Source organism: bacterium, from assembly GCA_020854115.1.
In the GTDB taxonomy this organism is placed as follows: Bacteria; Patescibacteriota; Saccharimonadia; order CAILAD01.
Window position 1 is genome coordinate 56936 of record JADZGC010000004.1, and the last position, 57671, is coordinate 114606.

47 protein-coding genes, 2 tRNA genes, 3 rRNA genes and 1 pseudogene (2 of these 53 running past the window's edge) are annotated in these 57671 nt (G+C 49.1%); 38 read left to right on the top strand and 15 right to left on the bottom strand.

From position 1 onward, the window contains the following. Positions 1-300: the 5' portion of a hypothetical protein gene (locus IT415_00620; protein ID MCC7543199.1), read on the bottom strand. It extends 78 nt beyond the left edge of the window; only the first 300 of its 378 coding nucleotides appear in the window; its start codon is at positions 298-300; its stop codon lies beyond the left edge, outside the window. On the opposite strand from IT415_00620, the gene IT415_00625 reads away from it, so the two are divergent. Then, positions 187-540 (top strand): transposase, encoded by a 354-nt coding sequence (locus IT415_00625; protein MCC7543200.1) that lies wholly within the window; start codon positions 187-189, stop codon positions 538-540. The two genes, IT415_00620 and IT415_00625, sit on opposite strands and share 114 nt — an antisense overlap. Positions 541-868: 328 nt before the next feature. On the opposite strand, the gene IT415_00630 is transcribed toward IT415_00625, so the two are convergent. Both IT415_00630 and smpB read right to left on the bottom strand, forming a co-directional pair. Beyond that, a complete protein-coding gene (locus IT415_00630; protein ID MCC7543201.1) occupies positions 869-1918 on the bottom strand; it encodes a fructose-bisphosphate aldolase class I in 1050 nt (349 codons plus the stop codon). A 97-nt stretch (positions 1919-2015) separates the two neighbouring features. Next, complete coding sequence (smpB, locus tag IT415_00635) at positions 2016-2471, bottom strand: SsrA-binding protein SmpB (protein MCC7543202.1); 456 nt, start codon at positions 2469-2471, stop codon at positions 2016-2018. A 63-nt stretch (positions 2472-2534) separates the two neighbouring features. Between smpB and IT415_00640 the strand changes: the two genes are divergently transcribed. From IT415_00640 to IT415_00730, 19 genes are all read left to right on the top strand, one after another. Beyond that, positions 2535-4163 (top strand): arginine--tRNA ligase, encoded by a 1629-nt coding sequence (locus tag IT415_00640; protein MCC7543203.1) that lies wholly within the window; start codon positions 2535-2537, stop codon positions 4161-4163. After that, complete coding sequence (locus IT415_00645) at positions 4164-7049, top strand: ATP-dependent helicase (protein ID MCC7543204.1); 2886 nt, start codon at positions 4164-4166, stop codon at positions 7047-7049. It abuts the gene before it with no gap. Continuing rightward, positions 7046-7510 (top strand): hypothetical protein, encoded by a 465-nt coding sequence (locus tag IT415_00650; GenBank protein ID MCC7543205.1) that lies wholly within the window; start codon positions 7046-7048, stop codon positions 7508-7510. The genes IT415_00645 and IT415_00650 overlap by 4 nt, the downstream gene beginning before the upstream one ends. A gap of 18 nt (positions 7511-7528) precedes the next feature. Then, positions 7529-8611 carry a DNA recombination protein RmuC gene (locus IT415_00655; protein MCC7543206.1) on the top strand — a complete coding sequence of 361 codons (1083 nt, stop codon included), beginning with the start codon at positions 7529-7531 and terminating at the stop codon, positions 8609-8611. Between the two features lie 9 nt (positions 8612-8620). Beyond that, positions 8621-9610: a tryptophan--tRNA ligase gene (gene trpS, locus IT415_00660; protein MCC7543207.1), complete on the top strand. Its 990-nt coding sequence runs from the start codon at positions 8621-8623 to the stop codon at positions 9608-9610. Positions 9611-10734: 1124 nt separating this feature from the next. Then, the gene (pheS, locus tag IT415_00665) at positions 10735-11736 is read left to right on the top strand and encodes a phenylalanine--tRNA ligase subunit alpha (GenBank protein MCC7543208.1); all 1002 of its coding nucleotides are present in this window, start codon (positions 10735-10737) and stop codon (positions 11734-11736) included. Continuing rightward, positions 11733-14582: a C40 family peptidase gene (locus IT415_00670; GenBank protein ID MCC7543209.1), complete on the top strand. Its 2850-nt coding sequence runs from the start codon at positions 11733-11735 to the stop codon at positions 14580-14582. The genes pheS and IT415_00670 overlap by 4 nt, the downstream gene beginning before the upstream one ends. An 82-nt stretch (positions 14583-14664) precedes the next feature. Continuing rightward, positions 14665-16164 carry a peptidoglycan binding domain-containing protein gene (locus IT415_00675; GenBank protein ID MCC7543210.1) on the top strand — a complete coding sequence of 500 codons (1500 nt, stop codon included), beginning with the start codon at positions 14665-14667 and terminating at the stop codon, positions 16162-16164. Between the two features lie 27 nt (positions 16165-16191). Next, entirely contained in the window at positions 16192-16578 is a 387-nt protein-coding gene (locus IT415_00680) for a hypothetical protein (protein MCC7543211.1), read from the top strand. A gap of 4 nt (positions 16579-16582) precedes the next feature. Continuing rightward, entirely contained in the window at positions 16583-19105 is a 2523-nt protein-coding gene (locus IT415_00685) for an ATP-binding protein (GenBank protein ID MCC7543212.1), read from the top strand. Positions 19106-19138: 33 nt separating this feature from the next. Further along, on the top strand, positions 19139-21037 hold the full coding sequence (locus tag IT415_00690; protein MCC7543213.1) for a PKD domain-containing protein: 1899 nt from the start codon (positions 19139-19141) through the stop codon (positions 21035-21037). Next, positions 21034-21705, top strand: a complete 672-nt coding sequence (locus tag IT415_00695) for a hypothetical protein (GenBank protein MCC7543214.1) — start codon at positions 21034-21036, stop codon at positions 21703-21705. The genes IT415_00690 and IT415_00695 overlap by 4 nt, the downstream gene beginning before the upstream one ends. Before the next feature lie 190 nt (positions 21706-21895). Next, the gene (locus IT415_00700; GenBank protein MCC7543215.1) at positions 21896-22153 is read left to right on the top strand and encodes a helix-turn-helix domain-containing protein; all 258 of its coding nucleotides are present in this window, start codon (positions 21896-21898) and stop codon (positions 22151-22153) included. A gap of 5 nt (positions 22154-22158) precedes the next feature. Then, positions 22159-23004: an IS3 family transposase gene (locus IT415_00705; GenBank protein MCC7543216.1), complete on the top strand. Its 846-nt coding sequence runs from the start codon at positions 22159-22161 to the stop codon at positions 23002-23004. A 152-nt stretch (positions 23005-23156) separates the two neighbouring features. Continuing rightward, positions 23157-25262: a DNA topoisomerase (ATP-hydrolyzing) subunit B gene (gene gyrB, locus IT415_00710; GenBank protein MCC7543217.1), complete on the top strand. Its 2106-nt coding sequence runs from the start codon at positions 23157-23159 to the stop codon at positions 25260-25262. 29 nt (positions 25263-25291) lie between these two features. Beyond that, positions 25292-27784 carry a DNA gyrase subunit A gene (gene gyrA / locus IT415_00715; protein MCC7543218.1) on the top strand — a complete coding sequence of 831 codons (2493 nt, stop codon included), beginning with the start codon at positions 25292-25294 and terminating at the stop codon, positions 27782-27784. A gap of 39 nt (positions 27785-27823) precedes the next feature. Continuing rightward, positions 27824-28414: a hypothetical protein gene (locus tag IT415_00720; GenBank protein ID MCC7543219.1), complete on the top strand. Its 591-nt coding sequence runs from the start codon at positions 27824-27826 to the stop codon at positions 28412-28414. 25 nt (positions 28415-28439) lie between these two features. Further along, a complete protein-coding gene (locus tag IT415_00725) occupies positions 28440-29297 on the top strand; it encodes a divergent PAP2 family protein (protein MCC7543220.1) in 858 nt (285 codons plus the stop codon). A 358-nt stretch (positions 29298-29655) separates the two neighbouring features. Continuing rightward, a 16S ribosomal RNA gene (locus IT415_00730) occupies positions 29656-31183 on the top strand. 264 nt (positions 31184-31447) lie between these two features. Here the strand turns inward: IT415_00730 and IT415_00735 are convergent. Next, positions 31448-31705, bottom strand: coding sequence for a hypothetical protein (locus IT415_00735; GenBank protein MCC7543221.1), 258 nt, complete (start codon positions 31703-31705; stop codon positions 31448-31450). A 486-nt stretch (positions 31706-32191) separates the two neighbouring features. Beyond that, the gene (locus tag IT415_00740) at positions 32192-33160 is read right to left on the bottom strand and encodes a DDE-type integrase/transposase/recombinase (GenBank protein MCC7543222.1); all 969 of its coding nucleotides are present in this window, start codon (positions 33158-33160) and stop codon (positions 32192-32194) included. Between the two features lie 184 nt (positions 33161-33344). Between IT415_00740 and IT415_00745 the strand changes: the two genes are divergently transcribed. Beyond that, positions 33345-33965, top strand: coding sequence for a hypothetical protein (locus tag IT415_00745; GenBank protein ID MCC7543223.1), 621 nt, complete (start codon positions 33345-33347; stop codon positions 33963-33965). Between the two features lie 215 nt (positions 33966-34180). On the opposite strand, the gene IT415_00750 is transcribed toward IT415_00745, so the two are convergent. Together IT415_00750 and IT415_00755 are read right to left on the bottom strand one after the other, a co-directional pair. Then, positions 34181-34257, bottom strand: a tRNA-Ile gene (locus IT415_00750). Positions 34258-34290: 33 nt separating this feature from the next. Further along, positions 34291-34367, bottom strand: a tRNA-Ala gene (locus tag IT415_00755). Between the two features lie 140 nt (positions 34368-34507). Here IT415_00755 and IT415_00760 point away from each other — a divergent pair. From IT415_00760 to IT415_00775, 4 genes are read left to right on the top strand one after another with little or no spacing between them, the layout of a single operon-like run. Beyond that, positions 34508-35179 carry a PrsW family intramembrane metalloprotease gene (locus tag IT415_00760; GenBank protein MCC7543224.1) on the top strand — a complete coding sequence of 224 codons (672 nt, stop codon included), beginning with the start codon at positions 34508-34510 and terminating at the stop codon, positions 35177-35179. 45 nt (positions 35180-35224) lie between these two features. Then, positions 35225-36103 carry a hypothetical protein gene (locus IT415_00765; protein ID MCC7543225.1) on the top strand — a complete coding sequence of 293 codons (879 nt, stop codon included), beginning with the start codon at positions 35225-35227 and terminating at the stop codon, positions 36101-36103. Between the two features lie 4 nt (positions 36104-36107). After that, positions 36108-37424 carry a ferric reductase-like transmembrane domain-containing protein gene (locus IT415_00770; protein MCC7543226.1) on the top strand — a complete coding sequence of 439 codons (1317 nt, stop codon included), beginning with the start codon at positions 36108-36110 and terminating at the stop codon, positions 37422-37424. A gap of 38 nt (positions 37425-37462) precedes the next feature. Beyond that, entirely contained in the window at positions 37463-38161 is a 699-nt protein-coding gene (locus IT415_00775) for a dienelactone hydrolase family protein (protein MCC7543227.1), read from the top strand. Between the two features lie 13 nt (positions 38162-38174). Here IT415_00775 and uppS read toward each other — a convergent pair whose 3' ends face one another. Continuing rightward, the gene (gene uppS / locus IT415_00780; GenBank protein MCC7543228.1) at positions 38175-38870 is read right to left on the bottom strand and encodes a di-trans,poly-cis-decaprenylcistransferase; all 696 of its coding nucleotides are present in this window, start codon (positions 38868-38870) and stop codon (positions 38175-38177) included. 449 nt (positions 38871-39319) lie between these two features. Between uppS and IT415_00785 the strand changes: the two genes are divergently transcribed. Continuing rightward, positions 39320-42514: ribosomal RNA gene (locus IT415_00785) — 23S ribosomal RNA — on the top strand. Between the two features lie 166 nt (positions 42515-42680). Then, a 5S ribosomal RNA gene (gene rrf, locus IT415_00790) occupies positions 42681-42788 on the top strand. A 112-nt stretch (positions 42789-42900) separates the two neighbouring features. Here the strand turns inward: rrf and IT415_00795 are convergent. Continuing rightward, positions 42901-43582: pseudogene (locus IT415_00795) on the bottom strand (IS1595 family transposase). A 297-nt stretch (positions 43583-43879) separates the two neighbouring features. Here IT415_00795 and IT415_00800 point away from each other — a divergent pair. After that, on the top strand, positions 43880-44086 hold the full coding sequence (locus tag IT415_00800) for a hypothetical protein (protein ID MCC7543229.1): 207 nt from the start codon (positions 43880-43882) through the stop codon (positions 44084-44086). A 63-nt stretch (positions 44087-44149) separates the two neighbouring features. Here IT415_00800 and IT415_00805 read toward each other — a convergent pair whose 3' ends face one another. Together IT415_00805 and IT415_00810 are read right to left on the bottom strand one after the other, a co-directional pair. Continuing rightward, on the bottom strand, positions 44150-44614 hold the full coding sequence (locus IT415_00805; protein ID MCC7543230.1) for a hypothetical protein: 465 nt from the start codon (positions 44612-44614) through the stop codon (positions 44150-44152). Positions 44615-44637: 23 nt separating this feature from the next. Then, positions 44638-45459 (bottom strand): ROK family protein, encoded by an 822-nt coding sequence (locus tag IT415_00810; protein MCC7543231.1) that lies wholly within the window; start codon positions 45457-45459, stop codon positions 44638-44640. 110 nt (positions 45460-45569) lie between these two features. On the opposite strand from IT415_00810, the gene IT415_00815 reads away from it, so the two are divergent. The 6 genes from IT415_00815 to IT415_00840 all read left to right on the top strand — a co-directional run bounded on the left by IT415_00815 (position 45570) and on the right by IT415_00840 (position 49955). Further along, positions 45570-45932, top strand: coding sequence for a hypothetical protein (locus tag IT415_00815; protein ID MCC7543232.1), 363 nt, complete (start codon positions 45570-45572; stop codon positions 45930-45932). A 176-nt stretch (positions 45933-46108) separates the two neighbouring features. Further along, positions 46109-47203 carry a S1 RNA-binding domain-containing protein gene (locus tag IT415_00820; protein ID MCC7543233.1) on the top strand — a complete coding sequence of 365 codons (1095 nt, stop codon included), beginning with the start codon at positions 46109-46111 and terminating at the stop codon, positions 47201-47203. Between the two features lie 3 nt (positions 47204-47206). Continuing rightward, positions 47207-47446: a DUF448 domain-containing protein gene (locus IT415_00825; GenBank protein MCC7543234.1), complete on the top strand. Its 240-nt coding sequence runs from the start codon at positions 47207-47209 to the stop codon at positions 47444-47446. Continuing rightward, positions 47447-49237, top strand: a complete 1791-nt coding sequence (locus tag IT415_00830) for a translation initiation factor IF-2 (protein ID MCC7543235.1) — start codon at positions 47447-47449, stop codon at positions 49235-49237. Between the two features lie 3 nt (positions 49238-49240). Continuing rightward, positions 49241-49552 (top strand): ribosome-binding factor A, encoded by a 312-nt coding sequence (locus IT415_00835; protein ID MCC7543236.1) that lies wholly within the window; start codon positions 49241-49243, stop codon positions 49550-49552. Positions 49553-49592: 40 nt separating this feature from the next. Then, positions 49593-49955: a response regulator gene (locus tag IT415_00840; protein ID MCC7543237.1), complete on the top strand. Its 363-nt coding sequence runs from the start codon at positions 49593-49595 to the stop codon at positions 49953-49955. Here IT415_00840 and fmt read toward each other — a convergent pair. The 3 genes from fmt to priA are packed head-to-tail and all read right to left on the bottom strand — an operon-like array spanning position 49941 to position 53394. Then, positions 49941-50879 (bottom strand): methionyl-tRNA formyltransferase, encoded by a 939-nt coding sequence (gene fmt / locus IT415_00845; GenBank protein MCC7543238.1) that lies wholly within the window; start codon positions 50877-50879, stop codon positions 49941-49943. The two genes, IT415_00840 and fmt, sit on opposite strands and share 15 nt — an antisense overlap. Then, entirely contained in the window at positions 50860-51432 is a 573-nt protein-coding gene (gene def / locus IT415_00850) for a peptide deformylase (GenBank protein MCC7543239.1), read from the bottom strand. The genes fmt and def overlap by 20 nt, the downstream gene beginning before the upstream one ends. A 12-nt stretch (positions 51433-51444) precedes the next feature. Beyond that, on the bottom strand, positions 51445-53394 hold the full coding sequence (gene priA, locus IT415_00855) for a primosomal protein N' (protein MCC7543240.1): 1950 nt from the start codon (positions 53392-53394) through the stop codon (positions 51445-51447). An 85-nt stretch (positions 53395-53479) separates the two neighbouring features. Between priA and secD the strand changes: the two genes are divergently transcribed. Both secD and secF read left to right on the top strand, forming a co-directional pair. Beyond that, the gene (gene secD / locus IT415_00860; protein ID MCC7543241.1) at positions 53480-54811 is read left to right on the top strand and encodes a protein translocase subunit SecD; all 1332 of its coding nucleotides are present in this window, start codon (positions 53480-53482) and stop codon (positions 54809-54811) included. Continuing rightward, on the top strand, positions 54808-55719 hold the full coding sequence (gene secF, locus IT415_00865; protein ID MCC7543242.1) for a protein translocase subunit SecF: 912 nt from the start codon (positions 54808-54810) through the stop codon (positions 55717-55719). The genes secD and secF overlap by 4 nt, the downstream gene beginning before the upstream one ends. On the opposite strand, the gene IT415_00870 is transcribed toward secF, so the two are convergent. After that, a complete protein-coding gene (locus IT415_00870; GenBank protein ID MCC7543243.1) occupies positions 55716-56720 on the bottom strand; it encodes a hypothetical protein in 1005 nt (334 codons plus the stop codon). The genes secF and IT415_00870 overlap by 4 nt on opposite strands. 133 nt (positions 56721-56853) lie before the next feature. Here IT415_00870 and IT415_00875 point away from each other — a divergent pair, with 133 nt between their 5' ends. Beyond that, positions 56854-57135, top strand: coding sequence for an ArsR family transcriptional regulator (locus tag IT415_00875; GenBank protein MCC7543244.1), 282 nt, complete (start codon positions 56854-56856; stop codon positions 57133-57135). Between the two features lie 177 nt (positions 57136-57312). Next, positions 57313-57671 carry the start of a single-stranded-DNA-specific exonuclease RecJ gene (recJ, locus tag IT415_00880; GenBank protein MCC7543245.1) on the top strand. The gene runs 1327 nt beyond the window's last position, so the window shows 359 of its 1686 coding nt (coding positions 1-359); its start codon is at positions 57313-57315; its stop codon lies beyond the right edge, outside the window.

A 57671-nucleotide genomic window follows, 5' to 3' on the forward strand; every position in this document is an offset into this window, starting at 1 on the left:
GAATTTACCATCGGTTCGGAAGTCTGAGCCTACAATAAAGTAGTCTGCTAGATCGAAGAATGTGCTGATGTTCTCTGAAGTCATACCAGAACCAATCAATACTGGTAGATTAGTCATACATTTCACCTTCTTTAGGTCGTCGGTATTAGGCTCAATACCTGTGAATTTACTGGTTACAATGACGCCATCAACCGAAAGGCTTGGCTCAAAAAAGGACAGCGTACAGTAGTTAAGGTTAACCGCAAGAAGCAAAGCCAAAGCTACATTGGTTTCCTGAACCAAAAGACGTTTGCCCGCCATCTCTACGAGATGCCTTGGCAAAACAGTGACGAGGTGCTCGTTGCAACACAGCAATTCCTAAAAGCATACCCACACAAGAAGATCTGTATTGTCTGGGACAATGCCCCATTCCACAAAAGCTTAAAGATACGAGAACAACTGAAGAATGGTGGATTACTTGAGCGAGTCCATCTCATTGCTATGCCACCTTATGCGCCAGATGAGAACCCTATTGAACATGTTTGGAATACTGCTAAGTAGTCCATTGCAAATATCTAGCACGAAACATTCGAATAAACAGAACAAGCGTTCAGCGACTTCGTCGCCTCACGCCAGTTTCAATACTTGTTTTGAGACATTTGGTTTTGGGATTGCTATATGTTGGGAAGACGCCCAAAATAAAAACCAGGTTAGAGGGTTGTGGGGACCGTTCTAACCTGGAATTTTTAGTTCTGTGTTTGTTTTTGAGTAATATATGTGTGCAGCAGCACAATTAGATAATACTGTTCTTCAATACCTTCTGTCAACAAAAAAGCTGTGGATAACCACAACTTTTTTAAAAAATATTTTCGATGATTTTCAAGTATGCTTAAGCATCTTGCGTTTGGCTGACAAAATCGCCGGCCACTGTGCCATTACCGCCGTACTCGCCATGTCGAGCCTGGGCATTATCGCGCGTTAGGCCAAGGTAAATTTCTTGGGCGTTTTTGACGTTCTCGGCCTTGCCGGCCCATGCCTGCATAGCTGGGTCCTGTACGGCCCGAGAGAATGAGAAGGTGATCGGCCATGGCTGTTCGCCACGAGCGCCCACTGCTTGAAGGTTGTTTCGAACCTGTTCAGGGGTCTGACCGCCCGAAAGGAAAACAATCCCAGCGAGTTCCTTTGGTACTGCTGCATGTAGTACTTCTAAGGTTGCTTGGGCAACTTCCTCGGGCTTTGATGGAGTATCAGTCTGCTTGCCAGCTAATACCATGCTTGTCTTCAGGATGGTGCCGGTGAGATCTACCCGATATGCTTGTAGCATAGCCATCAGGAGCCCGATCGCTGCCCGGGTAGCTTCCTTGGCTTCAGTAATAGTGTGAGAGCCCTCATAGAGTACCTCTGGCTCGACAATAGGCACGATACCCACAGTCTGACACATTGCTGCATAGCGGGCCATGGTATGCAGGTTGGCATGCAATGCGCCCTTTGAAGGAAGGTGAGCGGCTGCATCGACCTTAAAGGCAGCTCGCCACTTCGCGAAGCGAGCGCCGAGCGAGTAGTATTCTTTTAGTCGGTCGGCAAGACCGTCAAGGCCCTCGGTGATTGTCTCGTCTTTAAAATTATCGAGCGGGACGAGGCCCTTGTCGACTTTGATGCCCGGGATGATATTGTGCGACTCTAGGTATTTTGGAAATAACACCCCATCATCGGTCTGCTGACGAATGGTTTCGTCGTAGAAAATAACACCGGACAAATATTGCTCAATGCCGGGCGTTGTAATAAGTAGCTGTCTATACTGACGACGAGTCTCTTCATCGCAGGGGATGCCGAGTGCTTCAAAGCGCTTGGCTGCACTCTTTGTGCTTTCATCGGCTGCAAGTAGACCCTTATGAAGGGCTACGAGTGCACGAGCGATATCATTGAGTGATTCCTTCATACGTTCTCCTTAAGGTATGTCTACATGTATGATACCGGCTATGCTTTAGTAGCGTCAAATGCTTTATTGCACAATACATATGCTATAGCATGATTATTCAGCGCTTGAGCCGTGCCTTTGCCTCGAGAGAAGCATCGTTTTGCATGGCTTTAGCTCGTGCAGCTTGACGTTTGTCATAGCGCTTGCGACCGCGACCTATTGCGATCTCGAGCTTGACGAGTCCGCGGGTGACACCGATCGCAGTTGGGACGATGGCCATACCTTCGGCGCGCTTTGCTATTTGTAGGATATCTAATTCTTTGCGATTTAAGAGGAGTTTACGTGATTGAGTGGGCTCATAGTTTGCGAGCTGGGTGGCTAGGGTATAGCGACGTATATGGCAGTTCTCGAGGTAAGCTTCATTATTCCGGAGATGAATAAAGCTGCCTTTCAGGCTTACGTGGCCTTGCTTGATGCTCTTCACCTCGTGGCCGGCCAGCACTAAGCCGGCTTCAAATCTTTCGATGATTTCGTAGTCGTGTTTCGCGCGTCGGTTGAGAGCGATTACTTTCATGCTGACATTATACCTGATACGGGTTTGCTTTCATCTATACACACTCCTTATAATAAGAAAACAATGCAGGTGGATATACTGATGCAGGTGGGGGGAGTATTGTATGCAGCCTATCAGGCGGCAGGCTTTGGTGATCTTGAAGTAGACGAGGCTGTCGACTCATTGGAGTTCTGTGATATCTCGTATGGTGATTTTGCTAGCAATCTGGCTATGCGGCAAGCGAAATCACTCAAGATGGCACCTCGCGAGATAGCAGAGCGACTTACTTCCTATCTACAGGACCATCCAAACATCGATTCAGTTGAGGTGGCTGGCCCCGGGTTCTTAAATATTAGCCTCAGTAGCGAAGTATGGGCTCAGTTTATCGAGCAGCTCGACGGGGACTTCTTCCGGACTGAGCACGGCAAGGGTACGCGCGTGAATATTGAGTTTGTATCTGCTAATCCAACTGGACCATTGGTACTTGTGAATGCTTGGAACGGCTTCTACGGCGATGTGTTGGCGCGCCTCTACGAGAGTCAGGGGTATGAAGTGGTGCGCGAGTATTATTTGAATGATGGCGGTAATCAGATAGCTCAACTGGGCCGAGCTGTGCAACAGGCAACGGGCATGGAGTTTGCTGCTGAAGTCAGCGAGGAGTTGTATCGTGGTCCATATATCGATGAGCTGGCCGAGCGGATGGTTGGCATCTATGGTTCTGCAGATGCTGTACAAGCACTAAGTCCAGCAGAGCTTGGCGACCAGGCGCAAAAACTCATTTTTGCAGAATATATCCAGCCAACTCTCAAGCGGCTTGGTATTCCTTTTGACGAAGTGTATCCAGAATCGATTCTCAATAATACAGACACTATTCAGCGGCTTGAAGTGGCGGGGGCAGTCGTTCATAAGGATGGAGCTGTATGGTTTAGCGGTGAGAAAGCTGGGCTTGATAAAGATGAGGTGCTCGTACGATCTACCGATAATCAAGAAACCTATTTCCTCAAAGACATTTCGTATCAATATGGGAAGCTGGTTGAGCGGGGCTTTGATCGTGCGATTACGATCGTCGGGCCTGACCACCACGGCCAGGAGAAGCGGCTGGCTGCAGCACTTCAACTGCTTGGCGTACAGGGCTTTGTGCCACTTTGGACGCAAGCAGTGCGCCTGATCAAGGATGGGGAAGAATTTAAGATGAGCAAGCGTCGAGGGAACTTTATTCTACTCGACGAATTTCTCGATGTTGTACCAGTAGATACTGCACGCTTCTTCTTTGCCTTGCGTGATCCGAATACGCACTTTGATCTCGATCTCGATCTGGTATCTGCTCAGAACAAGCACAACCCCTTGTACTATGTGATGTACGCCTATGTGCGTATGGGGAGTGTATTGAAGAAGGCAAAGGATGACGGGGTGCTGATAGATGAAGCAGTTAGCTGCATTCCTAAGTCTGATTTGGATCGAGCACTCGTGCGTCAGTTGGTGGAGCTGCAGCGGCTGATTGGACGAGCAGTTCACACCCAACAGGTGCATTCCGTCTTGCACGCGCTGGTTGATTTCGCGGGGCTTTTTCATGACTGGTATGAGCGTAACCCCATATTGAAGGCTTCAGGCGATGAACGAGCTGTGAGACTCGTATTGATAGGTCATGTATATATTGCAATTCAGGGTATCCTTAAGCTAATTGGCGTGACACCTCAAGAACGGATGGAATAAATGCAGCAGCAGGAGGAGGAGAAGGTGTTTTCACCGCGTCTTAAGAAAGAGTTACAGCACCTTATTGATGGGCTTAACCCAGCGCAGCAGGAGGCGGTACTACACAGTACAGGCCCAGTACTTGTTATAGCTGGTGCGGGGACAGGAAAGACCAAGGTAATAACGAATCGCATTGCTTATCTCATTCAATCCGGCCAAGCACTCCCAGAAGAAATACTCGCTTTGACGTTTACTGACAAGGCAGCTCAAGAGATGCAGGATCGTGTCGACGAGTTGCTCCCATACGGTGTCGTTGAGACGAATATAATGACTTTTCACGCGCTCGGTGGAATGCTCTTGCGTGATTACGCTCTGGATTTGCAGATTAATCTCAAAGCTAGACTGGCGAGTCCCGTGCAGCAGCATATCTTGCTTCATGACACGCTCGAAAACATGGAGGAGCTACAGTACTTTCGTCCTGCCCACAATCCGACCATGTACACCGAAGCAATACTGAGGTACATTTCACGACTCAAGGATGAGGGCATTGGCCCCGAAGACTTGCGCGGCCAGATTGCTGACCTACCTGATGCTGCCAAGGATCTATTTGACCAAGTGAAATACCAAGAGCTTGCAGACGTATATGGGCACTACGAGCGGCGCAAGCTTGCTGAGGGTTTTCTCGACTTTGGTGATCAGCTCATGCTGCCGTATGTTTTGTTGTCAAAAAAACAACACATACTCGAGCAAATACAGAAACAGTACAAATTTATCCTGGTAGATGAGTTCCAGGATACCAATACGATACAAGCAAAACTTCTATATTTGTTGTCTAAAAAACATCAAAATCTTATGGTTGTTGGTGATGACGATCAGTCAATCTATCGTTTCCGCGGCGCTGAGCTCGACAACATACTGTCCTTTCATGATTTTTTCCCGAGTGCCAAGCAGATAGTGTTGATAGAGAATTATCGATCAACACAGCAAATCATCGATGCTAGTTATGAGCTTATCCAGCATAATAATCCGGCTCGGCTAGAGACCAAGCTACAAATTGATAAGCGCCTGCATGCTCAAAGTCAGGGCAGGGCAGTCGCCATTGAGGAGTTAGGCGACATTAGGTCTGAGGTTGATCGCGTAGTTCAGCTTGTCTTGGAGGGTGCGTCTCGCTACGGAGCCTCAAGCGTGGCTGTGTTGACTCGCAATAACCAGCAGGCAGAGACGATAATTCGGGCATTGCAGCAGAAGGCTGTGCCAGTCGCAACACAGATTGCTCGCAACTTACTTTTGCAACCCATAGTTCGACAGTGTATAGATTTTTTGTGTGTACTGCACGACGAAACTGATTCAGCTGCACTATATCGTTTCTTGTTGAGCCCACGGGTTGCTGCGGACGCGGAGGTCATCATATCCTTGTCTGCTGAAGCTAAGCGTGAACACAAAAGCTTAGCCCAAAGAATACGTGAGTGTGGATCCGAGGTGGCATATGTGTACGCACAGCTAGAACGTATTCAGGCCTATCGTCAGCGGGTACGAGAGATCTCAGTTGGTGAGCTACTTTATGAGTTTGTAACGAGCGATGGATACCTTGAGCGACTTATTGCGCGCGCCGAGGATGATGCACATAGTGCTCGTGACATTCAGAGTCTGGCACGATTCTTTAATTTGATATCAGAGCTAGAGGCTGTTGAGGGTATGCAGAGCTCTCACGATCTGTGGCTGCATATTCGGGAAATGTATGATCTAGAAGTTCTCACTGATCCAGATGAATCCGAGCAGATCGAAGGGGTGCATGTCCTTACCGCACACCGTTCTAAGGGGTTAGAGTTTGATCGGGTTGTGCTCTTTGATCTAGTTGAAGGCACCTTTCCTGCTACTCGCAAAGGAGAATCGTTGTATTTACCACAACAAATGTCTCTTGATAAGGGGGTGTCTATTGGGCAAGTACATCTGAGTGAAGAGCGACGATTGTTTTATGTTGCGGTGACACGTGCTAAACAGGAATTGTTTGTAACTTACTCGTGCAATCATGGAGGAAGGCGGCTTAAGAAGCCATCTCGTTTTCTGCTTGAGGCTTTTGGTTACGATATACAGCCAAAAGCGTCTCGCAAAGTAGAATTGAGTACAGCGATGATTCATCAGTTTGATGGTAGTGTAACGGAACCCGGTAAGCTCACATTTCCAGAGAAGGATGGCTGGCTGACTCTCACTCCAAATCAGATTAATGACTACCTGACTAACCCTCAATATTTTTACGTTCGCCACGTACTGCGATTCCCCGAAAAACAATCACATCGTATGGTGTACGGCACGTCAATTCACGCAGCTCTCGAGGTGTATCTTCGACAGCGTATGCAAGGTAAAAAAGTTAGCTTTGAAGAGTTACTTTTAGTATTGCGTGATAGCTGGAGCCACAATGGGTTTGTGTCGTTGCGACACGAGCAAGAGCGGATGCAGGCGGCTGAGGACACGCTTCGGAAAACATGGCAGTCGTTTGAAGCAACGGATCTGCAAATTGTCGATGTTGAGCGCGCGTTTCAGGTGGACTTTGAAGAATATAAAGTCAGGGTTCGGGGTCGCTATGACCTGATACTGCAGAATCAAAACGGCATAGAGATTCGCGACTTCAAGACGTCGTCAGTAAACGATCAGAAGGCGGCACAGAATCGTGTACGAGATTCTGTGCCAATGCAGATATACGCGTTGGCCTGGAGTATGGAGCAGCCAGAGAAGCCGCTCTCGTTGATTAGTTTACATTTTGTCGATTCGGGCATTGTTGCTACTCGAGATAAGCTCAATCATGTGAAGACTCGAGCTCGAATTCAAGAAGTGGCAGAAGGTATACGTGCTGCACACTATCCCAAAAAAGGGAACCTCACGAATCTTGAGATGGAGGGCATTGCATGAGGATAGTCGAGACCTACCGTGATCAAGAATGGCTTGAAAATCTTCTGGCCGATATCTGGTATGAGCACTTTTCGGACGTGCCCCAAGAGAATGAAGTGAGAATAATCTGGGGCAAGCGAGCTAAGCGTAGATTGGGCTCGATTTCGCTTGATCCGCATGATCGATTGACGAGTATTATTCGGGTTAACCGATTATTTCAGGACCTAGAAGTCCCCGAAATGGTTATACGGGCAACTATCTTTCATGAGATGACGCACTATGCGCATGGGTTTAATTCTCCATTGCAGCAAAAGCAGCGACATCCTCACAGCGGTGGAGTAATTCGCAAAGAATTTGCGGAGCGTGGACAAGAGAAGTTGTATCATCTACAACAAAAATGGCTTAAAACATCATGGCTCGACGTATTACGTAAGCACGGTATGATTCGTGATACGCTGTTTGTTCGCTACATGATTGATTAAATGGTAGACTAGATACATATGACTGAAGTGTTGGTAATAATTGGGGTTGCACTGCTGTGTGCGCTCGTGGGAATAAACCTTTGGGCGCTGCTACGGCCTCGATCAGGTGGGGATGGGCTGGATGAGCCTATGACATCCCTTTTAAAGCAAGATTTGCAGGGACTCCATCAGCTACTTTCGCAATCCCACGCCCAGCTGAATGAACGCATTGATCGCAATAACCAGACATTACAAGCGAATGTACACGCTCAAATGAGGCAGTCGTCAGAGATTATCAAAGACGTAACTGAGCGCCTCACTAAACTTGATGAAACTAATCGCCGCGTTGTAGACATTACATCAGAACTAAAAACTTTGCAGACTGTACTACAAAACCCGAAGCAGCGAGGTGTGCTCGGGGAGTATTATCTTGCGCAAGTCCTGGAAAATGTGCTGGCGCCGCAGCAATATAAACTTCAATATGCATTTAAGGACGGAGCGATTGTAGATGCCGTCATTCTGCTTGATAAAGGGAGAATTCTTCCTGTCGACTCAAAATTTAGTCTCGAGAATTACAATCGCCTCGTGGATAAAACCGTAGGTGTTGAGCGAGATCAGTTGGTTAAACAATTCAAGCAGGATCTGAAGGGGAGGATTGATGAGACTGCAAAATACATTCGTCCAAGCGAGGGGACGATGGACTTTGCATTTATGTTTATCCCGTCTGAAGCCATTTACTATGATCTACTCGTGAATCAAGTGGGCGCCACTCAGACAACTTCACGCGATCTGATCGAATACGCGTTTCGAGATAAGCACGTGATCATTGTTTCGCCGACGTCATTTATGGCCTACCTACAGACCGTGATGCAAGGACTGAGATCTCTGCAGATCGAGGAGCAGGCCCGGGAAATCCAAGAGAGAGTAGGTAAGCTTGGGCGCCATGTTTTGTCGTATGAAAGTTTCTTGCAAAAACTGGGTAATTCATTAGGGACAACGGTAAACCACTACAATAACGCTTACAAGGAATTCCGAAAAGTAGACACGGATGTTGCCAAGATTGCGCAGAAAACACCCACTGTAGACCCGCAGCTAGTTGATAAGCCTAGGTTAGATGATTAGACGAGCTATATGAAACGCATTTTATCTGGTATCAAACCGTCTGGAGACGCCCATCTTGGGAGCTATCTGGGGGCTATGAAGCAATGGCCAAAATATCAGGGGTCGAATCACGAAGTATTCTTCTTTATAGCTGACCTTCATGCCCTAAATGCTCGACAAGACCCGGAGTTACTCCGAAGTCGTAGTCTGGATCTTCTGGCATGGCTATTGGCTTTGGGTATTGATGCTGAGACTAACCCTATCTTTGTACAGTCGCAGGTATCGGCTCACGCTGAGCTTGGGTGGATCCTAAATAACTACACCACCATGGGCGAGCTTTCTCGTATGACGCAGTATAAGGATAAGGCTGCAAAATCTGGTGCTGCTGGTCAGCTTGTGGCTCTATTTGACTACCCTGTTTTGATGGCGGCTGATATCTTGCTATATGATGCAGATGAGGTGCCTGTGGGCGACGATCAGACTCAGCATGTTGAGCTGACAAGAGACATTGCAGAACGTATGAACAATCTGTATGGAGGCAATCTGTTTCGCATTCCTACGTTCTCAAAGCCGAATGCTGCGTCGCGCGTTATGATGCTCGATGATCCAACGAAGAAAATGAGTAAAAGTGAGGCGGGGGATGGATGCGTCTATTTGCTTGATACAGAAGAGTCGATAAGGCGTAAGGTGAGTCGGGCCGTAACAGATTCACTGGGCCATGTGTCGTATGATCTTGCGGCCCAGCCAGGCGTTAGTAATCTGTTGGGAATAGAGAGTGAGCTTACGGGTCTGAGTATTGAGGAAGTGCTCCATAAGTATTCAGGCAGTCAGTATGGCGTACTGAAGCAGGGTGTGGCAAATGCTATTTGTAACGCCCTATTGCCGCTTCAGGAGAAATACAGTGATTTACGAGCAAATGAACGGCTGCTACTGGGTGTAAGTGAAAAAGGTGCTGCTCGAGCTCGAGCGGTCGCCGATAAGAAGCTTGATCAGGTGAAGCGATCACTGGGATTGTTGTAAAAAATACTCGCATATCAACAGAGTAGAGTGTCTAAAATTAGTCAAAAATATTGACAAAGCATAAGTACTTTGCTATACTGTACACAAGTTAGTTCATTCAAAACAAAAACAAAAACAAGCTTTCCGCAAATTTCTTTTTATCGCTTGAACTCGTAAAAAGCGATGTTTTGTATACAGTAGGGCAACTCCGACCTGCAGACACCCCCCTTGTCTCGGGTCGGGTTTCCCCTACTGTTCGAGGGAAACCTCAGAAGGCACTCGCAAGAGAGCCACATACCACCCGCTGGATAGTAAGTATCCTCACAAAAGATGACTCCCCGTAGCGATCTTTTCATACAGGATCTACATCCGTACGGATGGTAGGGAAGCAGCGACAAAATACCCCACAACGTATCGTACCTTCAGTGGAGTATAGAGACGCGACCGTTTTTCTAGGTGTAAACTTAGAAAAGCCCCTCGGGGCAGCACGTGCCATATAGATTCGTATCTTTTTAGGGCAGATGTAGCTGCCCCGTAACCATTTATGTTTATTCACGCATACTAATATCGAACCCGCCGCAAGGCGGTTTTTTGTTTATGGACATGCGCGTGAGCGAATAGCATACTTAAGCATTAAAAGAATAAAATATATACTCAAATGGAAAGCAAAAATGACAGTATTAATAAAATAGTTCAATGATCACTACATTGTACTCAGTACAAAAGGTCGATGAACCGTGCCATAATATGACTATGCGACTTGCAGAAATGAATCGGTTGGTATTGCTATTGTCAGTACTAGTACTTATTGGGTTGCTCGGGATGAGCGTCACATTATTCTTTTTCTTTGCTATATCGCCTAGAGACATTGGTGGCGTTGGCGTGACGGCTTGGTTTGTCAGTCTTTTTTGCGCCTTAGTTGCAGTACTTACTCTGATTCGTTACGTATTGCGGGTTCGCAAGGTAGAGTCTCAGTATAGACTCGAGCGGCTGCGCGTGATACTAAGAAGTAGTTTTATTATTAGTCTTTTTTTGGTCATAGCATTAGCTATGCAAAGCCTGCGAGCCTTGAGCGCAGGCGATGTAGTACTTTTTCTCCTTACTCTTGCTATAATTGAGATATACTTTCGGACTAAATAATTATGATGAGACTACATAAGAAGCTGGAGAGTCTATCTACAGCTGCTAAAAAAATGATAGCGAGTGCTGATTCTGTAGAAGCGCTTGAAAAAGCGCGAGTCCAGTTACTGGGCAAGAAGAGTGAATTGGCTAGTATATTATCGCAATTGCCTGACTTGCCAATGCGAGAGCGCAAAGAAATCGGGGCGTTGGCTAATCAGCTGAGGGCAGACCTAGAGCTGGCCATCGAGCTGCGTACACAGAAGCTTATTGACTCTGTAGATGATGCCTTAAGTTCAATCGATATCTCCGCGCCAGGGGAGTTGCATATCGTCGAGCCGGGGCACATACATCCAACGCAAGCCATACTCTCCGATATCTATGATATTTTCTTGCGGCTGGGGTTTGCAGTTGCTGATGGTCCCGAGATTGAGACTGACTGGTACAACTTCGAAGTACTGAATATGCCAGCGGATCATCCTGCGCGCGAGATGCAAGATACTTTCTATATCGAGAGTGACGGTAAGCACCCGCCACTTGTGCCGCGCACCCATACGTCTGCCTCCCAGATTCGCTATATGGAGCAAAATGAGCCGCCATTTAAGGTCATTGTGCCGGGTAGGGTGTACCGTAACGAAGACGAGGACAGAACTCATATTTGGAGCTTTTATCAGGTAGAGGGATTGGTGGTTGGTGAAGGAGTCAGTATGGCCGATCTAAAGGGGACACTCTTGCATGTCATGAAGGAGTTGTTTGGTCCGCAGACAAAAGTTCGTTTTAGGCCAAGTTATTTCCCATATACAGAGCCATCTGTCGAGATAGATGTCTGGTATCAAGAATCCTGGCTTGAATTATGTGGGGGGGGTATGGTGCATCCAGAGGTATTACGTCAGGGGGGGATAGATCCAGAGAGGTACTCTGGCTTTGCTTTTGGGTTTGGGGCTGATCGATTAAGTTTTATTCGTTATGGTCTTCAAGATATACGCGTATTGTGGCGACCTAATCTCTTGATAAGTAAACAAGTATGAAGATAGCTGTCGAAACAATCAATCGATACTTCAAGAAACCTCTATCTACAGATAGAATGGTGAGTTTAATTGAGCGCACAGAAATCGAAGTCGAAGAAATTTTGTATGCGAATAGGCTTGATCCAAAAATTATCTTAGCTAAAGTTCTGGATGTGTTTCCGCATCCTAATGCAGATCGACTACGACTAGTAGATATAGAATATGGTGCGAAGCGACCAACGCGTGTAGTGTGCGGTGCTCCAAATGTAGCAGTCGGGCAGCGCGTAGCCTGGGTGCGACCCGGAGCTACGCTACCGGACGGTACGCAGATTGACCAGGCAGTCATTCGCGGTGAGAAAAGCGCAGGAATGCTAGCTAGCGCCAAGGAATTAAGCATATCGGATGACCATTCTGGAATCGTCGTGCTTGATGAAGTAACCCACTCGCTTGGAACATCATTGTGCGACATTGTATTTTCGACTGACGTCCTGGATGTGAAGACGCCTGCGAACAGGTGGGATTACCTTAGCGGGGAGGGGATAGCACGTGAGCTGTCTGCATATGATCAGTCAATTCAGCTCCTTTTGCCAGAGCGAGGGGAATATACTTATCAAGACACCGATGTCGCGAAAGTCAAGGTTAGGGAAGAGAATAAGCGGTTTCTCAGTGCTCGCTTGCGATTAAAGAACGATGTCAAAACACCATCATGGCTTGTGGATAACTTGCTCGCGAACGGATTTGTGCCACATAATCCAGTCGTCGATATTACGAATTTTGTGATGCTAGAAACCGGACAGCCATCCCATGCCTATGATGCGAATAAAGTCCGCGGTCCCCTTACTGTGCGTTTTGCAAAGAGCGGTGAAAAACTTACAACACTTGATGATGTGCATCGTACGCTCATGGATCAGGATCTTGTGGTATGTGATGATTCAGGTCCGATCGGACTGGCTGGCGTGATTGGTGGCGCATCGACTCAAATTGACGCCACATCAACAGAAATAATTCTCGAAGCAGCGCATTGGGATAAGACTCTAGTACGCCGATCATCCATTCGACATGGTATTAGAACGGAAGCCTCGGCTCGCTTTGAGCGCAATCTCCCACTCCCCTTGCAGCCTTACGCATTTGCGCGCTTACTTGATTTGCTGATCGACATTTGTGGCGCAGAGATTATCGAAGGACCTTTTGACCAATTGCATGCCTGGCCGTGGCGACGTTTCTTGGGAGTTCGGTTGCGCCGTGCGGAACAATACTTGGGGATGCGGCTAAAGGAAGCGGAGATGGTCAGAGGTTTACGTAGACTTGGATTTGCTGCGCATCACTTTTCTCTCTCGGCCGAGCTGAAGTCACATCTTGGTAAGCCGTATAAATGGGGCGCAAATTTCCGTCAGGATGGTGAAGAAGCCTTTGACTGCTCATACCTGGTAGATCGTTTGTATTCGAAGCTCGGTGTAGCCGTCGGACATACTGCCTTAGGTCAGCTACATCACGGTGAAGAAGTTGACTCAAATGATGCATTAAGACCTGGTGACGTTGTGTTTTATGAGGGCAAAATTGAGAATTCTCACACCGACCACTATTACAAGACATTGCCAGATGGCTCGAAGCAGAAAGTAGTACTCAAGTCACCGGTACGTGTCGGACATAATGGTATATATCTCGGCAACAACCAGGTTATACATGCAGCCATATATAAATTTCGCAATGGGAAGTGGGTGAAGCGTCGACAGCAAGGGGTGATCATCTCTCCCCTGTCTGAGTTTGTTGATAATCCTGGCTACATCGGTGCGCGTCGCTATATTTCGAGCTTTAATCATATTATTGCGATCGAAGTCCCCTGGTGGCGAACAGACATTACATCAGAGACTGATATCTTCGAAGAAATGGCAAAGCTAGCGGGGTATGAAAAATTGCCAGAAAGCCTACCGCAATTGCCACCTATGCCCGGCACAGCTCAGTCACAACAGGTTGAGAACATGCGGATTCGGCATGGCCTAGTACGCCAAGGTGCAATCGAGATAAATAGCTACAGCTTTATTTCCGAAGCGGATGTAAAATTGAGTCAAATACCAGAATCTCAAGTATTACGGATAGCGAATCCACGCTCTCCAGAGCAAGCGTTCGTACGTTCATCAATGCTAGCGAGTCATGCACGATTTTGGGCAAAGCAGTCGGCGCGTGCATCGTCGCTTGGCGCATTCGAGATCTCACGTGTGTATGAGGCACAAGGGCTTGTCAAGCAGCCGAAAGAATCTTGGCGCCTGGCGATTAGTGCGCCTGGCGAGCAAGCTCTTCAAAACGTTCAAGGATTGCTCCATTCCGTGCTGTCAGATATGCGGGCTCAGGTGACGTTTCGGGCTGGTAGGCACGACGCAGACTCGATCAGAGGATTATCTGTGTATGTGCCGCAGCGCAGCGCCGGTTTGTTCGTCGGCTCGGAGTGGGCTGGTGTGATTGGCCAGCTACGCACTTCAGTACGACGAGGCTTCTCGTTGTCTGCTGATCTAGCGTATGCAGAGGTGCTTATTGAGCTACTGGGATCAAGTCCTCGTCCGTATCCGATTAGGGCACTACCGCCCTATCAGCTCGTCACACGTGATATCTCGCTTGAGGTACCGGTGGGTGTTTGGTGGCAGGAGATTCGAGGCGCACTGCAGTCGGATAAGCATGTGTGGCAGGTGGAGTATCGAGAAAATTATTCGGATAGCATGCTACAAAAATCAGATAGACGAGTAGTGACCGTGCGACTGTGGCTAGATCTTGGTGCTCAACCAAGCCTTGATCAAATTGACAAGTCGGTGCAACGGGCGGTCAAGGGTCTTCAGATCCAGCTGAAACAAGCTGGTAAAATCAGCGTTCGATAGTACGCCACCCTAGCTTTTGTGAGTTGGCGCGTGCTACTATTATGCATAAGCATAACTGGTAAGTGGTGGAAAAATCGCTCAAGTGACGGCGACAAGTCAATATAACCGCACGCAGCGTGTCACGCACGCTCATCGATTTGCCCTTCCTCGGCGGCTGTCAAAGTCTGGGCAAGCACCGAGCAAAACGGCTCGAGTGCTATTTCTGTTGCTCGCTCCGTTATTCATGTTTTTGCTCCTCAACTCCATGGCGGCAGCCTACACAGAAGGAGTGATGTATCCGGGCGTCTCAATTGCCGGCGTGAATGTATCGGGTTTAACAAAACAGCAGGCGTACACAAAGCTACAAGCCTTACCACTCGGCCGGTCATATACGATCAAGATCGACGATAAAGTATTCAAAACCACAAATGATGCACTTGGCGCGCGTTATGACTTAGACCGCACGGTCAATCTAGCGTATTCGTATGGGCGCGATACAAGTTTGCCGCTAGTTGGCCTGATGCGAATTTCTACCGAGAAGTCGCAGCTGAATCTGGCCTATGAGCTTGATTACAGGCGGCTTCAGAAATTTACCAACCAAGTGGTAGAAACAATTGGCACTCCCCCGAAGAATGCCGCCGTGGTTGTCGAGAATGGTGACATTAAGACTGTCCCGGATGCGCCAGGGGTTGGCCTCGATCGTACGGCAGTTACGCGCCTGCTAGCTGATTCGATGGCGGGGGTAAAGGATGCAACTTTTGTGCTGGCGCCCGAAACGGTACCGGCTGATATTCAGTTGCCACAGACCGAGCCGGCAAAAGAAGAAGTAGCTAGCTACCTCAGTCTCAAGTATGACTTAGTATATGAATCCCGACGCTTCATCCCTACCCCAGCAGAGATGGGGTATTGGGTACAGGTTGTACCTGATCGAGAGATTAATGCCTCACAATTGGTTGTCAGAATCAGTGAGCAGGAAGTACGTGGCTACATGCAGTCGGTTGCGAATCAGATAAACAAGAATCCGGTCAATAAGAAGGTGATTGTCGCGAACGGAAACTCTTCGGTCGAGCGAGAAGGGCAAGATGGCATCGCCTTAAATCAAGAAGCGGCAGTGCGTGATCTGATGGCTGCCTTGGCTGGTAAGCGAGGGGCAACCATTACACTGAGCACTAGCCCTATCCCCTACAAGACCGAGACTACACGCACCGTTAGCTTAGATGCTCCAAAATATATTGAGATCAATCTCTCGTTGCAGCGACTTTGGGCGTATGAAAACGGTCAAATGGTCTACTCGAGCCCGATTACCAGTGGGGCAACTGGGGCAGGGCTCGGTACGGTGACAGGATTATTCGCAATCTACTATAAGACCACAAACACCTATCTCAATGGTCGATCGTATGGCTATAACTATAATGTGCACGTCAATTATTGGATGCCGTTCTATCTGGGGTATGGATTGCACGATGCAGCGTGGCGTTCCAGCTTTGGTGGGTCTGATTATTACTATAATGGTTCGCATGGGTGCGTTAATTTACCTGACGCGACGGCAACATTTATATACGCCTGGTCGGAGGTTGGGACCCCGGTGTGGGTACACAACTAGTAAGAACAGGGTATAATCATAAGCAATATGCAGTCGACTCAATCCCAATTAGAATTAAGGCCGGTCGAAGGATCGGCGGAGCGGCAAGGGATGGGCCTTGAGCGATCGACCGAACTGGTGCCGGCTGCGGTAGAGCAGCAGGCGACCCCCCCATCTACGTCGCACAATGTTGTCGCTGGAGATCAGGCAGCTACATCTGCCACAGAGAATGCAGCGGAAGTGACGCCGGTCCCCGTCACGTCTCCCCTGTCTGCTATGGACGACGATAATATCGAGCCGCAATGGGTAGATGCAGTGGATCGTATTGTTGACGAGAACGGGAATGATCCACGTCAACAAGAAGAGGCTGCTGAGGACCTGAGCCAAAAATATCTCAAAGAACGTTTTGGGATTGATGTAAAAGAGGCGAGTTAGTCGGATGAGCGAATTTGCAAGTCTCATTCTTCTCGTCATGTTGGTTGTCATGTTGGGTGTCGGTGGTGTTGTATTCTGGATTGTGCGCCGCCGCTTGCAGCACGCTAAGGACATCGAGCGCAGCCTTAAGATGGTGCCATTACTCCTAAAGTTACCTCCGGCCGAGGAAGATGAGAGTCAGCGTGATGAGCGTGAGAAAATCAAAGAAAATGTCTCACGTGCTGAGGGCATATACACGCTGCTTTCAGGTATCGCCACAAATCGTCGTTGGCTGTATTCTCAGCGGCATATATCTTTTGAGATCGTGGCCCATGGCGAGCAGATCTACTTCTATGTTGCGGTGCCGGTTGCGCTTGTAACTTCTGTCGAAAAGGCTCTGGTCGCGGCCTATCCGACCATACAGATTATCCCAGCCGAGGATCACAACATCTTCTCTGAGACGGGCAAGATAGCGACTATTACAGGTGGGGAGATGCACCTGACTGGAGACTCATTTTATCCCTTGCAGACCTATAAGACGTTGGAATTCGACCCTTTAGCGGGCATGCTATCAGCATTGACGCGCCTGAAACCTGATGAGGGTGTGGTAGTGCAAGTGATGTTTCGGCCGGCCAATCCGAAGTGGGTCATCAAGGCTCGCGAGTTCGCCAAGGGGCTCTTGAATCCGCAGCGAGCAAAAATGCATGATCCGATGCATATAGCGGCATCGGTGGCACGAGCCCCATTTGGTTCACCTGACTGGCAGGCTAAAGAACAGATGCAAGACCCATCGAAACAGGCCGATTCGATTGACCAGAAGTTGGCTCAAGCAGTTGAGGAAAAGGCGGCCCAGCCGGCCTTTGAAACGCTTATCCGAATTGTGACGAGCTCGGATGATTTTGGTCGTAGTAAACTGCTCTTACAGGATGTCGTGAATGGCTTTGCACAGTTTGCACTACCAGGTAGTAATAGCTTTCAATTCGTCGCCGATCCATCACAGCAGCAGCTTGCGACCGACTTGATTTTTCGATTCTTCCCGGCGCAAAAAAAGAAAGTGATCCTAAATAGCTCGGAGCTCGCGACGCTATTCCATTTGCCGAGCAGTCATTCAGAGCTGGCTGCGCCACTTGAACGCAAGGGCCTTAAGGAGGTTGCTTCACCTGCGGACTTGCCGGACGCCGGGATTGTCCTGGGAAGCAACTTCTTCCAGGGCAAGGAAAAGGTCGTTCGGCTTACGGATAAGGATCGCACACGCCACATGTACATTCTTGGTCAGACCGGTACCGGTAAGTCTGTCTTGCTTGGCGATATGATTGTGCAGGATATGATGGCCGGGAAGGGCTTGTGCTTTATTGACCCGCATGGTGAGGTGGCTGAAGAAATTATTGCTAAGGTTCCGCCGCATCGAGCTGAGGATGTGATTTACTTCAATCCAGCCGATATGGCTATGCCGCTCGGAATGAATATCTTAGAAACTGATCCGGCGCATCCAGAACAAAAAGACTTTGTGATTCAAGAAACGTTGGCGATGCTCTATAAGATGTATGACCCAAATAACCAGGGTTTTATCGGCCCGCGCTTTGAGCAGTGGTATCGTAATGCGGCTCTGACGGTAATGGCTGACCCGGCTGGGGCGACCTTCCTTGAGATCCCCAAGCCGTTCTTGGACGATGACTTTTTGAAGGCGAAATTCAAATATGTGACAGATCCGACAGTGCAAGACTTTTGGATTAATGAAATGGGTCAAACCTCTGAACGCGATAAGAGCGAGATGCTTGGCTACTTTGTATCAAAGTGGGGCGCCTTCCAGTCAAACGAAACGATGCGCAATATTATGGGGCAGCATCAGAGTGCGTTTGATTTTGGCAAGGTGATGGATGAGGGCAAGATCCTGATTGTCAATCTCTCGAAGGGCCAAGTCGGTGAGCTGAATGCAAAATATCTTGGGATGATTTTCGTGATCAAAGTGCTTGCTGCAGCCTTCGCTCGCTCAGGCAGGCCAAAAGATCAAATGCCGCTCTTTACACTCTACGTCGATGAGTTTCAAAACTTCGCTACTGAGTCATTTGCAACGATTCTGTCTGAAGCCCGTAAGTACAACCTGTGTCTTGTCGTGGCAAACCAGTTTATTGGTCAGTTGACCGATGAGATTAAGGGTGCGGTATTTGGCAACGTTGGTACGCTTTTCACTTATCGCTGTGGGCCAGATGATGCTGAATATCTAGAGAAGCAGTTCCTGCCAAGCTTTGATAAGACTGACCTCGTCAATATGCCAAACCTCTTGGGTGCGGTGAAGTTGATGGCAAATGGGTTGCCGACGAAGCCTTTTACGCTCAAGCCGATCTTCCCGCCCATAGGAGGATATGGTGATGCGAATGTGGCGCTGAATGTGAAAGAGCTGTCGCGCAATAAGTATGGTCGACCAAAGGAGGAAGTAGCTAAGGAGGTAGCAGCTGCGCTGACGATGCGTGATGAGCCAAGGCCAAGTAGTGCACCAGCTCCCGCCGAGCAAGCTTCAGTACCAGCTGGTTCTCAGTCAGCACAGTAAGTGCTACAATGCTCTTAAGGTAATCAAATATCAATGCTATTTCGCGACTTCGTTACAAATTTTTCTGTCGGGCAGCAGGATCGTGGGCTTGTCTCATACTACATCAAGCGATTAGGTCAAGAACAGGCAGTTCGGGCTGCTGGGGCGGTACTGGCGGTAATGGTTTCTATCTTTCAGGTGCTCACTGTCGTAGCGCCTCCTCAGCACTCGGAGGCAAGTGCTGGGTCTGCAAACGACGTTATCTATGGTGGTTTCTCGTCGAAGGCAGAGTTGCTGCGTCGATACGATAGCGACCTCGAGCTTCGAGCAGTGTACCTGCAGCTGAAGATCACGCGTCCAATGATCGAGGCTGCTACTAATGGCACTGCTAATTCTTCCGACAATACCTGGTCTGTAGGTCGCTTGCCACATGGTGACAAAAACATCAAGTTTACTGTTGCTGGTGGGCGCACGCCTTTCTATGTTCGCCCCTTAAGCGTGTGGGGGGCTGGTAAGCAATTCCCTGGGCTTCAAGGTGTGAATGCAGACGGCAATCGTTTTTGGATCCTGTATGATTGTGGTAATCCGGTCGTGGAACTTCCAAGGGATAATCCTGCGCAGAAGAATCCTCCGACGGCACCTCCAACTGTGCCACCAACCGAACCACCTACGGTTCCTCCGACGGCACCTCCAACTGCCCCACCAACTACTCCTCCTACGGTTCCGCCCACTAATCCGCCGAGGATATCTTACGTATGCGATAGCCTCGAGGCTACGTACGATAGCAATAACCAGCAGCGCTATGCGCCACTTACGGTTAATTTCAAGACCACTGCTTCGGTTTCGAATACTACAATCACAGGATATATCTATGACTTCGGCGACCAAGAGAACGAAAATGCCAACAATCAGTCTACAGGTCATACCTATACCAGGGCAGGCACCTACACTGCGACCGTACGCGTCAAGACGACTGCCGGTACCACAGAGCAAAACGCGGCATGTCGCGCGACCATTGTTGTGGGTAGCGTGCCACCGCCACCACCCGTCAGGTACGCCTGTTTGCAGCTAACAGCCTATCAGGATGCGAATAATCCCTCGGGTAACGCACCGTTGAAGGTGAGCTTCGCAACCGAAAAGCTGGTAGAGAACACGGGCTTTGTGAGCTATCTCTATGAATTTGGTGACGGTACGACAAAAGAAACCAGCACCAATCCGTATGAGCATACCTATGAGAAGGCAGGTACCTATGTAGCGAAGGTCCGCATCAAAACTCGTGCCGGTACGTCACAATATGTTGAAGAATGTCAGGTGACACTACAAGTAGTGAGTCCTAATATGAGTTACAAGAAGTCAGCCCTCAACCTTACTCTGCTTGATGCAAATAAGCAGCCAACGAACGCCGCTGGTACTCAGGCGCGTGCTGGGGATAAGATTAAATACTCACTGACAGTCTATAACTCCGGCACTGGTCCCGTTGATGAGTTTGTCTTTGATGAAGCGATAAGTGACATTTTGGAGTATGCTGACATTGTTGATCAAGGTGGAGGTAAGCTAGTCGAGACTGCTATCCCCGGCAAAGATGGTGCAAAGACGACGAATCTTGTCTGGCCAGCACAGGCAGTTGGTCCTGGTAAGACAGTCACTAAAGAATTTATCGTTCAAATCAAGAGCCCCATTCCAGCCGTGCCGGTTGGTAAGAGTGATAAGAACTCGTATGACTTGCAGATGGATAATATCTTCTACGGTCAGCGAGTGACGATTACGCTCCCTGCTGCACCTCCGAAGCAGATCGAGCGCGTTGTGATGACACTACCCCAAACGGGCGCTACCCTCGCCAATACGGCGCTCGCGCTGTTTGCTGCTGGAGCAGTATTCATCTACTTGCGCAATCGACTAATCCGAAAAGAACTAGCTATTCTCAATAACATACACGAGGGCTTGCCATCATGAGCGAACGCGAACCACGCGGCAAAGAACAATCTGAGCGAAATAGTACTCAGCGCAATGAGCTCAAGGATATCGCGAAACAATCGCAGCAGGAGAAGCTAGCGGCTGACGCGGGTACGGAATCAAAACGCCAACAAGCAATCGATAAGGCGCGAGAACAGCTCAAAGCGACCGAAAAACAAGCGGAAAAGTCTCAGGAGACGAAGGCTGAAGTCCAGGCAGTAAAATCTGAGAAGAAGGTTGAGAAGGCCGAAACAGTCGAGAAGCCAGAGCCGAAGACCGAAAAACAAGCGGAAAAGTCTCAGGAGACGAAGGCTGCACAGTCTACTGGTAGACGAGCTCGTAAGCAAGCTTATGATCATACTATGGAGCAAGTGCGGAGTCAGCTGACCCCGAGTCAGCAAGTGTTTTCGCGCTTCGTACATAGCCGTCCGATAGAATATACGAGCGAGCTACTTGAGGAAACATTCTATCGTCCAAGCTTTTTGTTGGGTGGCACTCTCGGCGCCTTGATCTTCGGTGGCGCGTTGTATATTTCTGCTCGGGTGTTTGGCTTTGAATTGTCGGGCAGTGAATTTACGCTAGGTATCATTGGCGGCGGCCTGGCCGGATTCGTGTGTGAAAAGCTCTATCGTTTCATTCGTAAAGATAAATCACCTCTAGACGTTTAGTAAAATACGCAAAGAGGTCGACGGTGAGCTGATTATCACCTCGAAGCCTGGGGTCGAGGCGGTTGTTCCTATGAATAAACTACCAAAATTTCACAGTAATAATAAGTACTGGCTGTCACGCTCCCCATATACTGAACACGCTGTCTTGGACAATGCAGTAAAATAATCAGTAAACAAGGAGTAAAAAAATATACCAGGATTTAAACCAATAGATCCAGAAATTAAGACTGAAATACTGGATCAAATTCGCAACCAAGGTATTAGCGTAAGTCAGGCGGCGGCCTCACATAATGTCAGTACAAAAACCATCTACAACTGGCTTCGAGCTGGTGTAGTCGACGGAGATAAGAATTTAATCCTAGAGAACAACAGGCTAAAAAAAGAATTGGAACAGGCCTACAAGGTTCTAGGTAGGCTGACGGCTGAGACACAACGCCCAAAAGGCTAGCCGCTCTGGACGAGGTCGATCCAGGCTGGCGGAAGCAATATATTCGTCGTCTTGGACTTAGTAGAACAAGTTACTACGTTCGTCCGACCAAACAAGCTAGTCTCGACAACCAAGCTGTTGCTGAGCTTCAAGCAGTTCATGAGGTGCATCCATTCTACGGTGTTGACCGTTTGAGCATGCATCTCGGCTGGAACAAGAAGAAAACCAGGCGGATTCGTGACTTAGCTGGTGTGGTCATCCCCACTCCTGTCAAAAAGCGTCGAGGCAACAAATCTAGCAAAGCAGAAATTAACGCTCCACTCAATATCTTGCAACGCTATGCCAAGTTCAAAGATGAGCTCAGACCGCAAGACGGCATGGACTACATGGGCATGGTGGATGCCCATGCCTGGGTGCAGGACTTTACCTATCTGTGGCTTAGTAAAAACACGCACCACTTGGCTGTAGTTTTAGATCTCAAAACTAGGCAGGTTGTTGGTTGGCGACTTGGTCTGCGTCACTCCAGTGAGCTAACCCACGAAGCCCTACTTGATGCTCTGAGTAAGCACGATAGTCCAGCTATCTTACATAGCGACCAAGGAAGTGAATATCTGAGCTACAAACACCAGGACTTATGCGCCAAGATGGAGATTCTACTCAGCGCCAGCAACAAATCTAGTCCGTGGCAAAACGGCTTCATGGAGCGTTGGTTTGGAGGCTTCAAGCGTGAAATGGGAAACCTTAGTCAGTACAAAGATTTAGCCCAACTTCATGAAGCAATTGCCATGCATATTTATTACTATAACCACAAACGCATCCACACGGCATTAGGCATGAGTCTAGCAGCTTACGCTGCTAGCCTCAAAACCTAGGCGGTTTTGTCTTAGACAAGGTGTTTGTTGAAAAGGGAGGTTGACTGAACCGGCTGATCAATCCCTTGCTCCAACCTGATCTTCTCTTATATAATGGATTGGTATTTTGTGACTAATAAAAAAGAAAAACCTTTGGAGGGGTTACCTTACTCGTGGCAGATGTAGACAAGACAGCAAAAAAACCGGCTAAATATTCTGCAGAACAAATTCAGGTACTTGAGGGGCTTGAGCCGGTCCGCAAGCGTCCTGGTATGTACATCGGCGGCACCGGTAGCGAGGGATTGCATCACCTGGTATGGGAGCTAGTCAATAACTCGATCGATGAGGCCCTGGCCGGGGCTGCGACCGTGGTTGAGGTTGCGCTCGAGGCTGATGGTTGGGTGCGAGTGACTGATAATGGGCGTGGTATACCAGTAGACACAGTGAAATCGACTGGCAAGTCAGCTCTCGAGACAGTGCTGACTGTTTTGCACGCCGGCGGTAAGTTTGGCGGCGACGGCTATAAGGTTTCTGGTGGTTTGCACGGTGTTGGTGTGTCGGTAGTAAACGCTCTGGCAACTGATTTGCATGCGATTGTCTATAAAGACGGATCGATTCACGAGCAGACGTACAAAGGTGGCGTAGCAACTGCCCCCATCAAGGTAACTGGCAAGACCAAGCAGACTGGAACGACCATTCGCTTTAAGCCAGACGAAACAATCTTTGAAACGGTGAAGTTTAGCTACAATACAATTCTTGATTATCTACGCCATCAGGCATATCTGACCAAAGGTGTACGAGTGCGCCTGATAGATGAGAAACACAATAAGCGCTTTAGTTTTTATTTTGAGGGCGGTATCCGATCGTATGTTGAGCACCTCAACAAAGGCAAGGAGGCTATTAACGAGCCTACTTTCTATGTCGACAAGCAACAAGGCGATGTGACGGTTGAGGCTGCTATTCAGTATGCTGATAGTTACAGCGAACAAGTGAAGAGCTTTGCAAATAATATCTACAACCCAGAAGGCGGGACGCACCTGACCGGCTTTAGGACGGCCTTGACGCGCGTCATTAATGACTATGCACGCAAAAACGGACTAATCAAGGAGAAGGACGAGTCTCTGACTGGCGATGATGTACGCGAAGGTTTAACCGCGATCGTATCGGTCAAATTGCCAGAGCCGCAGTTTGAGGGTCAGACCAAAGGTAAGCTGGGTAACCCAGAGATCCGCGGTATCGTTGATACGGTCGTCAGTGAATACCTCGCTTATTATCTCGAAGAAAACCCAGTCGAGGCGAAGAAGATCATTAGTAAGGCATCGCTCTCGGCGCGTGCTCGACTAGCTGCGCGGGCAGCTCGCGACACCGTGATCCGTAAGGGTGCTCTCGAGGGCATGACACTTCCAGGTAAACTGGCTGACTGTAGCTCAAAGAAGATGGAGGAATCCGAACTCTTTATTGTAGAGGGCGACTCGGCTGGCGGCTCTGCGAAGCAAGGCCGCAATCGTGAGTTTCAGGCGATTCTGCCATTGCGAGGTAAGATCCTCAATGTCGAGCGCGCTCGTCTTGATAAGATGCTTGGGAATAATGAAGTTAAAAACCTCATCATTGCTATGGGGACCGGCATAGCTGATAACTTTGATCTGGGTCGTTTGCGCTATGGTCGCATCATCATCGCCACGGACGCCGATGTGGATGGCTCGCACATCCGTACATTACTTCTGACATTCTTCTTCCGGCACATGCCATCTTTGATCGAAGAGGGGCATATCTTCATTGCTCAACCACCACTCTATAAGCTTTCGGTGGGTCGAGAAAAGCATTATGCGTACAATGATGGTGAGCGTGACGCCATCCTGTCGGAATTGGCTGCAAAGGCTGGAAGCAAGGCGAATAATAAAGACAAATCTCAAGCCGAAGTGGTCGAGGAAGGGGCTGAGTCTATCCCTGATAGTGTTGAGACGGCAGCCGATTTGGCAGAGCTGGCAATACAGACCGAACAAATTGATGAACAGGCTGTTGAAGATGAGGTCGCCTCAGAGACAGGCATCAAGATACCGGGTCTATCCATCCAGCGCTACAAGGGTCTTGGTGAGATGAACCCAGACCAGCTATGGGAGACAACCATGGATCCGAGTAATCGTGTGCTGCTCAAAGTAGCGATCGAAGATGCTGAAAAGGCAGATGCGATATTCTCGAAGCTTATGGGTGATGAAGTCAGCTTGCGTAAGCACTTCATTCAGATACATGCGAAATCAGTAACTAACTTGGATATTTAATCATGGCTACAAAGAAATCATCCCTAGACATGACTCCAGAAGAACAGGCGAACGAAGCCTTGCAAGCTGCCAATATTGGTACGGTAAAATTCCAGCCGATCGAATCCGAGATGGAAAAAAGCTATCTTGAGTACGCTATGTCGGTCATTGTATCGCGCGCATTGCCAGATGTACGCGATGGGTTGAAGCCAGTACATCGACGCATTCTTTATGCAATGATGCGAGAGGGGCTGTACTCCAATCGCAAGCACTCTAAGTCTGCTGGTGTGGTCGGTGAAGTGTTGAAGAAATATCACCCGCACGGTGATTCGGCCGTGTATGATGCGATGGTGCGCTTGGCGCAACCATGGAGCTTACGCTACCCAATGGTTGATGGTCAGGGCAACTTTGGTTCACCAGACGGTGATCGAGCGGCTGCCTATCGATATACCGAAGCGCGCATGACCAAGATTGCCGAAGAGATGTTGGTTGATATCGACAAGAATACGGTTGACTTCATGCCAAACTTCGACGGCTCACACAAAGAGCCAAAGGTGCTGCCCGCTAAATTACCAAACCTCTTATTGAATGGTGTGCAAGGTATTGCTGTGGGTATGGCGACCAACATTCCGACTCACAATTTGCGTGAGTTGGTCGACGCTATTCTGCACATCATCGAGAATCCATCGGCTAATAGTGCCGACTTGCTACAGTTTGTAAAAGGTCCGGACTTCCCAACCGGTGGCATTATCTTTGATGATGGCGGCATTGCTAGCGCCTACACGACCGGCAAGGGGAGTATCGTGATGCGTGCAGTAGCCGAGATCGTTGAATCAAAGAAGGGCAAGCAACAAATCTTAGTGACCGAACTACCATATCAGGTAGTTCGTGGAAATCTTGTCGAGAAGATCGCTGAGCTGGTACATGCGAAGAAGGTTGTTGGTATTAGTGATATTCGTGACGAGAGCTCTGATCGCGATGGCACTCGTATTGTGATTGAGCTCAAAAAAGATGCCTATGCGCAGAAGCTTCTGAATCAGCTCTACAAGCTCACACCGATGCAGACGAGCTTCCACGTCAATATGCTTGCGCTCGTGGATGGCATTCAGCCGCGCGTATTGAATCTAGAAATGGTGTTGAAGTACTACTTGCAGCACCGGCAGGAGGTTGTCCGACGTCGTACGGAGTTTGATCTCAAGAAAGCCGAAGATCGAGCCCATATCCTCGAAGGTTTGTTGAAGGCACTCGATGAGATTGATAAGGTTATATCGACGATCCGTGCCAGTCAGACACAGGATGAAGCTCGCAAGGCCTTGATGCAAAACTTCAAGCTGACCGAAGTGCAGGCAAATGCCATCCTGGCGATGCAGTTACGAACTCTAGCTGGCCTGGAGCGCAAAAAGATCGAAGACGAATATGCTGAGTTGCAAAAACTCATCAAGGAGCTCAAGAGGATTCTGAGTAGTGCTGAAAATATCTTGGCTGTTATTAAGGAAGAGCTTACGGAGATGCGCGATAAGTATGGTGACGAGCGCCGTACGCAGATTGAGAACAAAGGCGCTGGTATATTTTCAGAAGAAGATCTTGTGCCGAACGAAGATGTGATTATTACTTTGACAAATGGCGGTTACATCAAACGCATGCCTTCTGACACCTACAAGAGTCAAGGTCGTGGCGGCAAGGGCATTATGGGTATGACGACCAAGGAAGAAGACGTTGTGCAAGATGTCTTGAAGACCAAGAACCATGATTGGGTGCTCTTTTTCACGAGTAAGGGGCGTGCGTTTCGCCTGAAGGTCTATGAGATTCCAGCCGCAAGTCGAGTTGCGAAGGGTGTGTCTATTGTCAATATTCTTAATCTTGCGCCTGAAGAACGAGTAACGAGCTCTGTGGCCCTGACCAAGGAGGAGCAGGCGCAGTATCTTTTCATGGCGACGCGTCAAGGTACTATCAAGAAGAGCAAGTTAACTGATTTTGCAAACATCCGCTCGAGTGGGATTATTGCCATTAAACTCGATGTCGGCGATGAACTGGCTTGGGTCAAGAAGTGTAGTGATGGTGATGATATTATCTTGTCGACATCGAAGGCACAGGCATTACGCTTCGGCCAAGAGGCTGCTCGGCCGATGGGTCGCGCGACTCGGGGCGTGCGGGGTATGCGTTTGCGTGCCGAGGATCATGTAGTCGGTGTCGATATTATTGGTCAAGAAGAAGGTCTCATGCTCGTCACGTGTGCGAACGGCTACGGTAAGCTCACGAAGACGGAGCAATTTACAAAGCATGCGCGCGGGGGGGTAGGAATTAAGGCTGGGGTGGTGACTACAAAGACGGGTGAGGTGATTGACTCTCGCGTGATTGGGGCGCGCGATGATGATCTGCTCCTGATCTCTCGTCAGGGTCAAGTAATTCGCTTGCGACTCAAAGATATCTCGGTGATAGGGCGTGCTACGCAGGGAGTGCGCATCATGAAGCTCAAGGATGGCGACACAGTTGCATCACTTGCATTGATTGATGCTTCAGGTGAGCCTGAGGTTACGGAGTAGCGCAGATTGCGTCAAGTGCGGTAGGATAGAAGCATAACCATGATCCACCGCACACTTCACTCCCTGAAAAAACTACCCACTCGAGTCCGTTCTCGGATGGGCGGGCATTTTATTAACCCTCGTGCGATTCTTGATGACCTGAAAATTGAAGAGGGAGATGCTGTGCTAGAGCTAGGAAATCCCATAGGGTTCTTTGCGCCGGCAGCCGTAAGCTTACTAGGAACTCCTGGGCGCATGATCGTAGCTGGCCCGAATCAAGATTCCTTTGATCGCATCAAGAATCTCATAGAAGGCCGCCGAGTTGAGCCTGTACTCTTGGCCGATGTCTTACTCGGTAAAGCCCTCGAACGCCATGTGCTCGATACAGTACTGCTCACAAATCTACTTTCGTCATCAGTGCACCCGAATCAGTTCTGCTTGTCGCTTAATAGTTATCTCAAGCCCAAAAGCCGCATCGTTCTGATTGACTGGGAAGTCAATACTGGAGTTGGCCCCGAGCACGAGCGTAAAGTAAGTCGGGAGGATGCCATCCGCATGCTTTCAGGCTGTGGATGGAAATTTGAGTCAAGTTTGCGCACCCCAGGCTATCATTATGGACTTGTCTTCAGGAACAATCCTCCGGTAAGATAGTAGCAATATAACGAGGAGGTGAGGGGTGCAGATTTCCGAGTATTTATGGGTGCCATTAGCTACCTGGGCAATTGCTCAGAGTGTGAAGTTTTTTATTGCAGTTTTTAGGGGGCAATATACTCCGTCGCTACTCTTCTCGTCGGGAGGTATGCCAAGCGTGCATTCGGCTACTGTGTCATCGCTCGCAACGGTAGCTTTGATCATCGGAGGCCCAGAGAACCCGCTCTTTGGGATTACCGGAGTAGTGGCGGCAATCGTGATGTACGATAGTCTCGGAGTGCGACGCTCGGCTGGTGAGCAGGCACGGATGCTCAACCACCTGATCGATGATTTGATGCAATCTGGTGCCATCAAGACCCACAAGAAGTACGGACACTTGCGCGAGATATTAGGTCATCGGCCGCTCGAAGTTGTGATCGGAGCAACGCTGGGTGTCTTGCTGGCTGCAGCCTTCAATGCATCGACTGTATTAGATCGTCTGCCGTGGCTCGTGGTACGCCCTAATGCTACTGCAATGTTGATTGAACTGATTCTCGCGCTATTTCTGATGGCTGTAGGTATTCTAACCTGGGTATTGGCACGGCGCCCACAAGGTCGCTTAGCAAGCTATCGTCCATTTGCAAGTCATATGGCTATTTCAAGTCTGGTGACAGCGCTGGTGCTTGGATTTTGTCTCCTAGTGCAGCGACAACAGATTGAGGGATGGCAGACATGGTTCGTGCTGCTAGTGGCTTTGATGGGCTTTGTATTTTGGCATCTAGGCCTGTGGTACCGTCTGCTCGTCGACGGCGCGTTACGTACGCCTGTCGAAACGAAGACATCTGCCCGTCGCGAGAAGTGGTTGAGCGCAGCCGGTAAGCGCCGCCAAAAAGCGTCTAAGTAATTTCTGCTCTTAAAGAGGGTTGACTTACCTTTAGGAGATCAGGTAAAATCCTCTCTAGTAGCTTTTATTGTAGAAGCAACAAAAATACATCGGTTCCGCTCCGGCGAAAAATCCAAAAAAGAATCGCCACTCAGGAGCCATATTTTTTGACACATCTTGTGGTGTGTATGTAGATCCGATTGGATTGAATTTTACGAACAGCTACGATCTTTGACAAGTGAAACGTGTCAGTTCAACTTAAAAAAGTTTTAAAGTTGTTTTGTATTCGTCTAGATGACAGGATTACATGCATTTCGAGTCTTCACTGTTGGCTCGAAAGCATTCCAAGATAACAGTGAAATGATTCTTTGAATCATTTGTGTATGAGAGTTTGATCCTGGCTCAGGATGAACGCTGGCGGCATGCCTAACACATGCAAGTCGTACGCGATCACTTTTTTCGCTCGCAGGTGCTGAATAGTATTATTCCGCCGTTGCGAGCGGAACTCATAAAGTGATTGAGTGGCGGACGGGTGAGTAACACGTTGGTACCTGCCCTAGAGTGGGGAATAATTCACCGAAAGGTGGACTAATACCCCATAGTCTCCGGTTTATCCGGAGTAAAGCTTCGGCGCTCTAGGAGGGGCCTGCGTTTGATTAGCTAGTTGGCGGGGGAAAGGCCCACCAAGGCGACGATCAATAGCTGGATCGAGAGGTTGACCAGCCACACTGGGACTGAGATACGGCCCAGACTCCTACGGGAGGCAGCAGTGAGGAATCTTCCACAATGGGCGCAAGCCTGATGGAGCAATGCCGCGTGCAGGAAGACGCTTTTCGGAGTGTAAACTGCTTTTCTGAAGGAAGATTATGACGGTACTTCAGGAATAAGGATCGGCTAACTACGTGCCAGCAGCCGCGGTAATACGTAGGATCCAAGCGTTATCCGGAATTACTGGGCGTAAAGCGTGCGCAGACGGTTTGGTAGGTCTTATGCGAAATCCGGTGGCTCAACCACCTGGACTGTATGAGAAACCCCCTGACTCGAGGTCGGTAGAGGCAAGTGGAATTTCTGGTGTAGGGGTGACATCCGTAGATATCAGAAGGAACACCAATGGCGAAGGCAATCCCCTGGGCCTGTACTGACGCTCATGCACGAAAGCGTGGGGAGCAAACAGGATTAGATACCCTGGTAGTCCACGCCGTAAACGATGATCACTAGTGGTATGGGGCTTCGACCCCCTGTGTCACGAAGCTAACGCGTTAAGTGATCCGCCTGGGGAGTACGAACGCAAGTTTAAAACTCAAAGGAATTGACGGGGACCCGCACAAGCGGTGGAGGATGTGGTTTAATTCGAAGCTACGCGAAGAACCTTACCGAGGCTTGACATCCCAGGAAGTCAGTCGAAAGACAGATGTGCCTTCGGGAACCTGGTGACAGGTGCTGCATGGCCGTCGTCAGCTCGTGTCGTGAGATGTTGGGTTAAGTCCCGCAACGAGCGCAACCCTTGTCGTCTGTTGTCTTTTCAGGCGAGACTGCCCGGGCCAACCGGGAGGAAGGTGGGGATGACGTCTGGTCAGCATGGCCCTTACGCCTCGGGCCACACACGTCCTACAATGGGTAGTACAATGGGCAGCCAAGTCGTAAGACGGAGCAAATCCCATCAAAACTACCCCCAGTTCGGATAGAGGGCTGAAACTCGCCCTCTTGAAGTCGGAATCGCTAGTAATGGCGCGTCAGCATAGCGCCGTGAATACGTTCCCGGGTCTTGTACACACCGCCCGTCAAATCACGAAAGTTGGGAGTGCCCGACGTGCCGCCTAAAGCGCGGCCCTAAGGTAAGCCCAGCGATTGGGGTTAAGTCGTAACAAGGTATCCGTACCGGAAGGTGCGGATGGATCACCTCCTTTCTAGGGAGAAAGCTGACAGGTAACTGTTTTGGCGCCTTGAGTGCCAACAGACCGTGATTGGTTCGAGCTAAAGAGCTTGCTCTTTGTGCTCACCACACATCATGACTCTGGCTATCCTAGGTCGATCGTTCACTTTTTATGAACGATTCCTGTCATCTTGGATACAACACTTTAGCTTTTCTATCGAGCTGACACGTTTCACTGGTCAATAAAAAACACCGCCTAATTCTGGCGGTGTTTTGAGTGTTTTTGATTTTTATGTGATTATGTTTTGACTTGGAACATGCTGCGGATCGCATCACCCACAGGCGTGAGAATCCAGTCCCACATACCGATCATCGTGCCGATGCCGAGTATCACGAGGCTAGCGCCTACTAGCTTAATGAACGCCGGCGTACCAGCGGTGATATGTCGCTCGACTGATGCGATAGCTCCGGTGAAGTTATAGACTTGCTCATGAAACTTTAGGACTAAGAATCCAATCACGATCATGCTGAGGCCAATAAAAATTTGTGTAAACATATGTGCTATTGTACGGGTATTTGAGGTGTTAGTAAAAAATGGTGCCTCTTTACGCTGAGGCTCGAACCTATTTTATCTCAAAAATGTAAGTTTGTGCTAAATTGCTGCTCCGTGCGCAAATGGAAGTCCGTAGAGCCAAATGCTACCAGCCCCGCCGCCTGCGCCAGCAGAGCTGTCGCGCGCCCAGCCCAGCCAGACTAACTTTTTGCATTTTTTTAGATTTCCCCCGCCAAAAAATTCTTTTTAATTTAGGAAAAAGTTAGTCTGGCTGGGCCGTTCGCCTGCCATAAATGGCAAGAGACGGCGGGGTTTCGTCCCTGCTGACTTCTAATTTTACTTAAACCGAAAGTCCGTGTCGCGAACAAAAAATAAGGCCAGCGGCTACGCCGCTGACATATGCAGTTGTAGGCAATGGCTACATGCATAAACTAGGAAAATAGCGCCGACTATAGCACTATATCTCAAAGCGAAAAACACGTATAGAACTCAGGACCTTTGCAACATTTCAGCAGGCGTCAGTAACTGCAAGCCTAAGTGTACGCGCTTAGTGTTGTAGTAGTCGAGATACGTCGTAAGCTTATCTCGCTGGCACTTAAGCGACACACTCCTGTTCCAGTAGTAGCCAATACATTCGGTTTGGATGGTGCGGTTAAATCGCTTAATGTGAGCGTTGTCATTCGGTCGGTGCAGCCGACTGTGTCTAGTAGCAATGCCATGAGACCGCATTACTTGCTCAAAATAGCGTCCGTACTCCGGCCCATTGTCAGCTTGTATCATAGTCACTCTAAAGCCCCAACTGTCTTGAGCTTCCAGTACAGCTTGAGCCGCTCGTCCCGGACTCAGCTTTGCCGCCAGGGTAACGTAAGCCATTCGGCTGAATAAGTCTATGACTGTGTAGTAGTACAGTCTCCTACCGCTACGGGGGTCAACATGGTGGATGGTATCCGTCTCAACTAATTCACCTGGTCTCACGGCATATGGACGATGAGGGTTATCTCGTTTGAGTCGTGGCTTCCTGGCACCATCAAAGCAGTGATGACGCCGCAGAATACGACGCACACTGCTGAGGCTAAGTCTTACTCCAAGAGTGTTTGTTACGTAATACCAGACAATCTCAGCACAACGCATTAACTTAGCCCGGGCAGCTAGAACGAGCCTGACTGTCGCCCCGGGAATAGCATTAGGACAAGTATGCGGCCTAGAGCTTAGTGTAGCGATTCGCCAGCTACAAGCAGTTAGCTTGTGAGCTAGGCTAACCGATCGGCTAGGCCGGTTAGGGTTGTCAAATTGGACATATCGGTTAAGCTTGTCCCATTTGCGTTTCCAGCGCCAGATGGTTGAGCGATGAACACCACACTTTCTTGCGACAACAGCCAGAGGTTGTTGGTCTTCGACCAGTAACCGCATAGCGGTTGCTCTGGCACTAGGTAAGTTAGGGTTGATAGAATAAGCCATGGTAGGCTCCTTTCTTATTAGTTGTTGATACTAACAGTTTAGGACGCCTACCTTTTTTAGTTCAATTTAGGTTGCAAAGGTCTTGAGTTACTACGAAAACATTGACAAATACTATATGTTTATTATAAAATATACCGAGTGTTTCTCAATCCCGAGAGACTCGTACCTAAGGAGTGTGAGGCAGATGCCCACAGGCTACACGTCCGACCTCTACGAGGGCAAGGATGTCGAGTTCTCTGATTTCGTCATGAAGTGCGCGAGGGCGTTCGGTGCTCTCGTTGAGCTCCGTGACGAGCCGCTCGACTCGCCTGTCCCGACGGAGTTCAAGCCGAGCAGCTACCACACGGAGCAGCTCGAGAAGGCCGAGGCGGACGTCGCTCGCATCAAAGCGTGGGACGACACCGAAGCTGACCGCCAGGCACAGCTCGCTTTCGAGCGCGCAACACATGAGTACCAAGAGTCGCAAGCTCGCGAGCTCGCGATGCGTGAGCGCTACGAGACAATGCTCGCCAAGGTTCAGGCTTGGACGCCGCCCACCCAGGAGCATCGCGAACTCAAGAACTTCATGGTCAAGCAACTAGAGAAGTCCATCGACTTCGACTGCAACACGACCTACCCGGAAGTTCCGGAGCGCCTCAGCGGTGCCGCCTACAAGGAGCAGCAACTCCATTCGGCCCGTTGGCAGGTCTCGTACCACACCGAGCACGGTGAGGAAGAGATCAAGCGAGCCAAGGAGCGTACCGATTGGGTTCGGGCCTTGCGCCAGAGCCTCACGGAGTCCTCTGACACAACTGTCGAGGCCTGAGAGCACGAAACCCTGCACATGCAGGTCGGTAGGCAGAAAGTCTAGTAAGAGATCGTGGCAAAACCACAATCACTGAACAACTTTCTACCTACCGTATAACCCGTCCATGAAGCGTAAAACAGCCATGCTGATGAGCCGTAAAGCGGCGAAACGGTTAGAAAAGTAGAATTAAAACCAGCCAGACTAACTTTTTCCTAAATCAAAAAGTTTCTTTATGGTGGGCTTGGCAGGACTCGAACCTGCGACCTCGTCATTATCAGTGACGCGCTCTAACCAGCTGAGCTACAAGCCCACAATATATGGAAGGTTTAATCGATAGATATCATGGTGGAGCATATCGGATTCGAACCGATGACCCCCTGCTTGCAAAGCAGGTGCTCTAGCCAGCTGAGCTAATGCCCCACGATTTGTTCCTAGCAAAATACATCAAATTGATATGAATATCGTATCTGAAGAACTGGCATATTGTACCTGTTTTTTATGATTTGAGCAAGGTCAATGCTCGGTTGTAAAAAGTCCTCCCCCACCGTAGCATAAATACTATGCAAGTGTTACTCGTAGTTGTACTGACGGCAGCCGTGTTTGGCGGCATGGCATTTTACTTACTCAGTCGCGATAATGGTCAGGAGCCTATATGGGCGCTAGCTACAGTATTTCTTATAGGGCTCGCAGCAGCTCAACTCGCAGGTGTTATTAATGACAAGCTCATCCCGTACCCAGTTGATACGTCTATCGGCTTCGTTGGCGCTTTGGTGGTGGGGATTATCCCTGGAATCTACGAGGAGATACTGAAGAGCCTGCCTGTAGCTTTCTTTGTTGGTAACCAGTCGTTTTTTCGGCAGCCAAGTGATGGGGTGATATATTTCGCGTTTTCTGGCCTGGCATTTGGCTTATTAGAGAACATTCAATATACTGTCCAGTTTGGGGCAATGGTTGGCTTTGACCGACTCCTGACATTATTATTCTTTCATGCTGCGACAAATGGCATATTTGGCTGGTATTTCTTCCGTGCTCGTCGGCGAGGTGACTGGAAGATTGCAGTACGTGCGGCGATCTTTTTGATGCTAGCCCATGCCGTATACAACTTCTCGGTCGCATATGCTGGGGCCATCCCATTGCTTCGTATGGTCGCCTACGTGATCTCAGTTGTTCTGAGTGTGTTGCTGATTCGAGTCTATGTATTGGCGCGCAAGGACGATAGACAAGCACGGTGAAGTCAGTCACAATATAAGATAAGCATAACTAATTTTTGGAGAATAATGGATCCGCGTATAGCATCGGGGGATGTAATGCAGCCAGGTGGCGGGACTCCCGCCGTACAATTGAATCCAAATCCGAGTATCGGAGTGGGGGAGATTGTTCGTCCAAACCCTGAGCAGTCAGTTGCTGCCGTACAGGCGCCGGTATATCCTCAAGCGCAGGCTATGGTGGTGCCTCCTATTGCCCCCAGCCCTATGCCACCCTTACCACAAGCGGCAGCACCCCAGCCTGTGCAAAACGGAGTACCGCAAGCACCAATAATGACTGCTCCATCGCCACCTCCCCAGATGATAGTACCTCCACCGGTAGCAATGCAGGCAGCTAACCAGCCGGTACCCGCCCAGCCAATGCCGCAGCCAATAGCTCCGCAGAGCCAGCCTGCTCCCGCACAGTTTGCGCCCGCCCCGCAGCAACCAGCACCGACGGCGCTTGTGCAAGGCGCTCCAATGATGGATGCGCTTGCACCGCGCCCCGCAGCTCCCTCGGTAGCTCCGGTGGCTACTCAGCCCCCCTCGGCGCAAGCTCCAGTACCAGCTCCGGTATCCACTAGTACAGTGAAATCAAACAAGCGATCAAGCCTAGCGCTTGCCGCTCTACTTGTCGGGGCAATGTCGGTTTTGTTAGAAATCTTTATTAGTAATCAGCTGAATTACATTATCGCTGTTGCTCCTGTAAGCCTTGCTGCCATAGGGTTGGGAGTACCGGCTCTCGGGAGCCCAAGACGTGGGCTTGCAATAGCTGGCGTAGTACTCGGCTCGCTGTCATTGGTCTCGGTAATTATCCTGTTTAGTGTTAATGCGGCAACGCAGAGTCGCTGTAGCATTAACCCGACAAGCGACCCGCAGTGCCAGGCGGTACAACCAACAGTAGGAGGATAATAAGATGTCAGTACAAACTATAGATATGCGTCGCAGCCCAATCGGTGCCGCAATTATATGGGGTTCAGTAGGGATGGTGTTGTTACTCTGGGCTTTGGTAGTACCTTTGCAGGGTCGCGTGGCGAATAGCGCTGTTATCTGGAAGAGCCTCGCAAATATCGGAGCATTTGCCGGCACAATCTTATACAGCTGGTCGGTAATCCTTTCGGCTCGGTGGCGTTGGGTAGAGAAGTTATTTGGGGGGCTTGATAAGGTCTATCATTGGCATCACATTACGGGTGGCCTGTCGTTCTTGCTTTTGGCCCTTCATCCTTTTTTCTTGACCATCCGACTAGCGGGTATTCGTCCGGATAAGCTTAGCTCGCTCTGGGTGCTCGGATCGAATTGGCAGCTCAATTTTGGCATAATCGCACTTTATGCAATGCTATTGATTCTGCCGGCCACTGTGTTCTTGCGTCTGCGCTATCAGGTCTTTCTCTGGATTCATCGTATTCTGGGCCTGGTCTTCTTTTCAGGCTTCATCCATGCTTTCTTGGCAAGCCAAGGCAACTTGGCGAAGTCGCAGCTGCTGTGGTGGTACGTGATGGTCTTTTGTCTGCTGGCGGTCTACGCCTTTTTCTATCATTCGATACTAGGGCGATTCGTGCCAGGACGGTTTCGTTACGCAGTCGCACAAGTGCGCAAGCATGGTGACTCGACAGTCGATATTATCCTTGAGCCAAAAGGGCGCTTGATGAACTTCATGGCTGGCCAATTTGCGTTTGTGAGTTTTGTCGGACATCCGATCAGCGATGAGGCGCACCCGTACTCCATGGCATCGTCGTCCCAACAGAGGCAGCTACGGTTTATCGTCAAGGTGCTCGGTGACTTCACGGCTTCCTTGTTGGCACTGAAGCCAGGGACGACGGCATACATAGAGGGCCCGCATGGCGGCTTCACTTTTCGGCATGTGCGTGGCTCGAAGCAAGTATGGATTGCCGGCGGGATCGGCGTCACGCCATTTCTCGCTATGGCGCAAGCACTGCCGTCGAAAAGGTATTCGGTTGATTTTTATTACTGCACACCCTCCAGTGCGGAGGCGTATTTCATGCCTGAGTTTCAAGCTATAGCCAAGCGCAATCCAAACTTCCGTCTACATCTATTCTGTCAGGATAAGGAGGGATTTTTGACCGCCGATATTCTGTCGAAGCAACATGACTGTCAGCGGACTGACTTCTTGATTTGTGGTCCGCCGCCGATGATGCGAGCGATACATGATGGCTTGCGCAAGCAGGGCGTGGGCGAGAAGCATATTCTCTATGAGGACTTTGGTTTCCGCTAATCCTTGGGGTCGAGCGGGCAATCTGTCATAATGATGGTATGGGCCAAATCAGTGATTTCCTATATGCGTATCAAGCCCAGTCTGATGCTGAGCGGGCGATTATTATCTTGCCCGAGATCTTTGGCGTCAAAGACTTCACGCGTGAGCTGGCAGGCAAGGTACAGATAGAGCTCGGCTGGAATGGGTATGTGCTTGACCATTTCTATGCTGTAACCGGTGAGGTGCAGACTTTTGCGTATGACGACATGTCGGGGATGGAGATCATGGAGCGTATGACTGGAGAACTATTTTTGCCATTATTGGCGCAGGCAGTTGGCATGATACAAGAAGCGCAGCCCAAACTAAAGCATCTTGCGGTCTGGGGATTTTGCTTTGGGGGCAAGCTCGCGTATCTCTCGGGAGTTAACCCCCATGTGACCGATATTGTTTCCTGCTATGGTGGCGCCAGTGTGCAACCGGGATTTTATGCAGGCGATTCGGTGGTCCAGGCATTAGCTCGAGCACGCTATGCGGATAAGAGTCTCAAGATCTTGGGTGTATATGGTGAGCATGATCCAATGATTCCTGCAGCTGATCGAGAAAAAATATCTACATTACTTACTGAATCTAAGATCTCACACCAGATCAAGGTGTATGACGCTGGCCACGCATTCTTCAATGAGGATCGAGCAGATCGATATGTCGAAGCTGCGGCTAAAGCTGCGTGGAATGATGTGTCAAACTGGCTTAAGCGGTAGTACCGGCAGTTAATTAAGCGCCGAATCGACGCTGTCTATTGGCGTAATCTTCTAGCGCAGCTGAGAGGTCAGTTTCATCGAAGTCCGGCCACTTCTTGTCTATAAAGTAGAGCTCGGCATAAGCTGCTCGCCAAAGCATGAAGCCACTAAGGCGTTTTTCACCAGAACTGCGGATAATCAAATCGACTGGTGGGACATCGGGCACGTATATATTCTGGCTGATTGTTTCCTCAGTAATCTCCTCTGGATTCATGCCAGAACGTACAATCCGCTTCGTGGCATCAACGATCTCCTCATGGCCGCCATAGTTTAGACACAGTACGAGTGTTCCGTTTGTATTATTCTTCGTATGGTCCTCGGCTTTTCGGATAAGCTTGAGAATTTTTTCTGACAGTCGATCGTCATTGCCGGCAATACGTATGCGCACACCCCGAGTGTGGATGTCATCGAGCTCATGCTTCGCAACCCATTCGAGTAGTTTCATGATAAATGCAACTTCTTCGGTGCTGCGCTGCCAGTTCTCGCGCGACCACACATAAGCGGTGACGTATTTGACGCCGCTCTCGAGGGTCTTGAGGCCTATTTCTTTGAAGTTTTTATACCCCTGACGGTGGCCTTCTAGGATAGGGAGGCCCTGTTCTTTTGCCCAGCGGCGGTGACCGTCAAGAATAAAGCCGACGTGGGTCGGGATGTGTGATTCGTGTTGCATACGTGTATTTGTGAAACCATTATATCCTACTCGAGCTGCGACAGAAGTCAAACACCATCTGATTTTTATCGAGAAATAGTATTGACCCCGGATGTGCAGTCGTGCTACCATCGTTGACAGGTATACATAAGGAGTAGTCCACGCGTGAGTAACCGATCCACATTTGGAGGCACCCGCCACTAAGCTGATTTTAGCTCGGGGATTCACGCGTGGCCGCCTCAAAAAAGCGCCACGTTTTTATTTTGCTCATTGACATAAGCATCTTTGATAGTAATCACTGATTCTAGCCGACGACTATCAAATATAAGGTGCGATCATAGAGAATAAGGGTAATACAAATGTGATTTAATGTTAGAGATAGTAATAGTAAACCAGCTTGCGATTGTGGACTGGTTATTTCTAACGAACCGACAACGCACTTGAAAGAGTGTGTTAGTCATCTCAAACGAGAAAAAGGGTTACGAAGAGCACATGAGGAATGCCTTGACGAACTGTGCCGATGAAGGACGTAGGAGGCTGCGATAAGCGCCGGGGAGCTGTCAACCAAGCTGTGATCCGACGATTTCCGAATGGGGAAACCCAGCGCGAGTCATGTCGCGTTACCCATGACTGAATACATAGGTCATGAGGAGGGCACCTGGGGAACTGAAACATCTAAGTACCCAGAGGAGAAGACATCAACCGAGAGTCCCGGAGTAGTGGCGAGCGAAACGGGATCAGCCCAAACTTAGTTTTTTCCTTCATTTATGAAGGTCCGCTTGGATAATTAAAACGAGGGTTGTGAGCTAGCGACTCTTCTTCGCTTGACTTGAACGTTGTTGCGCGCCTGACTATGACATCACTCCTTGTAAGAGTACATGCACGAAGTCCAAATAACTTCATGCGTATACTTGAACGACGAGCATATGTTCATACTTAAGTGCGCAAGCGCTCAAGTCGCAAAGAGCAGAGAAGCCAGGATCAAGCTGCCTGGATAAAGTTACAAAACTATCATGTTAGTGGAAGGCGCCTGGAAAGGACCGCCAAAGAGTGTGAAAGCCACGTACACGAAAACTGATAGTCTTTATTGTTGCTTGACTCGAGTAGGACGGGGCACGTGAAACCCTGTCTGAACCTGGGAGGACCACCTTCCAAGGCTAAATACACAGTTCGATCGATAGTGAACAAGTACCGTGAGGGAAAGGTGAAAAGAACCCCGCAAGGGGAGTGAAATAGAATCCTGAAATCATGTGCTTACAATGAGTCGGAGCCGCTTTACGCGGTGACGGCGTGCTTTTTGTAGAACGATCCAGCGAGTTACCGTATATCAGCAGGTTAAGTGTTTACGACACGGAGCCATAGTGAAAGCGAGGGTTAACTGCCCGCCTTTATTGTTGTATACGGTAGACCCGAAACCGGGTGACCTAACCATGGCCAGGCTGAAGCATAGGTAAAACTATGTGGAGGGCCGCACCAGGGCACGTTGCAAAGTGCTTGGATGAGCTGTGGTTAGCGGAGAAATTCCAATCGAACCCGGAGATAGCTGGTTCTCCTCGAAATAGCTTTAGGGCTAGCGTCATGAACTACCTGTCGGGGGTAGAGCACTGAATGGGTTGGGGGCTCCTCGGAGTACCCCGCTCAATCAAACTCCGAATACCGACAGAGACTACCATGGCAGTTAGAACGCGGGAGCTAAGTTCCGCGCTCGCAAGGGAAACAGCCCAGACCGCCAGCTAAGGTCCCCAAGTTATAGCTCAGTGGGAAACGAGGTGAGATTGCAGAGACAACCAGGATGTTGGCTTAGAAGCAGCCATTCATTTAAAGAGTGCGTAACAGCTCACTGGTCAAATGTGATCTTGCGCGGAAAATATAACGGGGCTCAAGCTATACACCGAAGCTGCGGACTTTCATAGTAATATGGGAGTGGTAGAGGAGCGTTGATAGGGCGCTGAAGTCGTGCTGTGAAGCACGGTGGAGCGCTATCAAGTGAGAATGCTGGAATAAGTAACCATAAGGCAGGTGAGAATCCTGCCCACCGAAAGAGCAAGGTTTCCTGGGCAACGGTTATCGTCCCAGGGTTAGTCGGGCCTAAGCCGAGGCGAGTAGCGTAGGCGATGGACAACAGGTTGATATTCCTGTACCGGTATATATGTTCCCTGCAATGACGCAGGATGGAAACGTGAGCGGATTGCTGGCCATATCCGTCTAAGTGCGTAGTCCTTTTAGGGTGAAACACGAATGAAACTGGTCGTAAGACTGGAATTCGCGCGGGCCAAACTGACAAGAAAAGCTGCAGATTAATAATATATGCCGCCCGTACCGCAAACCAACACAGGTGCTCAGGTCGAGTAGACCAAGGTGCTCGGGAGAACCCTCGTTAAGGAACTCGGCAATACAGCGACCGTAACTTCGGGATAAGGTCTGCCCCGCCACACTGTTCGCAGTTGTGGCTTGCCTGTAAGTTTCGAATACAAAAAATTCTATATCGGAGCTACAGTCTCCTCTCATTATCTTATCTGTTGATAGTGTGGCGGGGCCGCAGCGAAAGAACCCATGCGACTGTTTATCAAAAACACAGGTCCGTGCTAACTCGAAAGAGGATGTATACGGGCTGACGCCTGCCCAGTGCTGGAAGGTTAAAGGGCGGAGTGCAAGCTCCAAACTGAAGCCCCAGTGAACGGCGGCCCTAACTATAAGGGTCCTAAGGTAGCGAAATTCCTTGTCAGGTAAGTTCTGACCCGCACGAATGGCGTAACGATATGGGTACTGTCTCAACGAGGGACCCGGTGAAATTGCATTAGCGGTAAAGATGCCGTTTACCCGCACCAAGACGGAAAGACCCCGTGCAGCTTTACTACAGCTTGGCATTGTGTCCGAGCCCGACATGTGTAGCATAGGTGGGAGACTTTGAAGCATTGACGCTAGTCGATGTGGAGTCAAAATATGAAATACCACCCTTGTCGTGCTTTGACACTTACCCAGCCCGTTATCCGGGTTGGGGACCGTGTCTGGTGGGTAGTTTAACTGGGGCGGTTGCCTCCTAAAGAGTAACGGAGGCGTTCAAAGGTTGGCTAACTTCGGATGGAAATCGAAGTGATAGTGTAAGCGCACAAGCCAGCTTGACTGCGAGACATACACGTCGAGCAGGTACGAAAGTAGGAGCTAGTGACCCACTATTGGAAAGTGGAATCGGTAGTGCTCAACGGATAAAAGCTACGCCGGGGATAACAGGCTTATAGCGCCCAATCGTCCACAGAGACGGCGCTGTTTGGCACCTCGATGTCGGCTCGTCCTATCCTGGGGCTGAAGCAGGTCCCAAGGGTTTGGCTGTTCGCCAATTAAAAGGGTACGCGAGCTGGGTTCAGAACGTCGTGAGACAGTTCGGTCCCTATCTGGTGTGGGCGTATGGAAAATTGAGGAAAGTTGCTCCTAGTACGAGAGGACCGGAGTGAACGAACCTCTGGTGTACCGGTTGTCGCGCCAGCGGCATGGCCGGGTAGCTATGTTCGGACGGGATAAGCGCTGAAAGCATCTAAGCGCGAAGCCTCTTCCAAGATTAGTTTTCCCCATTAGGCTCGTTATAGACTATGACGTTGATAGGCGCTAGGTGTACGCACAGTAATGTGTTCAGCCGAGGCGTACTAATAGCCAATTGACTTTTTCTTTGCGTGACATTGTGTGATGAATTCGTTCTTCATACAAGTCACAGCATGAGACGGCTAACACGCTCTTGAAGAGTGTTGTCGAAATAAGTCACGTTTGTATCTTATTCTCTATGTGTGCCAATGAGCATCGATCTGGTAGCTTTGATTTACATTGAGGAGACATCGGACCGGTGCTTATAGCGAAGAGGTTCCACCGGTTCCCATCCCGAACACCGAAGTTAAGCTCTTCTGCGGCGATGATACTGCTCTGCGGGAAAGTAGCGCGGTGCCGGATTTATCATGAAGACCAGGTCTTAGCCTGGTCTTTTTGTTTTTATTGATGAATTATGTAATGTAAGCACAAGCGACATGAGCCTATCTCTAATTGGCACAAGACCATTTAATACCTAGCCCCGCCGCCCCTTCCGTAGAATTTTAAGTAATTCTGTATGCATGTCATTATGCCTCATTGTTATATCTAAATTCGCATTCCTTAAGATGTAGGTTGAAATGGTCGTGCCTAAGACCTCGTAATTTGGATAGACGTACTTTTGCTACTCCCCAGAGGTTTTCAATGCCATTGATGTGATTCCTGGGATTAGCGTGGCTTACAAACTCATTCTCTCCATGGTTTACCCTGAAATGTTGCTTGTAGCCCCAATCTACTAAGCCATCGTAGGCCTTCCAGCCGTTACTGTAGACCGTAGAATCACCAGTTATCCTTTCTTGTATGATCTGTTTTAGCACATCTCTGGAAGCGTTCTTTGCGACTTGGGTGTACACGCTATCCCCACGTTTTATGAGCCCAAAGACAACAATCTTCTTACCGGCTCCGCGTCCGCGTACACCACGGACTCTGCGTGGACCAAAATAGCTTTCGTCTATCATCTTTTACCACTCAGAGGGCTTGTGGCATCACAGTAACGTACAATGCAGCTATGTATGTAGGTTATGCTTCGTTAATTGCTTACAGTTTAACATTATAATGTTTGCTATCTGAATAGCTGTTAAATCCTCGTAAAAGTAACGCGCAATCTCACGATACTTCTTATCTGAAATTCGGGGACGTTTCTGGTACCGGTCGCTCATCTGTTATCTAGCATAACATTTTGGAGTTAACTGGTCTTGTACCAAAACATATAGCACCAAGCCTTGGTGCTGGCCATGGTTGCTCAACTTCATCTGCGGCCTTAATTAGTTAAGGAATGTAGCATTCGAACATAAGACTATTGACTTTGAGTCAAATATGCCGTAAAATCCTGAAGCATAACTAATTACTCGAGTAAAATCGAAGAATTAGTGAGGAGTTTTACGCGTGCTGACCGTGGAGGGTCGGCCAAAAAGCAGGCGCACTCCAGTGATTATCAATAATCAGGAGATAAGCGAATGCCAGGAACAAAGAATGGTGGCATCAAAGCCGCTGAAACCAATAAGAAACGTTATGGTAAGTCTTTTTACCAGCGCATCGGCGCTATGGGTGGAAAGAAAAGCACTGGCGGTGGTTTTGCCGCTAACCCAGAGTTGGCACGAGAAGCCGGTCGCAAGGGTGGCTTGAAGAGCCGCAAGAATAAGACCGCTAAGCAAGCAGCTTAAAACTATCGCAAGCATACAAAAAGACGCCCCTCCGAGGGCGTCTTTTTGTATGAGGCATATTTGTTAAAGTCTTATGCGACGAACGCGCGCCTGTACGTCGGTTTTGACCTGCCATCGTGTATCGCAGAGAAAACATCGATACGTAATTGCATCGTCTTGGGTTGAGAAATTATTACAGGCGGGGCAGGTAGCGCGTTGGGTTAGCCAGGAAGCATAGGTTTGGAGACATGAGCGTAGGTATTCGTCGGGGATAGTAACACTATATTGTTTACAGAGCTGCGAGGTAAGGCCCCAGGCCTGAGTTTCTAGGGCAAATAGCTCGAGGTCAGTATTGTAGTGGAAATGCCCGAGCTGAGCATGTGCTATCTCATGGAGTAGGGCAATTTGCCCTTCGTTTTCACCTACGGTATCAGAATCGTAGTAAATGATCTCGTCGGCGGCGTCGTACAAGAAGTCATCACTTGCTTCAAATTGGAGGTCATTATAGCGCTCCTGTACACGTGTTAATAACGATTGTTTCACCCTCATCACTCTCTATCATACAGCGACTTTTAGTCTTCGGCGAGCGTAGCGTCAGCTGCAACTAATAGTGCTCCCAGCAGCGGGGCGTGCTCAGTATATTTTGCCTGGAGAATAGGTGGGAGTTGATAGAACGGTTGGTAGCTACGCATAATCTTTCGTACATCTTTTATGAAGCGCTTGTAGTGTACGCCCACGCCTCCACCAATGATGACGGCTTCAGGGTCGCTTGAAACAATCAAGTCATAGAGTCCGAGCGCGATATCTTGGCTGATCTCACGCCATATGCGGCGCGAACGGATTTGGCCGGCAATTCGGCCGTAGCGCTGCCGAATTGCGGTTCCGCTAGCAATTTGCTCGAAACGCTGCGTGGGGGTTTTGAGTAGGATGCGCCCGCCTTCGGGATTGTGAGGACTTGGCAACGCCTTGCCATCCAGGATGAGGGCCGACCCGATACCAGTAGATATTGTGACGTAGAGGATGAAGCGATACTTTTTTGCACTTCCCATGCGCGCCTCACAGATACCAGCAGCCGTTGCATCATGTACCAGAGTAGCTGGTACGCGGTATCGGGCATGTAGCCAGGGAATAATAGCCGCATTGTGCCACGGTATGTGTGTAGGCTTTGTCATAACCCCGCGCTTTGTATCGAGTGGACCAGGCGCTGTGACCCCAATAGCTGTAAACGGTGCACGGATTTGCCAGCGATCGATAATTTCTTCCATATGGTGGCGTGCTACGACAAAACTAGCCGGCGTCGGAATATCAATAGTCTCTCCAACGTGTTGAGGGTGGTTGGTCTTAGTAAGGCGTATCTTCGTGCCACCAATATCGACGCCAACATAGGTTGTCATCTCTTTCTATCATACGGCTCGGGGCGCGAAAACAAAACCCTTACGCTTGCTATCTAGCCACCAGGTGCTACAATCTGGGGTAAGTGTATTAATAAGGAAATATCAGCCATATGTTGAAAAATTCAACAGTTCGCATAATTCTCGCTGCCGCAGTAGTCGTCTTAATTGTTGCTGCAACTTTTGCATATGGGAATAGCCAACGTCAGACCCAGCTTAAGAAAAACGAACAGCTCGCTCAACAGAGCAGCTCGACCTCAGAGAGCGCGTCAACTTCACCAGCTGCTAGCGCGTCTGCAACCCCAACTCCATCTAGCACCCCATCGCCAACAGTGATTACCCCTCCAAACGGCATTACTCCTGAAACTGGTGCGGGTTGGTTGGTTTCGGTACCTGTTGCACTCTTGGCAGTGCTTTATTATGTCAGTAAACAGTCTAAGGATGATACCGAGTCAGCATTGCGCAAGCAGCGCTAGGCACACTCAGTTATAGTAGCTTGAGAAGACTCGGCATAAAGCCGAGTCTTTACTTTTTACAGATAGAGAGCTATAATTGTACCCAACGTAGCAGTACTGGTCTATGAAGTACTTTTCTTTTCGTACTTCTCTTCGGTTCTGTTGCAATCTTTTTTGAAAGGAAGAAATTACATATTATGGCAGAAAAACTTATGACTATGGATGACCTCCTCGCGCAGACAGAGATGAAAGTGCTCGCTGCAGGTGATATTGTCGAGGGGAGTGTTATCTCGGCAGACAAGCATGAGATATGGCTTGATCTGGGTGCATACGGCATTGGAGTCATTCTAGGTCGCGAAATCGAGCACACAGCACAAGGGCTCAATGAAGGGGCTGAGCTGTCCGCCTCAGTACTGGAGCCAGAGACCCCAGAGGGGTACGTCATCTTGAGCCTGCGTAAGGTCGCTAAGGAGAAGGGCTGGGAGACTCTAGAGACTCGTCACGAATCTGGTGAAGTATTTGGTATTGTGCCCTTTGATGCTAACCGCGGTGGCTTGCTCATCGAAATCGACGGGATACGGGGATTCTTACCCGTAAGCCAGCTCTCAGCTGAAAATTATCCTCGCGTTTCAGGCGCAGATAAGGATGAAATCTTACATCGACTCAATCAGCTCGTTGGGCAAACGTTGATGGTTCGTATCCTTGACCTTGATCGTAAACAGAATAAACTGATTGTTTCCGAAAAGGCTGCGCGTCGCGAGATGACCGAAGATAAGATCTCCTCGATCGAGGTTGGTGCCGAAATAGAAGGCATTGTAACTGGAGTGGTCGATTTCGGGATCTTTGTTAATGTCGATGGCGTTGAGGGTATGGTCCATATTTCCGAGATAGCTTGGGATCGAGTCGAAAGTCCAAGTAAGTATGTCAAGGTTGGTGATACGGTCAAGGCGAAAGTGATTGCAATAGATTCAGATAAGCTTTCATTGTCGATGAAGCAGCTCACCCCTGACCCATGGATGAAAGAGAGCGAACAGTTCAGGGTAGGTGATAGCGTCGAAGGCACTATCAATCGCATCACTCCATTTGGTGCTTTTGTACAAGTTACCCCAGTGATTGAAGCTCTGGTACATATCTCGGAGCTATCCGAAGAACATGTCTCTGATCCGAATGATCTGGTGAGGGTAGGAGATAAGAAGACCTTCCGCATCATTGCGATTGATCCGGTACAGCATAAACTCTCATTGTCGCTTAAGCCTGCCAAGGCGGGTAAGACAGAAGCGAAAGAAAAGTAGCATATGGCGGCAGCGCGCACAGGACATATCCCAGAGCGCACCTGTCGCGCTTGTCGCAAGAAATTCCCAAAGCTTGCGTTGCATCGCTGGGTCGTAATTGATGGAGTGGCGGTGCCAGATCCTCAAAAAAATAAAGGCGGTCGTGGGTGGTATGCCTGTGATGAACCGAGCTGCCAGGCCAAAATATCACAGATTGCTGTCGGACAAGCTAGATCATTACAGCGCCGTAAGCAAGGAAACTAGATGAAAGAACATACAGACGACACATCGACTGACTCAAAGACTGAGGTACTCATTCCCCAGACTATTACTGTAGGTGAATTCGCTAAGCGGCTTGAGATGGGCCCAGCAAGACTGATTGGGGTATTGATGAAAAACGGTGTGATGGCAACGATCAATGAATCAATTGATTTTGGCACAGCTTCAATTATCGCAGACGAACTTGGTTTTCAACTCAAGCTTGAAGAAGTTGTTGATCTCAGGCCAAGTGATGAGATGGAGATAGAAGAGGAGCTCACGGATCTCCAGGACCGTCCGCCTGTGGTAGCAGTGATGGGGCATGTTGACCATGGAAAGACCAGCCTTCTTGACTCAATTCGAAATGCAGAGGTTGTAGCATCTGAGTCTGGTGGGATTACGCAGCACATCGGCGCCTATCAGGTTGAGCGCAACAAGCGCATGGGGACGTTTCTCGATACGCCAGGGCATGAGGCATTTAGTGTGATTCGGGCACATGGTGTGCGTGTGACTGATGTGGTAGTTATAGTTGTGGCAGCTGATGATGGTGTGAAGCCACAGACCAAAGAGGCAGTGCGACTTGCCCAAGAAGCTGATGCTGGTCTCGTGGTGGCAATAAATAAGGTCGACAAGCTAGACGCTGACGTCAACAAGACCAAACAACAGCTGAGTGAAATTGGTCTCGTACCAGACGATTGGGGTGGCGATGTGCCATGCGTCGAGGTCTCAGCAAAGACAGGTAACGGCATAGATACATTACTAGACATGGTATTGCTTGTGGCAGACCTCAAGAAGCCTCAAGCGCACTTTGTGGGCTCACCGCGGGGTGTAATTATTGAAAGCCACATGGAGACTGGCAAGGGAGCCGTCGTAACACTCTTAGTGCAAGAGGGGCGACTCAAGACTGGAAGTGTGATAGTGGCAGGATCGACGTATGCGAAGGTCCGAGCTCTGGAGAATGAAAAAGGCCAACGAATGAAGGCGGCAACTCCGGGTATGCCGGTGGTGGTGACTGGCTTTAAGGGTGTACCTGCGTATGGAGATTGGTTTGAGGGGGTGGCCTCTGAGAAGGTCGCCAAAGATTGGTTGGCAGCAAAGAGTAGAGAGACGAGTATCAAGAGCCTTGTGCGCAATAAGGTAGTTTCTGCAAATGATATTGAACGGGCAGTAAATCGCGGACAGGTCAAAACGGTGGCAGTTATTCTCAAAGCGGACACTCAGGGATCAGTTGAGTCAATTCTTCAAGCCCTTGAGGGAATCGGGAATGACGAGGTGGCTATCAATATCGTTTTCTCGGGGATAGGCGATATATCCGAGAACGATATTAATACCGCGAATGCAACCGGTGCAGTAGTACTTGGCTTCCATGTGTCGATTCAGTCTGCAGTGAACCAATTAGCAAAGCGAACAGGCGTTACATATAAGTTATATCAGATTATCTATGAGCTTCTCGATGATGCGCGCGAATGGCTCACAAGCCTACTTGAGCCTGAAACCATTACAACGGAGCTTGGTACGCTGGAGCTGTTGGCGATATTTAAGACAGCAAAAGATACGGTTATCTGCGGAGGCAAGGTACTCAGTGGGTCGGTAGAGCCTGGCGTTGAAATCGAAGTGGTACGTGAAGGCGAAGTGGTCGGCAGTACAGAGCTTATGGAGCTCAAAAAAGGTTCTGATGTGGTTCAGGCCGCGCTTGTGGAAGAAGAATGCGGCATGCTTGTCAAACGTACCATGACCTTCGCGGTAGGGGATATTTTTCGCTTCATTAAGCACGAGCAGGTGGCTCGTACCCTATAAGTGATGTCGCGACGGTCTGATCGGGTAGCAGAACAGATACAGCGTTATGCAGCGCAGGCCTTGGCTGAGTTGAACTTGAGTCGAGAGGTATTATTGACTGTTACACGGGCTCGAGTATCTCCTGATATGAAGCAAGCCACTGTTTGGGTCGCTGGGTGGCGGCAGCTTACGCCGGGTCAACAAGAGCGAGCGACGCACGAAGTCGCACGATTATTGGCGCGGAACCTAACGAGCAAATTTACACCGCGTGTAACTATCGAGGCAGATGATGCGGGTGAGTATGCATCGAAGATCGCTCATTTGTTATCGGGCTGAGAATTGACCCGATAACTCGGCTTGCAGTATGATGAAATATATGAAAAGCGTATTGCTTGTCGAAGACAATGACTTCATCCGCAAGATGTATTTGCTGAAGCTAGGCAAAGCTCAGGACTTTGAAGTCCTAGAAGCTGCGGACGGACTTTCTGCACTACAGGTGCTTGAACAGAAAAAGCCCGATCTTATGTTGCTCGACATCATGATGCCAAACATGAGTGGGCTCGAAGTGCTTGAAGAGATGAAGAAGAAAAATATTGCAGTGTCAGTGATTATATTGAGTAATGTGATGAGTACCGAAACACGTGAGACGGCTCAAAAATACGGCGTGAAGGACTACATCATCAAGAGTGATCTGACCCCGAGCCAGGTATTAGAAAAGATTCAATCAGCTTTGGGGTAGCTTGGGTACGCGTAGGCCGTTAAGTGCTTGTTTGGCGTCTAATATCTTGCGTCCAGGCAGCTGGACTTGATCAGCTGCGAGTGTGCCATCTTTTGTGATGAGTATAAGTTGTTTATTGTGTATATATACTCCTGGCTCTGCTGCTACATTATCTATCTGATGGGCATTGTGAATGCGTAGACGGTCTAGCTTTTCTGGCAGGACCACACTTACTCCTGGCCAGCCAGCGTAGGCACGGATCATCCGCTCGAGTTCGGTCGCCGATACATCAGATAGAGAGACTTGCCCAGCCGTTTTATTAATAAGTTTGCAAAACGTCACTCCCTCGTCGGGCTGTTCTTGCGGTACCAGGTATCCGGCTAGGTATTTGTGCAGTGTGGGGAGGAGGAGTTCTTTGCTGGCAGAGATGAGTTTTTGTGTCAATTCTTGCTTCGAGGTCATAGGGGACACTGAAAACGATACTTGACTCAATATTGGTCCAGCATCCATTTGCTCGGTAATTTTCATGATCGTAGTGCCTACCTCGGTGTCGCCTGCAAGGATGGCTGCCTCGATTGGTGAAGGGCCTCGGTATTTCGGTAGGAGTGAGGGGTGAATATTGATGATACCTTTCGAGAAGAGGGCGAGAAGATCAGGCTTGAGGATCTGACCGTAAGCGAAGAGTAATCCAGCTTCGGCCTCGAGAGGACGGAGTTCCTCAATGCAGTCACTCGTTCTGACCGGCCGAAAAAGGGGCACCTTATATTCTTTTGCGACTCGAGCGACTGGCGTATCGGTTTGATGGGCATGCGCGCCTTCTCGACTGGGCTGCGTGACAATACCAACGATATTGAGAAATGTACCGTTCTCCAGTACGTAGCTCAGAATATCAGCGCTTAACCCAGAGCTTCCAAAGAAGATTATCTTATGAGTGGTTGTGGTCATGGGCTGCCTCACGAATGACATCCGGAAGTGATTTGACAGGGTGTAGCTTATCGTCGTCGCCTAGCTCGAGCACATCATCTGCGGACTTGATTATATCGATAAATAATTTACCGTGCATGTGGTCAACCTCGTGCTGGAATACGCGCGCAGCAAAGCCTTCGAGTGTCATACGGATGGGCTGTCCATCGAGGGTCTCGGCTTTTACCTTGATCTTGCGTGCGCGGGGTATGCGAGCATAGATGCCCGGAACGGATAGGCAGCCTTCAATATCAATAACCCGGTCAGAGCTTTTCTGCACAATCTCGGGGTTTACGAAAGTCAAGAATGTCTTATCTTCCGCATCGTCAAAATTATTGCGTACTACGGTGAGTTTCATGGGCTGTCCAATCTGAATGGCTGCCAAGGCAGCACCAAACTCACTACCGTGATCCCAGTCGAGCGTGGTCTCAATCATGTCTTCAGCAAGCTGCTTGATTGCATCATCGACGAGCCCGATGCGCTTGGACTTCATGCGCAATACTTCAGATGGAATGGTGACGAGTGTGCGAATCATTCAATCATTACATCAGATAATAATGATCGGATCAAGATCAGCCTGCCATCCCGACGGAGGGGAGTCAGCTATGTCAGTCAAGGTCTTGCGTTGGGTTGATCGTACAATGAGTTGTCGTGTGTGATAGATGCCATCTTTGTGGTGGAGGGGCGTAGCTGGGCCGAGTACTTCTATATTTGGGTATTTCTGCGCCAGTAGATCTGAAAACTCGCTGGCGGCTCGCTCTGCATTTCGAGCATTTGAGCGTCGGACCCAGAGTCGTAGAAGCCAGCGATACGGTGGGTAGTGGAAGGTATGCCGATGGATCAGCTCTTGGGTGGCAAATCCATTCCAGTCATGGGCTTGGATTGCCTGTAGAATTGGTTGCTGAGGGTTATGTGTTTGGAGGATGACCCGACCTGGTATATTGCCTCGACCGGCGCGCCCAGAGGCCTGAATGATAAGGCTGGCGGCTCGCTCTGAGGCGCTAAAATCTGTTCCATGGAGCAGGCTATCAGTATCAATAATGGCAACGAGGCTTACATGTGGAAAATCGAGCCCTTTTGCGATCATTTGTGTGCCAATGAGGATATTGATTTCCCGACGTTGCATCCTCTCAAGCAAACTAGGCAGGCTATCGCGATCAATACTGTCGCGGTCCAGCCTCTCAATATGTGCATTGGGGAATAGCTGCTGGAGGGTGGTTTCGAGCTGCTTGGTGCCAATACCGGAATAGCGAAGATCATCTTGGTTGCAGGAAGGACAGCGAGATGGGGGCCACAGCTCACGATTACAGAGATGACACTTCAGTCTGCCGAGGTCGGCGTGGAGGATCATAGTGGTGTCGCAGTGGTCACAGCGCACGGCTTGGCCACAACTGTCACAACTCAGACGGCGTGCAGTGCCTCGTTTATTATGGAGAATAAGGGCTTGCTGCTGGTGCTCGAGAGTTTGTTCGATAGCATGATGTAGCTGATCGGATAGTACACCGTGCTTATTATGGTGCTCGACGAGCATAATTTCTGGGAGCTTTGCTCCACCATGTCGCGTAGGGAGGGAGAGGCGTGCGATGCGTCCGCGATGTACCAGTTCGAGCGTCGTCAGCGAGGGGGTGGCCGATCCGAGGACGAGCCGGGCACCAGTCAGCTGCGCTAGGCGACCGGCTACTGTCACTGCGTGGTAGCGCGGGCTTTGATCTTGCTTGTAGCTTGTGTCGTGTTCTTCATCAATAATGATGAGTCCCAAATTATGGATTGGCAAGAAAAGTGCCGAACGAGCTCCCAGGTACACTTGAGGGGTCGTATTACTTAGGGCCTTGAGCCAGACTGCCCGGCGCTGGGTTGCTGTGAGTCCAGAGTGTGTCACGAGTAATGAAGCTCCAAGGCTCTCTTCTAGTCGCCGTTGGAGGTGTGTTGATAGGACTATTTCTGGCGCCAGGATAAGTACTGATTGGCCACGCTCCAGGGTAGACTGAATCAGATCTTCATAGATGCGTGTTTTGCCCGAGCCAGTAATACCTTGGATGAGTACGGCTTTTTGTGAAGGGAGTTTCTGTATTGCTTTAATGACTTGCTCTTGTTCGATGGAGAGTGGTGGCAGGTGTGCCGGTGCCTGGGCGACCGAATCTTGAAGTAGTCCTTTACGCGGCTTGGCCTGGAGTCCAGATGGCAAGATCGTGTGCCAGATTGCCCGGGGATGAGCCGCGTAGTACTCACCAAGCCATTCTGCGAGCTTGAGGTAGTGCTTTGGGGGTTGCGGTAAGTCAAGGACGCGCGAAACTGGCTTGAGCTTCTCTAGTGCAATGTCGCTTGAAGTTCGAGTGGCGATGACGATACCGGTAGTTTGCGTTTTCCCGAACGGCACTACCACCCATTGGCCAGACTGAAGTACTTTATCGTGCACATAGTCGAAAACTTTAGCTGGTCGTCTAGGGTAGTTTGTGACGAGGACAGATACAATGATTGATGGAACTGTTCGTTTCATATTCGTTCCTAGTGTATCAGGTCTGCATAGAAAACACCCAGCTTTGACTCATCAGGGTAGATAAGATATGATCTGTGCTTAGAGTATGCAACCAAAGCAACTGAGGCGACGATTAGTAATAATAGTGTTACTCGCGGCTATCGCGATAGCTTTGGTGTTACCGCGTGAAGACCGTATTTTACGAGCGATTGGCATAAAAAACCTGACACCAAAAGTAAAACTCGGTCTGGACTTACAGGGAGGTACAAGCTTAACGTACGAAGCAGATCTCAACGACACCCCAACAGAAGAACGATCGAAGGCGATGGAGGGGGTACTCAATGTGATTACGAAGCGAGTGAACCCAACTGGCACGAGTGAGGCGGTCATTCAGCAGTCGGGCCAAAATAGAATCGTAGTGCAGCTACCAGGAGTAACTGATGCTCAGGCTGCAGCTGACCAGATAGGTCGCACGGCTCAACTGTCGTTTTATTCACTGTCGGGTGATGAGCAGCCAGTACCCGAACAGACTGATCTGACAGGTAAGGATCTCGAGCAGGCCACGGCCGATATTGATCCACAGACTGCTACGCCTATTATTCGATTCAATATGAAGTCAGGTGATGCTACGAAGAAATTCTCTGAGCTTACCACCAAGATTAATCAAAGTGGTGGCCGCTTGGTGATCGTTCTTGATAATGAAGTACTGTTTAATGGTACTGTTTCGACACCAATTACTGACGGTGTGGGTCAGATGACCGGCTTTGAGGACGTCCAGACCGCTAAAGAGACCGCAGTCTTACTGAACGCGGGCGCTTTGCCGGTGCCAGTAGCGCTTTCGAGCCAGCAGACCATTGGGGCGACCCTTGGGTCGGAATCAATTGCTCGCTCTATGATAGCGGGTGTGATTGGGATTGTGGCAGTGATGCTCTTCATGATCTTTAGCTATCGCTGGGCGGGTGTGATTGCAAGTGCGGCTCTGACATTATATGCACTCTTCAATATTGTCATATTTAAGCTGGCGAGCATTACGCCGTGGCCGATAGTTTTGACGCTCGCTGGTATCGCTGGCTTTGTGCTCTCGGTTGGTATGGCGGTGGATGCAAATATTTTGATATTTGAACGCATGAAAGAAGAGATGCGATCTGGTAAGACAGTGCATACGGCGATGATTACGGGCTTTAAGCGCGCGTGGAGCTCCATACGTGACTCTAATATTTCAACACTACTCACTTGCCTTATCCTCTATACATTTGGTGCGCCGATTATTAAAGGCTTTGCCGTGACTCTCGCGCTTGGAGTCATGATCTCAATGGTGACCGCAATTACGATCTCTCGCACATTCTTGCAGTTATTTGCCGATACTAAGTTTGGCTCGAATCCGAAGCGTTATAGTAATATCCCAGTGGAGCATACTGGGAAGGAGGCGGTCTCATGAATGTGATTGGACGCCGACGCCTATGGTTTGCAATTTCATTATTAGTGATTATTCCCGGCACGATCTCATTGTTTATTTGGGGGCTACGACCAGGTATTGACTTTGCTGGTGGTCAGTCAATGGAGATTGCTGGTACACAGGATCAACAATTCGTACGTGATACATTGGCCAGCGTGGGCGCTCGCGACATTGTCATCACTACTACTGGTACCGATAAACTGTTGGCACGCTATCGAGACGAAGAGGGTAAGGACTCTACAGTGACTAGTAATGAAATCAAGACTAAATTAGCCACGCAGAATGCTCAGCCGACCAATTTTGAATCGATTGGCCCAGCTGTCAGTCGAGATATCACTCGCAATGCCTTTGTATCCGTCGGGCTGGCTTCCCTGGCTATCGTATTCTTTATTGCGTTTGCGTTTCGCAATACACCGCCTCCTGTGAGCCCATGGAGCTTTGGTGTCACAGCCGTGATTGCACTTTTGCATGACACATTGGTGATAGTTGGTATTTTCTCACTGCTTGGGCGGTTTGCGAACGTCGAAATAGATTCACTCTTCGTCACTGCGGTACTGACAGCGATCGGTTTCTCGGTTCACGATACGATCGTGGTGTATGATCGTATCCGCGAGAATTTGAAGCGCTCAAGTGAGTCATTTGAAGTGGTTGTAAATGACAGTATTGTCGAGACCATGGCTCGATCCTTAGGTACAAGTTTGACGGTGATCTTTACACTTCTCGCTTTATTGATATTTGGTGGTGAGACGATTCGTCTGTTCATATTCGCTCTCTTGGTTGGCATTATGTCTGGTACGTATTCTTCTATCTTTAATGCAGCTCCTATGCTGGTAGTGTGGCACAACTTCAAGTTTAAGCGTCGTGCTGCGAAGAAGCTCAAGAAGACTTAGTCTGAAGTATTGTTCTTGACTACGTAGACCCCATTCTTGGTGTCTGGGTCGGTCTTATTTTCGAGTACGCATGACAATGTGAAGCTGCTTCCGTCGGAGGTGTAGCCATATTGAATAATACTACCCTCTTTTGATGCCGGGTCGTTGGGGATCTTGACGATATATGGTGGGGATGTCTGAGTAAGTGGTTCGAGCACGGCGATATTCGACCCAGTGGGGTATACGCCGGCGTTTTTCTTGTAGGACTCTATACTGATCGAAAGTGAATTTAAATCAGCCTTACGCTGTTTGTCGCGCTGCTGTTGGGCAAGATTACTTGGTGTTGCAGATGGAGAGATACTAGATTTGACTTGAGCCGTGGGTACAGGTGCTTTCGAGAGTAGCCAGGCTGTAATCATACCTCCGAGAACGATTACTACACTCAAGGAAATCAGGATTATGTTCTTGTTCTGACGGGAAGTCTGGCTTTCTGTGCTAGCAGCTTTGAGGAGTTCTTCAGCGCGTTCTGTGGCAGTTGTGTGGTGTGTATGGGGATGTGGCGCGATAGGTTCATGCGCGCGTGACTCTTTTAGGGCATCGCGGAGCAACTTTTGCTCCGTCTCCGTTAAGGATGGTACTGTGTCGGTATTTGTGCTGACTGTGTTTTGGGTGGGTTGCGTTGACGCGGTACTTTCTAGCCTGGGCTGTTGATTGGGGGCTTTGAGCTCAAGTTCTTCCATTTGAGCGAGTCGTTCGCGCAGTCTCTTACGATATTGACTTGATGCATGGTGATTGATGATCGTCGCTTGCGTAGATTGCATATGCCGATGTGCTTCATGAGGGCTATTGCGATCTTCGGAGTATTCTTGAAACTGATCATTTATCTGAATAGTATCGTCCCCCGAAGGCGTTGTAGTACGTGTTTGGCTATGCGGAGGTGTACGCTTCCCGCAGGTTGGACAAGCGTATCCTATATCTGTTGTAACTATTGCTGATCCGCAGGCAGGGCATGAGTGTAACATAGCTTAACTATTATTGTAGCGTACTCTGAGCACGAAAACTATTGTAAATAATACTGTTGTGATATATGCTATAGTTACTTTTTTAGCAATACATCAAACAATCAGAAAAAATCAACAGTGGCAGTAAACAAAGATGCTCCAACATTTTATAACATCAAAAACACGTCGAAAAATCATCACTGTATTCTCGAAATACCCGGATTATCGCGTTCACGTTCGTGGGCTTGCTAAGTTGATACGCGAAGATCCGGGTAATGTTGCGCGCGAGCTGGAACGCTTAGCGCGTATTAAGTATGTACATACAGCCAAACAAGCAAATACCAAGCTTTTTTGGGTGAATCAAAATTTCTTACTTTATAAAGAGTTACAGGCTATGGTACTCAAGACAACAAGAAAAACAAAGAAAGATATATGAAAAGATTGATTACAAAAATAGTTCAAGATATCCGAAGAGTTGACCGTCAGTTCGCACGTGAGCGCATGCGCACCCCGCAGATTTCACGACGCATATATCAAAGTCAAACTCCACTCGGTTTTCGATCTAGGGCCACACACTCGTATTTTGTTCGCTAGTCGATCATAATAAGAGTTCATGAAAGAATTTGCGCGGATTGATTGGCGTCTGCCGCCTCAGGAAGAGGTACTTCTTGAGGATTTGGCTATGACTATTTTGTCACGCCGAGGATTCAGTGAGGCGCAGTCGCTTGATAGCTTGCATCCACGGTATGATTCGCTTGGGGATCCATTCGGCTTACAAGATATGGAGCTGGCCGTATCGGCTATTCTAGATTTTCGTGATAAGAATGAGAAGATTATTATTTATGGGGACTATGATATCGATGGACTCACCGCCAGTAGCTTGCTAGCTGATGTGTGCAGTCAATTACATATCAAACATGAGGTATATATACCCGATAGGTTTGAAGAAGGCTATGGTATACATGTACGGGC

Coding starts and splice junctions, on each gene's coding strand:
- IT415_00630 (MCC7543201.1), bottom strand. CDS start 1,918: ATGAAGGAATCACTCAATGATATCGCTCGTGCACTCGTAGCCCTTCAT.
- smpB (MCC7543202.1), bottom strand. CDS start 2,471: ATGAAAGTAATCGCTCTCAACCGACGCGCGAAACACGACTACGAAATC.
- IT415_00640 (MCC7543203.1), top strand. CDS start 2,535: ATGCAGGTGGATATACTGATGCAGGTGGGGGGAGTATTGTATGCAGCC.
- IT415_00645 (MCC7543204.1), top strand. CDS start 4,164: ATGCAGCAGCAGGAGGAGGAGAAGGTGTTTTCACCGCGTCTTAAGAAA.
- IT415_00650 (MCC7543205.1), top strand. CDS start 7,046: ATGAGGATAGTCGAGACCTACCGTGATCAAGAATGGCTTGAAAATCTT.
- IT415_00655 (MCC7543206.1), top strand. CDS start 7,529: ATGACTGAAGTGTTGGTAATAATTGGGGTTGCACTGCTGTGTGCGCTC.
- trpS (MCC7543207.1), top strand. CDS start 8,621: ATGAAACGCATTTTATCTGGTATCAAACCGTCTGGAGACGCCCATCTT.
- pheS (MCC7543208.1), top strand. CDS start 10,735: ATGAGACTACATAAGAAGCTGGAGAGTCTATCTACAGCTGCTAAAAAA.
- IT415_00670 (MCC7543209.1), top strand. CDS start 11,733: ATGAAGATAGCTGTCGAAACAATCAATCGATACTTCAAGAAACCTCTA.
- IT415_00680 (MCC7543211.1), top strand. CDS start 16,192: ATGCAGTCGACTCAATCCCAATTAGAATTAAGGCCGGTCGAAGGATCG.
- IT415_00685 (MCC7543212.1), top strand. CDS start 16,583: ATGAGCGAATTTGCAAGTCTCATTCTTCTCGTCATGTTGGTTGTCATG.
- IT415_00690 (MCC7543213.1), top strand. CDS start 19,139: ATGCTATTTCGCGACTTCGTTACAAATTTTTCTGTCGGGCAGCAGGAT.
- IT415_00695 (MCC7543214.1), top strand. CDS start 21,034: ATGAGCGAACGCGAACCACGCGGCAAAGAACAATCTGAGCGAAATAGT.
- gyrA (MCC7543218.1), top strand. CDS start 25,292: ATGACTCCAGAAGAACAGGCGAACGAAGCCTTGCAAGCTGCCAATATT.
- IT415_00720 (MCC7543219.1), top strand. CDS start 27,824: ATGATCCACCGCACACTTCACTCCCTGAAAAAACTACCCACTCGAGTC.
- IT415_00735 (MCC7543221.1), bottom strand. CDS start 31,705: ATGTTTACACAAATTTTTATTGGCCTCAGCATGATCGTGATTGGATTC.
- IT415_00740 (MCC7543222.1), bottom strand. CDS start 33,160: ATGGCTTATTCTATCAACCCTAACTTACCTAGTGCCAGAGCAACCGCT.
- IT415_00745 (MCC7543223.1), top strand. CDS start 33,345: ATGCCCACAGGCTACACGTCCGACCTCTACGAGGGCAAGGATGTCGAG.
- IT415_00760 (MCC7543224.1), top strand. CDS start 34,508: ATGCAAGTGTTACTCGTAGTTGTACTGACGGCAGCCGTGTTTGGCGGC.
- IT415_00765 (MCC7543225.1), top strand. CDS start 35,225: ATGGATCCGCGTATAGCATCGGGGGATGTAATGCAGCCAGGTGGCGGG.
- IT415_00770 (MCC7543226.1), top strand. CDS start 36,108: ATGTCAGTACAAACTATAGATATGCGTCGCAGCCCAATCGGTGCCGCA.
- IT415_00775 (MCC7543227.1), top strand. CDS start 37,463: ATGGGCCAAATCAGTGATTTCCTATATGCGTATCAAGCCCAGTCTGAT.
- uppS (MCC7543228.1), bottom strand. CDS start 38,870: ATGCAACACGAATCACACATCCCGACCCACGTCGGCTTTATTCTTGAC.
- IT415_00800 (MCC7543229.1), top strand. CDS start 43,880: ATGCCAGGAACAAAGAATGGTGGCATCAAAGCCGCTGAAACCAATAAG.
- IT415_00805 (MCC7543230.1), bottom strand. CDS start 44,614: ATGAGGGTGAAACAATCGTTATTAACACGTGTACAGGAGCGCTATAAT.
- IT415_00810 (MCC7543231.1), bottom strand. CDS start 45,459: ATGACAACCTATGTTGGCGTCGATATTGGTGGCACGAAGATACGCCTT.
- IT415_00815 (MCC7543232.1), top strand. CDS start 45,570: ATGTTGAAAAATTCAACAGTTCGCATAATTCTCGCTGCCGCAGTAGTC.
- IT415_00820 (MCC7543233.1), top strand. CDS start 46,109: ATGGCAGAAAAACTTATGACTATGGATGACCTCCTCGCGCAGACAGAG.
- IT415_00825 (MCC7543234.1), top strand. CDS start 47,207: ATGGCGGCAGCGCGCACAGGACATATCCCAGAGCGCACCTGTCGCGCT.
- IT415_00830 (MCC7543235.1), top strand. CDS start 47,447: ATGAAAGAACATACAGACGACACATCGACTGACTCAAAGACTGAGGTA.
- IT415_00835 (MCC7543236.1), top strand. CDS start 49,241: ATGTCGCGACGGTCTGATCGGGTAGCAGAACAGATACAGCGTTATGCA.
- IT415_00840 (MCC7543237.1), top strand. CDS start 49,593: ATGAAAAGCGTATTGCTTGTCGAAGACAATGACTTCATCCGCAAGATG.
- fmt (MCC7543238.1), bottom strand. CDS start 50,879: ATGACCACAACCACTCATAAGATAATCTTCTTTGGAAGCTCTGGGTTA.
- def (MCC7543239.1), bottom strand. CDS start 51,432: ATGATTCGCACACTCGTCACCATTCCATCTGAAGTATTGCGCATGAAG.
- priA (MCC7543240.1), bottom strand. CDS start 53,394: ATGAAACGAACAGTTCCATCAATCATTGTATCTGTCCTCGTCACAAAC.
- secD (MCC7543241.1), top strand. CDS start 53,480: ATGCAACCAAAGCAACTGAGGCGACGATTAGTAATAATAGTGTTACTC.
- secF (MCC7543242.1), top strand. CDS start 54,808: ATGAATGTGATTGGACGCCGACGCCTATGGTTTGCAATTTCATTATTA.
- IT415_00870 (MCC7543243.1), bottom strand. CDS start 56,720: ATGTTACACTCATGCCCTGCCTGCGGATCAGCAATAGTTACAACAGAT.
- IT415_00875 (MCC7543244.1), top strand. CDS start 56,854: ATGCTCCAACATTTTATAACATCAAAAACACGTCGAAAAATCATCACT.